We start from the raw sequence: 55,366 nt of genomic DNA on the forward strand, positions 1-55,366 counted from the left end.
GACCTTGCCGGTGCCGACGCGCTCATCCCGCGACTGGCGTCGCGCTTCGGCGCCCTCCTCGCCGATCGTGCCTACGACGCCCAGGACCGCGTCATTACACCGCTGACGGCGCTCGGCATCCAGCCCGTCATCCCCCCCAAGATCAATCGCACCTACAGGCGCAAACACGATGCCGGCCTCTATGGCGCACGCCACCTCATCGAAAACTTCTTCGCCAAGCTCAAAACCTTCCGCGCCATCGCCACCCGATATGACAAGCGAGCCGTCGCCTTCCTCGGTGCCGTCCATCTCGTCGCGGCCTTCATCACACTCAAGTGATGACACGCCCAAGTTCAGCATGACGCCTGTGGTGTAGCGGGACGGCCGATCCCATATCATCGCCAATGACCGACCTGCCTGCGCCGCTTGCCGACTGGTTCGACCGACGCGGGTGGCGGCCGCGGCGGCATCAGCTCGACATGCTGCGCGAAGGGCGCGCGGGTCGACATGCACTGCTGGTCGCGGCAACGGGTGCGGGCAAGACACTCGCCGGCTTCCTGCCGACGCTCGCCGAACTCATCGAGGCGCCGCAGGAGGGCCTCCATACCCTCTACGTCTCGCCGCTTAAGGCGTTGGCGGTCGATATCCAGCGCAACCTCGTCACCCCGATCGACGAGATGGGGGTCGACATCCGCGTCGAGACGCGCACCGGCGACACCCCCTCGGAGCGCAAGGCGCGCCAGCGGGTGAAGCCGCCCAATATCCTACTGACGACGCCCGAATCGCTATCGCTGCTGCTGAGCTATCCCGACAGCTTCCTGATGTTCGCGAACCTCAAGACGATCGTCGTCGACGAGGTCCACGCCTTCGCCACCGGCAAGCGTGGCGACCTGCTGTCGCTCGGCATGGCGCGGTTGCAGAAGATCGCGCCCGACCTGCGCCGCGTCGCGCTGTCGGCGACGGTGGCCGACGCCGACGGCTATCGCGCGTGGCTGGCGCCCGACGGCGATATCGACGCGGTCAGCATGGTGCAGGGCGAGCCCGGCGCCGATCCCGACATCCATATCCTGCTGCCCGAAGATCGCGTCCCCTGGTCGGGGCATTCGGGCCGCTACGCCGCGGCGCAGGTGATGGCGGAGATCGAGTTGCACAAGACGACGATCGTCTTCTGCAACACCCGCAGCCTGGCCGAGCTAATTTTTCAGGACCTGTGGAAGGTCAACGAGATGAACCTGCCGATCGGCGTTCATCACGGCAGTCTGGCGCTCGAGGCACGGCGCAAGGTGGAGGGCGCGATGGCGTCGGGGCGGCTGCGCGCGCTCGTCGCGACCGCCAGCCTGGACCTGGGCGTTGACTGGGGCGACGTCGACTGCGTCATCCAGATGGGGGCGCCCAAGGGATCGTCCCGGCTGCTCCAGCGGATCGGCCGCGCCAACCACCGGCTTGACGAGGTGTCGGAAGCGATCCTGGTCCCCGGCAACCGCTTCGAATACCTCGAAGCGCGCGCTGCGCTCGACGCGGTGGAAGCGGGCGAGCTGGACCCCGACATCTTCCGCATGGGCGCGCTCGACGTCCTGGCGCAGCACGTCATGGCATGCGCCTGCGCGCAGCCGTTCCGCCGCGACGACCTGTTGGCCGAGATCCGCTCGGCCCTACCCTATTCGGCGCTGACCGACGATCTGTTCGATCGCGTCCTCGGCTTCATCCGCGACGGCGGCTATTCCTTGCGCGCCTATGACCGGTTCAAGCGACTGGCGGAGGATGCCGACGGCACGTGGCGGGTCGCGCATCCGCGCTTCGTCCAACAGCATCGGCTGAACGCCGGGATCATCGTCGAGGCGACGATGCTCAACGTGCGGTTCAAGAACGGCCGCGCGCTCGGCAAGGTCGAGGAGGGGTTCGCCGCGACGCTGAGCCATGGCGACACCTTCTTCTTCGCCGGGCTCAGCCTTGAGGTCGTGACGATCGACACCGAGGACCTGATCGTCCGCGCCACCAGCCGCGAGGCGCGCATCCCGACCTATGGCGGCAGCCGGATGCCGCTGTCGACGAACCTGGCCGATCGCGTGCGACGCTTCCTGGCCGATCCATCGGAGTGGCCGCGCTTTCCCGACGACGTGCGCGAATGGCTCGAGTTTCAGGCGAAGCGCTCGGTGCTGCCGCAGCCGGGGCAGCTGCTCGTCGAGACGTTTCCCCGCGAGGGGCGGCATTACATGGTCGCCTACAGCTTCGAAGGCTGGAATGCGCACCAGTCGCTCGGCATGCTGGTGACGCGGCGGATGGAGGCGCAGGGGCTCAAACCCCTGGGCTTCGTCGCCAACGACTATGCGATCGCCTGTTATGGGCTGGAGCGGGTCACCGATCCCGCCTCGCTGTTCAGCGCCGACATCCTGGAGCATGAGTTCGTCGACTGGGTGCAGCAGTCGCACCTGCTCAAGCGCGCGTTCCGCGAGGTGGCGGTGATCGGCGGGCTCGTCGAGCGTCAGCATCCCGGCAAGCGCAAGACGGGCAAGCAGGTCACCTTCTCGACCGACCTGATCTACGACGTGCTGCGCCAGTACGAACCGTCGCACCTGCTGCTCCAGGCGGCGTGGGACGATGCTCGCGCGAAGATGACCGACGTCGGACGGCTGGCGGGGCTGCTCGACCGGGCGGCGGACACGATGATCCACGTCGACCTGCCGCGGGTGACGCCGCTCGCGGTGCCCGTGCTGACGCTGATCGGGCGCGAGAAGGTGGCGACCGGCACCGCCGACGACGCGCTGCTGATCGAGGCGGAAGCCTTGGCGGCGGAAGCGATGCGGGTGGATTAGCACCACCCCCCGCCCCTCCAATGCAGGGAGGGGAGAAAATTGTTGCATTAGTCCCGATCCGGGCGCAGCCTCCCCTTCATGTGGGGAGGAGGCATCATCGCCGGCCTTGCCGCGGCGACCGCGGCCGTCACGACGCAGTTCGTGATCCCCCCGCCCGCGCCCCCGCCGCTGCCGATCCCCGACGAAGCCGCGCTCGACCTCGGCAATGCGCAGGCCCGCATGACGGTGCCGGTGACGATCGGCGAGCGTGGACCGTGGAACTTCATCATCGATACCGGCGCCGAACGCACCGTGGTCAGCCGTGAACTGGCGGGCGTGCTCGGCCTCGCCGCGGGTCCGCAGGTGCGGGTCATCGCGATGACCGGCGCGACGCCGGTCGGCACCGTCATCGTGCCGCGGCTGAGCGTATCGACGATCTCGCAGTCGACGATCGCCGCGCCCGCTCTCGAATCGCGCAACCTGGGGGCGCAGGGGATGCTGGGCGTCGACTCGCTCCAGGGACACGCCGTCGCGATCGATTTCGACAAGCAGCGGATGACGCTGCGCCCGTCGAAGAAGCGCGTCTCCGCCCGTAGCGCCGACCCCGACGAGATCGTGATCGTCGCCAAGTCCGTCTTCGGCCAGCTGATCGTCACCGACGCCCGCTGCCAGGGCCAGAAGGTGGCGGTGATCGTCGATACGGGATCGCCGATCAGCATCGGCAACCCGGCACTGCTCGCGGCGCTGAAGAAGGCGCCGCGCGACATCGGCGACGTGACGGTGACGTCGGCGACGGGCGATATTCTGCAGGCGCGGACCTATGCGGTCGACAATGTCGCGCTTGGCGGCATGCGTTTCAACGACGTGCCGATCGCGATTGCCGATGGTGCGCCGTTCCATCGCTTCGGCCTGGCCGATCGGCCGGCGATGCTGCTGGGGATGGACGCGTTGCGGCTGTTCCGCACGGTCAGCATCGACTTTCCTAACCGCGAAATCCGCTTCAGCCTGCCCCGGCGGGCAGCGACGCCGGCGATCAACGGAGTTTGATCCCCCCGATCCTCCCCCGCCAGGGGGAGGTGGCAGCGAAGCTGACGGAGGGGGCGGCAAGCGACCCAACTGGCGGCGGTGCAACTTCCCCCTCCGTCACGCCTTCGGCGCGCCACCTCCCCCTGGCGGGGGAGGATCGAGTGGTTCACACAGTTGCGCCGCGCAACCTTTGCCGCTCTACTCGCGCGTAACACCCCGAGGAGACGGTATTCTGATGCGCATGGTTTCGATGATGGCGATGGCAGCCACCCTGATCACGGCCAGCCCCGCCCCGGCGCAACAACGCGCCGACCAGCGCGCGTTCTTTGACCTGTACAAGGAGCTGGTCGAAACCAACACCGTCGTCGACGTCGGCAGCTGCACCCAGGCCGCGGCCCAGATCGCCGCGCGGATGAAAGCGGCGGGCTATACCGATGCCGACCTAACGTCCTTCTCCACCCCCGATCATCCCAAGGACGGCGGACTGGTCGCGGTGCTGAAGGGATCGGATCCGCGCGCCAAGCCGATCTTGCTGCTCGGCCATATCGACGTCGTCGCCGCCAAGCGCGAGGATTGGACGCGCGATCCGTTCAAGCTCATTGAGGAGAACGGCTATTACTACGGCCGCGGCACCGTCGACGACAAGGCGATGAGCGCGGTGTGGGCGGACACGATGATCCGCCTGAAACAGTCGGGCAAGGCGCCGAAGCGCACGATCAAGATGGCGCTGACCTGCGGCGAGGAAACCACCTATGCCTTCAACGGCGCCGAATGGCTGGCCAAGAACAAGCCCGATCTGATCGCAGCCGAGTTCGTGCTGAACGAGGGCGGCGGCGGCCGGCTGACCAGCGATGGCAAGCGCGAGGTGCTGGCGATCCAGGTCGGCGAGAAGGCGGCGCAGAACTATACCTTCGTTGCGACCAACCCCGGCGGGCACAGCTCGCAGCCGACCCCCGACAATGCGATCTACGAGCTGGCCGACGCGGTGAAGGCGGTACAGGGCTATGAATTCCCCGTGCGCTTCACCGACACTACGCGGGCGTTCTTCACCGCTGCCGCGAAGCAGGCAGGCGGCGAGATGGGCGGGGCGATCACCCGGCTGCTCGCCAATCCGAACGACAAGGCGGCCGATGCGATCGTCAGCCGCGACAAGGCGTTCCATTCGACGTTGCGCACCAGCTGTGTCGCGACGCTGGTGAACGCGGGCCATGCCGAGAATGCGCTGCCGCAGCGTGCGACCGCCAACATCAACTGCCGCATCTTTCCCGGCGAAACGGTCGACGGCACGCTGGCGACGCTCCAGAAGCTCGCAGGCGCGAAGGTGAAGGTAACCGCCAACCAGCCGGTCCGCCCGACCGCGATCCCGCCCGAACTCGATCCCAAGGTGATCGGCCCGGCGACCAGCCTAGCGGCGAAGCACTTCCCCGGCGTGCCCGTCGTACCGATGATGTCGACCGGCGCGACCGACGGCATCTTCTTCGAGGCGATCGGCATCCCCGTCTATGGCGTGCCCGGCATGTTCATCGACAAGGACATGAGCGGCGTCCACGGCCTGAACGAGCGTATTCAGGTGAAGTCGCTCTATGATGGGCGGGACTATCTGTTCGACCTGGTGAAGGCGTACGCGGGGTAGATCCAAACAAGCCCCTCCCCTTCAGGGGAGGGGTTGAAGAACGCCTCAGAGAGTCACCTGCTCGCCCAGTTCCAGCACCTTGCCCGGCGGAATGCGCAGGAAGTCGGTCGGGTCGCTGGCGTTGCGCTGCAGGAACATGAAAATGCGGTCCTGCCACAGCGGCATGCCCTGTTCGGCATCGGGCTTCAGCGTGTTGCGGCCAATGAAGAACGACGTCTTCATCGGATCGAGCCCCAGCCGCTCCTGACGAATGCCGAGCCCCAGATCGGCCGGCACGTCGGGCGATTCCATGAAGCCATAGGTCAGGATCACAACCGAAAAATTATCGTCGAGCCGCTCGGTCTGCACACGGTCACCGGCGTCGACGACGGGACGGTCGGCGGTGCGGATCGACACGACCAGATTGCGCGCGTGCAGCACCTTGTTGTGCTTGAGATTGTGGAGCAGCGCGCCGGGGGCCGCCATCGGATTGGCGGTGAGGAACACCGCGGTCCCCTCCACCCGCTCCGGCGGCCGCTTGGCGAGCGCGGCGGCGAGATCGGCGAGCGGAATGCTCTGGTGCTGCTCGAACCGACGGACGATGCTCTTGCCGCGCACCCAGGTGCGGATGATCAGCCCGATCGCCGCCGCGATCACCAGGGGCACCCAGCCGCCCTCGATCACGCGCAGGATGTTGGCGCCGAAGAAGACGAGGTCGAGCGTCATGAACGGCAGGATCGCGACCAGCGCCAGCGGCCGTGACCAGCCCCAGACATGGCGCGCGACGAGATAGCCGAGGCACGTCGTCACCACCATCGTGCCGGTCACCGCGATGCCATAGGCCGCGGCCATGTCGGACGAGGTGCGGAACTGTATCACCAGGATCAGGACGCCGACCAGCAGCAGCCAGTTGACCGCCGGGACATAGATCTGCCCGGCGAACGACGCCGAGGTCTGGCGCAGGCGAAGTCGCGGCAGCAAACCGAGCTGGACCGCCTGCTGCGTCAGCGAGAAGGCGCCGGTGATGACTGCCTGGCTGGCGATCACCGTCGCGAACCCGGCGAGGATGACGAGCGGCGCGCGCAGGCTGTCGGGCGCCATCAGGAAGAACCAGTCGTCGTTCTTGAACGGCACGCCCGCCGCCGCGGCGCGCTCGAGATGCGCGAGCGCGAAGGCGCCCTGTCCCAGATAGTTGAGCGCGAGCGCCGGAAAGACGAGGACGAACCACGCCCAGCGGATCGGCGCTCGCCCGAAGTGGCCCATGTCCGCGGTCAGCGCCTCGGCCCCCGTCACGGTCAGGAACACCGCGCCGAGCACGAACAGCCCGGTGGTGCCGTGCGTCGCGAGGAAGTGGATGCCGTAGACCGGGTTCACGACGCGGAAGATCGAAGGCTCGTCGGCGATGTGCCACAGGCCGAGCCCGCCGATGACCAGGAACCAGACGATGCAGATCGGGCCGAACAGCGCGGATACCCGCTGCGTACCCCTGGCCTGAAGGAAGAACAGCGCGATCAGGATGACGATCGTCAGCGCGCGCACCCTGCCCTCGTTGAACACCCCCGCCGCGCCGGGGATCGTACGAAGTCCTTCCATCGCCGACAGCACCGACAACGCCGGCGTGATGATCGCGTCGCCGTAGAACAAGGCCGCGCCGGCGGCGCCCAGGACGAGGGCGATGCGGCTGCGCATGCCGAGCGAGCGGCGCGCCAGGGCGGCGAGCGCGAGCACCCCGCCCTCGCCGTGATTGTCGGCACGCATCAGGAAGATGACGTATTTGACGGTGACGACCAGCGTCAGCGTCCACAGCGCCAGGCTGAGCACGCCCAGAATCTCGGATGGATCGATGCCGTCGCCCGCCGACTGGCCCAGCGCCTCGCGAAAGGCGTAGAGCGGGCTGGTGCCGATATCGCCGAACACCACGCCCAGCGCGCCGACGATCAGCGCCGCGAGTGCGGGATGGGCAGAAGGGCCGGCGGGTGGATGATCGACGCTGGTCGACATGAAGGCTGGGACGTTCCCGAGCGGTGGACGGCGCGCTTTACGCCGATCCGTGGTGGACGCAAGTCCTTAACATCCTGCGTTAACAAGCGCTTGATTCCGCGACTCGACCACGGCATGGCGGCGCGCATGGTTCCCTTTTCGTTCGGAGGCCAGGCGCTCTGCGCGCTGGGCGAGGGCGCGGTCTTCTGGCCGGCGCGCCGCGCGCTGCTGGTCGCCGACCTTCACCTGGAAAAGGCGAGCTGGTTTGCGGGGCGCGGACAGATGCTGCCGCCCTATGATTCGATCGCGACGCTGTCCGACCTGACCGCGCTGGTCGTGGCGACGGCGGCGAGCGAAGTGTGGTGCCTGGGCGACAGCTTCCACGACAGCGCCGGCTGCGACCGCCTGCCCGAACAGGCGCAGGCGCTGCTGCGCGCGCTGACTGGGGCGACGCGCTGGACGTGGATCACCGGCAACCACGACCGGCTGCTGGTCGATCGCTGCGGCGGCGAGGTGATTGAGGAAGCGATCGTCGATGGCCTGGTGCTGCGTCACGAGGCCGATCCTCGCGACGATCGGCCGGAGCTGTCGGGGCATTTCCATCCCAAGCTTCGCGTGCGGGTGCGCGGCAAGCTCGTGTCGCGGCGGGCGTTCGTCGCGACGGGCACGAAGCTGATCCTGCCGGCCTATGGCTCGCTGACCGGCGGGCTCGACGTCGACCACCCCGAGATTGTCCGCGCCGTCGGCGGTCGGGCGGAGGCGCTGGTGCCGGTCGACCAGCGACTGCTGCGGTTTCCCATCGCGGCGTAAGGGCGGGTGAGCGTATCGCTCGCCTCTTCGTCATTGTGAGCGCAGCTTCGCATGCGCTCGCAATGACGAGTTAAGGCATCACCCCTTGGCCAGCGTCGGGAAGGCCGCACGGAAAGCGGCTACCTTGGGCTTGTCCCACGTCACGATGTACGGATGCGTCGGGTTCCGGTCGTAGAAGTTCTGGTGATACGCCTCGGCAGGATAGAAGCCCCCCTGCTCGATCCGCGTCACGATCGGCTTCGGATACGCCTTCGCCGCGCCGAGCTGCGCGATATAGGCGCGCGCCACCCGTGCCTGATCGGGGTTCTGCGGGAAGATCGCCGAGCGATAGCTGGGGCCGCTGTCGGGGCCCTGCCGGTTCAACTCGGTCGGATCGTGCGCGATCGAAAAATAGACGCGCAGCAGCGTGGCGTAGCTGACCTGACGGGGATCGAACACCACCCGGATCGCCTCGGCATGCTTGGTGGTTTCGGTCGAGACCGCCGCGTAATTCGCCGTGTTCGGTGAGCCGCCGGCATAGCCCGCCGTGACCGAGCGGACGCCCTTCACCCGCTCGAACACCGCCTCCATCCCCCAGAAGCAGCCGCCGGCCAGCACCGCAGTCTGCGTGCCCCCGGTCGCGGGGACGTCGGCGCGTGCCGCGGGGATCGGCACGGCGCGTTCGGCGCTGGCACCCGATCCGATGGCGGCGAGGGCAATCCCGGCTAGGCCGGCGGTGGCGAGAAGGGATTTGAGCATAGACGTCGATATGGGCACGCGCCCCGCCGACGCCAAGGATCAGCGCTGGGCGTGAGCAACCGTGGTCGGATGACCGAAATTCGAATCGGCGCTGGCCGGCTGCAACGCGAAGAGGCCGATCGCGCCGAGCACGAAGCCGCCGGTGAACTGCCAGAGAAAGCTGGACTTGAGGAGGGTACGCATGTTCGTCCTTTCGGATCTCTCGTTGCAAGGCTGCCGGCCGCGGACCGGTAACGATCCGCGGCCTATGGCGCCTGGTAGGTGACGGTGGATTAACGCGTGATTGGCGCGTCGTTCATCGTAGCGCAGCGCACGCCGTCTGGATGCGGTGACACGCCTCGGTCAGCAGTGCGTCCGACGTCGCATAGCTGATCCGCATCGCCGGCGAGAGACCGAACGCCGCGCCCTGCACCGCCGCGACACGCGCGTCGTCGAGCAGATAGGCGACGAAATCCTCGTCGGTTTCGATCCGCTTGCCCTTGGGCGTCGTCTTGCCCATCAGCCCGGCGAGCGAGGGATAGACGTAGAAGGCGCCCTCCGGCGTCGGGCAGGTCACGCCGTCGATCTGGTTCAGCATCGAGACGACGAGGTCGCGGCGCCCCTGGAACACGCGCGCGCGCTCGGCGAGAAAATCCTGCGGCCCGGTAAGCGCGGCGACGGCGGCGGCCTGCGCAATCGAGCAGGGGTTGCTCGTCGACTGCGACTGCAACTTGGCGATCGCCTTGACCAGCCAGGGTGCGCCGGCGGCAAAGCCGATCCGCCAGCCCGTCATCGCATAGGCCTTCGAACAGCCGTTCACCGTCAGCGTGCGCTCGTACAGCGACGGGCACACCTCGGCGATCGTTGCGAAGCGGAAGCCGTCGTAGACGATGTGCTCGTACATATCGTCGGCGAAGATCCAGACGTGCGGATGCCGCTCGAGCACCTCGCCCAGCGCCTTCAGCTCGTCGACGGTGTAGGCGGCGCCGGTCGGATTCGACGGCGAGTTTAGGATCACCCACTTGGTGCGCGGCGTGATCGCGGCCTCGAGCGCCTCGGGCGACAGCTTATAGTCCTGCTCCGGCCCCGCCACCGCGAACACCGGGGTGCCGCCGGCGAACTGGACGACATCGGGATAGCTGACCCAATAGGGCGCGGGGATCACCACCTCGTCACCGGCATCGACCGTCGCGACGATGGCGTTGAACAGCGTGTGCTTGCCGCCGACGTTCACCGTCACCTGGTCGGTGCGATAGGTCAGGTGATTGTCGCGCGCGAACTTGGCAACGATCGCTTCCTTCAGCTCGATCGTGCCGTCGACGTTGGTGTATTTCGTCTTGCCGTCCTGGATCGCCTTGATCGCCGCCTCCTTGACGAAGTCGGGCGTGTCGAAGTCGGGCTCACCGGCACCGAGGCCGATCACGTCGACGCCAGCGCGCTTCAGCTCGAGCACGCGGCTGGTGATCGCGAGCGTGGGCGACGGGCTGATGCGACCGAGCGCGGCGGACGGGGACATGGGCGATTCCTCAGGGCGGGAGACGCCCGCGCCTATAGCGGTGGGTGCGACCCTTTCGCAACCGCAACAACGGCGGGCACCAGCCCGCGCAGTGCATTGCCGATGAGGAAGCCGTCGCCGAGATCGGCGGCGGTCAGGTCGCCCTCGATCGCCCGGCCCTCGTCGATCAGTTGCTCGCGCAGGATGCCGGGCAACAGTCCGCGGGCGAGCGGCGGCGTGACGAGGATGCCATCGCGCTCGACGAAGATACTGGTGAAGCTGCCCTCGGTCAGCAAACCGTCGGGGCCGACGAATGCGACCTCGTCGGTCCCGGCGGTACGGCGCGCCTCGTCGTAGAAGCCGCGGTCGCTGGTCTTGTGGCGCAGCCGCACATCACTGGGATCGACCGGCAGCGGCACGGCCGCCACCCGCGCAGGCACCGGCAGCGCCGGCGGCAGCGGCGCGACGACGATCGCGAACTGGCCGCCAGCGCCCAGCAGCAGCCGCACCTTGCGTGGCGTGCGCAGGCGGAAGGTCGCCGCCTGCAACTCGTTGCGCGCGGCATGGCGGTCGAACGTGTAACCAAGCGCCAGCGCGCTCGCCTTCATCCGGGCGAGGTGCCGCTCGATCAGCGTCAGGCCGGTGTCGGGATCGAACGCCATCGTCTCGATCAGGTCGGGTTGGCGCACGCCGGCGGTGATGAAGGCGCCTTTGGCCAGGCATTCGGCCCATTCCTCGTCCACCCGGCTGTCGGCGACGACGCCACTGCCGAGCCCCAGCACCGCGGTGTCGGCGCCATCGGCCAGCGTCAGCGTTCGGATCGCGACGTTGAACATCGCGTCGCCACCCGGCTCGATCCTGCCGATCGCACCGGTGTAGAGCCCGCGCGGCTCGGGTTCGACCGCGGCGATCACCTCCATCGCCCGGCGCTTGGGCGCGCCGGTGATCGATCCCGAGGGGAACAGCGCCTCGACGACGTCGATCGCATCGCGCCCCGGCTGGAGCCTGGCGGTGACGGTCGAGGTCATCTGGTGGACGGTGGGAAAGCTTTCGACCTCGAACAGCGCGGGCACCTCGACCGAGCCGGGCACGGCGACGCGCGACAGGTCGTTGCGCTTGAGATCGACGATCATCAGATTCTCGGCGCGCTGCTTGGGATCGTCGGCGAGCGACGCCATGGCGGCACGATCCTCGTCCGCTGCCGAGCTGCGCGGTGCGGTGCCCTTCATCGGGCGGCACGTCAGCCGATCGCCGTCGAGCGCGAAGAATAGCTCGGGCGACAGCGACAGGTGAACCGCCTCGCCGGTCGCGACGACGGCGCCATAGCCGGCGCCTGCCGCGCGCCGCAGACGCGCGTAGAGCGCCAGGGGGTCGCCCTGGACGCGAACGTCGGCGCGCAGGCTGAGGTTGGCCTGATAGATGTCGCCGGCCCGGATCCACTCGGCAACGCGGGCGAAGGCGGCGTCATATGCCTCGCGATCGATCCGCGGCACTGGCGCGGCGGCAAAGGCGCCCGCCGGATCGGGGAGCATCGCCGCGACATCCGCCACCGGCTCGAACCCTTCGAACAGCCCGAACCACAGCATCGGCCCGACGGTGTCGCGGGCTGCGATGCCGGGCACTAGCGCGGCCCCCGCCTCGTAGGCCAGCATCCCGGCGACGTGGAGGCCGTCGGCCATGGCCGCGCGGATCGCGGCAAGCGCGGGGCGTACGTCTTCGGCGCTGGCGGCGGCCACGATCCGCACCGGATTGCGGTACAGGCGTGCCGGGGCACCGTTCGCGCGGGCATCGTCGAGCAGGACGAAGGGGGGCTTCATCACCCGCCCGTCCCTGCCCCACGCCTTTGCGGACAGCAAGCGGCGTTGACGGATCATCACCCTCCCGCCATCTCATCGCGATGGTTGACGCTTCCCAACAGCCGCCGCTGCGCGCCGCGATCGTGCCAGTGACGCCGCTCCAACAGAATTGCTCGATCGTCTGGTGTACCGCGACGATGAAGGCGGCGGTGGTCGATCCGGGCGGCGACATCGACAAGATCCAGGATGCGATCCGCCGTGCCGGGGTGACGGTGGAGAAGATCCTGCTGACCCACGGCCATATCGATCATGCCGGCGAGGCGAAGCCGCTCGCCGAAGCGCTGGGCGGCGTGCCGATCGAGGGCCCTCACGAGGCCGACCGCTTCTGGCTCGCCCGGCTCGACGAGGATGGCAGGAACTATGGCATCCGCGGCGTGGTGTTCGAGCCCGACCGCTGGCTGGTCGAGGGCGACACGGTGACGATCGGCGATCTGGTGCTTAACGTCTACGAGACGCCGGGGCATACCGAGGGCCATGTGATCTTCCATCACCCCGCGTCGAGCTTCGCGCTGGTCGGCGATGTGCTGTTCCAGGGGTCGGTCGGACGATCCGACATGCCGGGCGGCAACCACCAGGTGCTGATCCGCTCGATCGTCGAGAAGCTGTGGCCGCTCGGGCCCCAGACCGCGTTCATCCCGGGGCATGGCCCGGCGAGCACCTTCGCGCACGAGCGGGCGCACAACATGTTCGTCAGCGACCGCGCGCTCGCTGCCTGACGCCATGGGGCCGCGGTTGCTGCGCCTGGCGCTGAAGCTGGTGCTGGGGTTCATCATCGTTTCGGTGCTGTGGGTCGGCGTGTATCGCTTCGTGCCGCCGCCCTTCACCTGGACGATGATGGGCGACGCTGTGTCCGGCCGCGGGGTGACCAAGGACTGGATGCCGCTGAGCGAGATGGACCCCGACATGGCGCGCGCCGCCATCGCCGGCGAGGACGCGCGCTTCTGCGAGCATTACGGCTTCGACTGGCGCGGCATCGCCAGCGCCGCCTACAGCAATGCCAAGGGCAAGCGGCTGCGCGGCGGATCGACGATCAGCCAGCAGACCGCGAAGAACGTCTTTCTGTTTCAAGGCGGCGGCTACATCCGCAAGGCGTTCGAGGCCTATTTCACGGTGCTGATCGAGACGCTGTGGGGCAAGAAGCGGATCATGGAGGTGTACCTCAACGTCGCCGAGACGGGGATCGGGACCTATGGTGCCAATGCCGGCGCGATCCGCTATTTCCGGCACGATGCGTCGCGGCTGACGCCGATGGAGGCGGGGCGGATCGCCGCGGTGCTGCCGCTGCCCAAGAAGCGCGAAGCGGTCGACCCGCGCGGGTTCGTGCGGCGGCACGGCAATGCGCTGGCGCGCTATGTCGGGGTGGTGAAGCGCGGTGGGTTGGACAGCTGTTTGAAATAAGCGAGCCTCGCCCCCAAGCTCGTCATGCTGAACTTGTTTCAGCATCTCGGGCGGTCAGCACTGCCCTGTCGACATGCCGGAACGAGTTCGGCATGACGAACGTAGGACAGGCGTCGAGACCTACTTTCCCAAGCAGCGCCGCGGGCAAAGCCCGCGTCGTCGGTCGCGGCGGCGCCGCGCCGGCCGAGCTTGCGCATCTCACCGCCGACGCGGCGGTGTGTGCGCGGCGCTCAGAACGGCAGCTTGAATCCCGGCGGGAGCGGCAGGCCGGCGGTCATCTTCGACATTTCCGCGCCCGATGCGGCATCGGCCTTCGCCCGCGCGTCGTTGAACGCGGCGGCCAGCAGGTCTTCGAGCATCTGCTTCTCGCTCACCTGCATCAGCGAATCGTCGATCGCGATGCCGATGATCCGCCCCTTCGCCGACGCCTTCACCTTGACCAGGCCACCGCCCGACGCGCCCTCGACCTCAATGGTGTCGAGCTGTTCCTGCGCCTTGGCGAGTTCGCTCTGGACGTTCTGCGCCATCGCGAGGATTTCATCGATGTTCTTCATGCGTTGCTCCGCTTGCCTGGCCAGTCTTCCATTTCCGTTTCCGGGAAATGCTCACGGGCCGCCATTACCATATCCGAATTCCACGCGGCGAGACGGCGCCCTTCCTCGGCGGCATCGTCCTGTTCGCGCAGGCTGGGGGTGCCGTCCTGGTCCTCGAACTCGACCTTCCAGCCCTGCCCGGTCACCGTCCGCAGCGCCCCCACCAGCTCGGCGAGCATGTCGGCGCTCAACGGGCGACTGCCGCTGAGGACGAGTTGGCCGGGGGCGAATCGCACCACGCGCGCACTGTGCCGCAGCCGGGCGGCGAGCGCCATGAACTTGCCCGCGTCGAGCAGGTCGACGAGCTCGGCGAAGCTGGCGGGATCGCGGCGTCCGGCGGCCGCGTCCACCGGGGCCGGCGCACTTGGTGCAGCGACGGGCGGCACCGCGATCGGCGCGACCTTGCCGCTGGCGATCTGCTTTGCGAGCTCCCCGGGATCGGGCAGCGTCGAGGCGTGGATCGCGCGCAGCAGCGCCATCTCCGCCGCCTCGATCGGCAGCGCGGCGTGGCCGATCTCGTCATGCCCCTTCAGGAACAGCTGCCACAGCCGGTGCAGGACCGGGAACGACAGCGCCGCCGCCCAGCGCTCGCGCGCGGCGCGTTCCTCGGCGGGCTGGGCGAGATCGGGCGGCGTGCCGACCTTGGTCAGCGTCACGCCGTGGACCGCCTCGAGCAGCGCGCGGAACACCGACAGCGGATCGACGCCGTAATCGTACTGGCGCTTTAGCGTCGCCAGCGCGGAAGGCGCGTCGCCGGCGAGGATCTGGCCGAACAATTCGCGCACCGCGCCGCGATCGGACAGGCCGAGCATCTGGCGCACCGCCTCGGTCGTCACGCCGCCACCTTCGAGATCGGCGTGGCTGATCGCCTGGTCGAGGATCGAGAGGCCGTCGCGCGCCGATCCCTCGGCGGCGCGCGCGATCAGCATCAGCGCCTCGGGCTCGGCGACCGCGCCCTCCTTGTCGGTGACGAACGCGAAATGGCTGGCGAGCTGCTCGGCGGAGATGCGGCGCAGGTCGAAGCGCTGGCAACGCGACAGCACCGTCACCGGCACCTTGTTGACCTCGGTCGTCGCGAACAGGAACTTCACATGCGCCGGCGGCTCCTCCAGCGTCTTCAACAGCGCATTGAAGGCGTTCTTGGAAAGCATGTGGACCTCGTCCACGATGTAGATCTTGTAGCGCGCCGACACCGCGGCATAGCGCGACGCCTCGATGATCTCGCGCACGTCGTCGACGCCGGTATGGCTGGCGGCGTCCATCTCGATGACGTCGATGTGACGCCCTTCGGCGATCGCACGGCACGGTTCGCACACCCCGCACGGGTCGATCGTCGGGCCGCCGGTGCCGTCGGGGCCGATGCAGTTGAGTGCCTTGGCGATCAGTCGCGCGGTCGACGTCTTGCCGACGCCGCGGACGCCGGTCATCAGGAAGGCGTGGGCGATCCGGTCGCGCCGAATCGCGTTTTCGAGCGTGCGGACCATCGCTTCCTGCCCGATCAGCTCGGAAAAGGTCTGCGGCCGATATTTGCGCGCAAGGACGCGATAGGCGTCCTGCTTCACCGGCTGCGGCGGTTCGCCAAGGTCGAGTCCGTCAGCCACGGAGCACGCGAATGTTGAGAATGTTGAGACACGAATGCACGGTGACGACATAGGCGCTCGTCGCCGGTAAGTCATCGGTGTGCATCGGGCGGGCGGGCATGACCGGGGTCATGGCATGGCGCGCGCCGTCAGGAAAGCGGCAGGGCGTCGCGGCCCCGGGACGCTCGCGTCAGCCGGCGGGGATGCCGGCCTGGAACGCGAGGGTCGCGGCGGTCGCGAGGAACGCGGCGAGGCTGAGCAGGAGGCTTCGGATCATGGCAGTCGGTTCCGGTTGGACGTCTGCCGGTCAGGCGACCGGCAGGACGGGGACGGCGGCGCCGATGGTGACGGCGGCGAAGATCAGCGCGCCGATCATCGAGACGGCGATGCGCTGGGCGGTGTCGGAGTAGCGGGTCATGGCAATTCTCTTTCTCGAAAGGGGGCGGTGCGATCAGGCGACGGGCAGGACGGGGACGGCGGCGCTGACGGCGAGGGCGGCGAAGAAGAAGGCACCGGCGACCGAGAGGACGACGGACTTGGCGTTGTTGTACGAGAGCGACATGGTGGCATTTCCCTTTGGTTCGATCGTTGCCGGACCATCCGGCGTCGATGCCAAGAGAATTGCAGCTAGCGTGCCAACTCTGAAAATCCGCGGAATTGCGTGGATTTCTTTTACAGGCCCGCAAGCAGTTGGCGGATTTCGCCGAGCCGTCCGGTAATTCACGCCGCGTTCAGGCGGCGCACACCCGATCGCGGCCATCGGCCTTGGCGGTGTAGAGGTGGCGGTCGGCGCGGTCATAGGCGCGACCGCCATCCTCGTCGGGCTGGAGCGTAGTAACGCCGAACGACATGGTGATGCGATCGAGCGGCTGATCGGTTTCGCGCACGCGATACCGCTTGTTGGCGATGACGCTGCGGACCCGGTCGAGACGGTCGACGGCATCGGGCAGCTCGGTCAGCGACATCAGGATCGCAAACTCCTCGCCGCCGTAGCGCGCGACGAGGTGGCCGCTGCACTGTTCGGCAAGCGTCTTGGCGATCGCCGCCAGCACGCGGTCGCCGATGACGTGGCCGTAGCGATCGTTGATGTGCTTGAACCGATCGATGTCGCACACCGCGATGCAATAGGGGCCGTTCGCGGCATCGCGCGCCAGCAGCGCCTCGTCGAAGGCACGGCGGTTGGGCAGACCGGTCAGCACGTCGGTGCGGGCGGTGTCGTTGGCCTCGGCGAGCTTGGCGCGCAGCGTATCCGCCTCACGCGTGGCGCGGGCCAGCCGCTCCTCGGCATCGCGGACACGGTTGAGCATCGATCCCGTCAGCCGCGCGATCTCGTCGATCCCGGCGATAGCGGGCTGGCTGCTCATCGCGGCGAGATCGCGGCCGAAATCCTCGGTCTCGGCGTGCATCGCCTTGACCATCGTCGCAAAGCCGGCGACCTGCGCCTCCGCCTCGGCGGCGAGCGCGGCCGCCTCGGCGACATCGTTCGCGGGCGTCGGCGTCGTTTCCGGCGGCGTGGTGCCGGCCGGGCCGGCGGGGTTGCGCGACCGGCCCCGCATCTCCTTACGCGGCACGACCTGGCCGCCCAGTTCCTCGACATCGCGACCCGACAGCGCCACGCCGTCGAAGGTCAGCCGAGCGACCGCGTGTGCGATCGGCCCGTCGGGATCGCTGATGACGGCGTGCGCGAAGTTATAATGGGCAGGCTCCGGGCTGAGGTGGTGCGCCGCCAGGAATTCGCCGATGCGGGCGAACAGATCGTCGCCCGCATTCTCGTCGATCTTTGGCTTCGCGAACACTCCGAACATCGTCTTCCCATTCCCCGTTGAGGGCGGGATAGCGATCATTGGTTATGATTACGTCACCGGCCGATTCACTTCCGGGGAAGTTTCTGCACCGCCGCGAGGGTCATCGCGACATGGTCTGCCGGGTTCATGTCATCATGGACGAAGACGACGCGGCCATCGCGCGCGATGACGTAGCTGGTCCGGCTGGTAATCGAGCGGCCCTGAATTTGCTTAGGATAAGCAACATCATAGCTTTTGACGATGGCCGGACCGGCGCTGGCCACCGCAAACTTGCCCGCGCATTTTTCCGCCGAGAACCGCTGCAGCGTCGGCACGTCGTCGGCGGACATGCCGATCACCGTCGCGCCAGCCTTCTGAAATTCGGGAATCGCCTCGGCAAAGGCATGCGCCTCGGCATTGCAGCCGCCGGTGAAGGCCGCCGGGAAGAAATAGAGGACGACGGGGCCCTTCTTCAGCTGCTCCTTCAGATGGACGCTGAAGACGTTGCCGGCGATCGCGCCGCGGGTGGTGAAGTCGGGGGCCGTCGCGCCGGGCGCGAGCGTGGCGGCGGCGGGAACGGCGGCAAGCGCCATGGCGACGGCGAACGGGGCAAAGCGCATCGGTGAACTCTCCTTGTTGTCGCGTGGCCTAGCGCATCGCCGGCGAGGGCGATAGGCGCGACGTCATGACGCTTTCGACCGCCGACATCGATCTTGCCCTGCGCCTCGCCGATGCGGCGGGCGCGGCGATCCGCCCCTATTTCCGCGCCGAGAACGGCCTGGAGCTGAAGGAGGATCATAGCCCCGTCACCCGCGCCGATCGCGAGGCGGAGGCGGCGATGCGGCGGCTGATCGAGGCGGAGCGTTCGGGCGACGGCATCGTCGGCGAGGAATATGGCGTGCGCGAGGGCGTGACCGGGCGCCGCTGGGTGCTCGATCCGATCGACGGCACGCGCAGCTTCACCGCGGGGCGGGCGATCTTCGGCACGCTGATCGCGCTGGTCGAGGACGGCTGGCCGGTGCTGGGGATCATCGACCAGCCGATCCAGCGCGAACGCTGGCTGGGCGTGGCGGGACGGCCGACGACGCTGAACGGCAAGCCGGTGCGCACGCGCGCCTGTGCCCAGCTCGAAGGCGCGATCGTCGCGACCACCAGCCCGCACCTGTTCGGCGACGGCGACGTGCCGCACTATATGACGCTGGTCGCCGCCGCGTCGGGCGGGCACGCGCGGCAGGGGCCGGTCTATGGCGGCGACTGCTATAACTATGGATTGCTGGCGAGCGGCTTCCTCGACGTGGTGTGCGAGAGCGGGCTGCAGCTGTACGACTTCGCCGCGCTGGTGCCGGTAGTCGAGGGCGCGGGCGGGCGGATGTGCGATTGGAACGGCGACCCGCTGACCGCCGACGCGCAAGGCCATGTGCTGGCGATCGGCGATCCGGCGCGGACGGATGACGTGCTGGAGGCGCTGCACAGTCCGGCGCATGGGCATGGGGATGGGCACGGGCACGGGCACTGATCCAATCCCGTTCGTGCTGAGGAGGCATTGAGCGCAGTCGAAATGCCGTCTCGAAGCACAGGTGGCTTGGCTTGCCCCCTTCGACTGCCTGCCAAGGCAGGCGCTCAGGACAGGCTTCGAGACGAGGCTTCGCTCTCGCTCAGCCTCTCCTCAGGGCGAACGGTCGGAGGGGAGCCGTCATCCTGAACTCGGTTCAGGATCCCTCGCCGTATCGCGACTCGCGAGGAGATGCTGAACCAAGTTCAGCATGACGGTCTTGGGGAGAGGGTCGCACCATCGCCCGAAAGTTGCGCCGCGCAACGGGCGGTTCAGAAGATGCCCAGGAATTTCTTCCGCTGCCCCGGGCTCTGCTTGTCCTTGCCCTTCTCGTCCTTCGCGGTCGTACCGCGGCCGACGTCGTCGCGGGGCTGGCCCTTGGTGGTGCGCTGCGCCTTGGCGGTGGCGCCCGACAGGACCGGGCCGCAGGCCGCCGCCTTGGCGTCGCCGACGTCGACGAAGGCCAGGATGCCGGCGAGCGGGGTCGCAAACAGGCTGAGGCCGAGCCCTGCGCCTGCGCGGCCGACGAGGTCGGGCGAGATCACGTCGAGCGACGGCTGGGCGAACACGCCACCCAGCCCGACCGGCGACTGGCCGGAAAAGAGCGAGAATTTCTTGGCATCGGCGCGGATGGCGAGGTCGATCGCCTCGTTCTTGAAGCTGAAGCCGCCGCGGCCGACGATGACGTTCTTCGTCGTATCGATCAGGATCGGGTCGGCGGCGGCGATGCCGTTGCGCACGGTGAAGGCGATCAGCCCGCAATTGATGCGCACCGGCTCCTTCAGCGCACCCTGGAACATCTTCTGCGCAAAGGTGCCGATATCCAGCTCGGCGAGCTGGACGTTGCGCGTCCACAGGCTGCCGCCGGGCATGATGAAGGCGATGCGCCCGCGCGCGGTGCTGAGCGAATCGTGGATGGTATCGCCCCTGCCCGCCAGCTCGATCCGCCCCTTGATCGTGCCGCTCGTCCCCGCTTCCGCCACGCCATAGCCCGCCAGCAGCCGACCCATCGGCGTCGACGCGAGGCGAATATCGTAAGTAACGGCGCTCGGCCGCTTCTGCGTGTCGAAGACGACGTTGGCGGCGACGTTGCCGCGCGCCATCGAGAAGGTCATCGGCTCGAGCGCCAGCCGCCCCCGGTCGAGCACCAGCGTGACGTCGACGTTGGAGATCGGCACGTTGCGCGAGCGGACGGTGCGGATCGTCCACTTCAGGTCCGCGTCGAACCGCTGCATCGTTGCGATCGGCAGCGCCGCGTCGGGCAGGATGCGCTGCGGCGCCGCGCCGGTGGCGGCAGCGGCGGCGATCGCCCCCTTGGTCGCGACGATATCGGGATTGTAGCCGATGAAGGGCGCGGCATCGATGATGTCGAGCTTGTCGGTCGCGAGCCTGGACGAGAGGTGCAGCCGCTCGCCGTTGGTGACGGTGAGCGTGCCGGCGAGATCGGTGTCGCCCGCGGTGCCGCGCAGTCGCGTGAAGCGATATTCGTCGCCGCTCTTCACCAGCTGGCCGCGCACCAAGTACGTGCGCGTCTGCGGGATGACGACGCCGATGATGTCGAGCAGCTCCGCCATGTTGCGGCCCTTCGCCGCGACCGACAGCGGCACGTCCTCGATCTCGGCGAGCGACGGCAGGGTGCCGGCGACGTCGATGACGTTGTTGGCGGCGCGCGCGCGCATCACCAGCTGGTTCTGCCCGCGGTTGACGGTCGCGTCGGGCGACAGCAGCCGCGCGGTGAGTGTGAAGGGCGTCTGGCGCACCCGGCCGCCGCCGGTGACCCCCACCGAGCGCCCGATGCGGGCGTCGTTCGACGTGATGTCGGCGATCTTCAGGTCGGCGCGCAGCTGAAGCCGTGGATCAACGAAGCGGACCGTGGTGCCGGTGACCCGCGCGACGTCGATGCGGGGAAATGCCAGCGGCTTGCCGCCCTTCTTGTCGCTGAACGTCCAGCTGTTGGTCGAATGATCGGGTTTCCATTCCAGGTCGGCGGCACCCCCGTCGAGGTCGAGGCTGTAGAAGCGGCGCTTGCCGAACAACAGCGACAGGGGCGCGATCCGCGCGTCGATCCGCTTCGCCTCGAACAGCTTGGGCCGGGTCGTCCAGCCGGGGTTGGCAATGCTGAAGCCTTCGGCGACGAACGCGATCCTGAGCGGCGCGAAATAGAGCTGGAAGTCGCCGTCGACCGTGACGGTGCGATTCGTCAGCCTGCCGACGATGCTCTCGAAGGGATGCTTCAGGAAGCGGCCCTTGGTGATGAACAGCACCGCCCAGGCCAGCACGACCACGCCCACCACGCCGAGCAGGACGTTGCGCACCCGATGGCGCCGCTGCATGCGGGGCGGCGCTTCGCCCGATGCGGGTTGCTGATCGGCCGCGTCCATGACGGGGCAAGCGTTTCGCCAGCGTTCCGGTTCCCCGGGTTGCCTTTTGCCCCTCACGCGTCTATGCGGCCCGCTTCCCGAGCGAGGCGATAGAGGACTGCCCGGCCATCAAGGGCTGCCGCGGCTGTCTTAGCCTTGCTCCAGACGAAAGGACCAAAATGCCCAAGCTCAAGACCAAGAGCGGCGTGAAGAAGCGCTTCAAGCTCACCGCCAGCGGCCTGCTGAAGCACGGCGTCGCCGGCAAGCGCCACCGCCTGATCAGCCATAACGCCAAGTACATCCGCCAGAACCGCGGCACCAAGGTGCTGTCGAAGGCCGACACCGCGACGGTGAAGGCCTGGGCGCCCTACGGCCTCAAGTAAGCGAGAAGGACTAGCATATGGCACGCGTCAAGCGGGGCGTAACCACTCGCGCCAAGCACAAGAATATCCTGGAACAGGCCAAGGGCTATCGCGGTCGTCGCAAGAACACGATCCGCGTCGCCCGCCAGGCCGTCGAGAAGGCGGGTCAGTACGCCTATCGCGACCGCAAGGTGAAGAAGCGGACGTTCCGCGGTCTGTGGATCCAGCGCATCAACGCCGGCGTCCGCGCCGAGGGCCTGACCTATTCGCAGTTCATGCACGGCCTGAAGCTGGCCGGTGTCGAGCTGGACCGGAAGGTCCTGGCCGACATCGCGATGCACGAAGGCGAGGCGTTTAGCGCCATCGTCGCGCAGGCGAAGGCGGCTTTGCCCCAGGCCGCCTGAGGCGACCTGTCGTAGACGGATGAAGGGGCGCTGGTGGCGACACCGGCGCCCTTTTTCGTTCCGGCGGGCATCGGCCCCCGCCACCTCTATCCGTCATCCCGGCGGAAGCCGGACTGTAAGGATTGTTGGGTTGGCTGCGCTGCGACACACACCGGTGGTCATTCCCGCGAAGGCGGGAATCCATACTGGCTGGTGGCGGTGATGATCTTCAGGCTCAGTGATAATGGATCCCCGCCTTCGCGGGGATGACGGAGGAAGGTTCGATGGTCCGGAAACGCTATCCGGGCGTGTATATCCTGGCAAGCGGGCGGCATGGCACCCTCTACATCGGCGTCACGTCAGACCTCGTCGGCCGGATGATCCAGCACCGCAACGGAACGTTCCGAGGCTTCACCAGCCGGTACGATGTCACTCGACTCGTCTGGTATCAGATGGCCGACACGATGGAAGCGGCCATCACCCGCGAGAAGCAGCTGAAGAAGTGGAACCGCGACTGGAAGCTACGCCTGTTCGAGGAAAGCAATCCCGAATGGGTTGACCTCGCCCCCGAGCTGGGGCTGTGACCGACCGCAACGACCTATATCCCTCCCTGGGAGCAACCAAGTGACCGATACCGACGATCTCCGCCATCAACTCCTGTCCGCCGTCGAGGCCGCCGCCACGCTCGACGCGATCGAGACGATCCGCATCGAGGCGCTGGGCAAGCAGGGGCGCGTCACGCAGCTGCTGAAGACGATGGGCGCGATGAGCCCCGAGGAGCGCCAGGTCCAGGGCCCTGCCATTCACGGGCTGCGCGAAGCCGTCACCAACGCGATCGCGGCGCGCAAGGCGGCGCTCGAGGCGGATGCGCTGGCGGCGAAGCTCGCCAGCGAGCGGATCGACCTGACGCTGCCGGTCGACGCCGTGCCCGCGGGCACCGTCCATCCGGTCAGCCAGGTCATGGACGAACTCGCCGAGATCTTCGCCGACCTGGGCTTCGCAGTCGCGACGGGGCCGGAGATCGAGACCGACTGGCACAATTTCACCGCGCTCAACATCCCCGACACGCATCCGGCGCGCGCGATGCACGATACCTTCTATCTGCAGCAGGGACTCGACGCGAAGGCGGCAGGGACAGCGGACGAGAAGACGACCTTCTCGCTGCTGCGCACCCACACCTCGCCGGTGCAGATCCGCACGATGCTGGGTCAGAAGCCGCCGATCCGCATCATCGCGCCGGGGCGCACCTATCGCTCCGACTCTGATGCGACGCACACGCCGATGTTCCACCAGGTCGAGGGGCTGGTGATCGACAAGGGCATCACGCTCGGTCACCTCAAGTGGACGCTCGAGACGTTCCTGAAGGCGTTCTTCGAGCGCGACGACATCGTGCTGCGGCTGCGCCCGAGCTATTTCCCGTTCACCGAGCCATCGGCGGAGATCGACGTCGGCTTCACCTGGACCAAGGGCAAGCGAGTCATCGGCGGCAGCGGCGATGCGCAAGGCGGCGGCTGGCTGGAGGTGCTGGGCAGCGGCATGGTCCACCCGAAGGTGATCGCGGCCTGCGGGCTCGACCCCGCCGAGTGGCAGGGCTTCGCCTTCGGCTGCGGCATCGATCGGCTGGCGATGCTGAAATACGGCATGGACGATCTGCGCGCCTTCTTCGACGGCGATATCCGCTGGCTGAAGCACTATGGCTTCGCCGCGCTCGACGTGCCCACGCTGTCGGGCGGGGTCGGCGCGGCGGCGTAAGCCCCCCCCCGCCACCGTCATCCTACTGCATCCATGGATCCCGGCGTTTGCCGGGATGACGTAAGGTCAACGACATGAAGTTCACCCTCTCCTGGCTCAAGGACCACCTCGACACCGACGCGTCGCTCGACGCGATCGTCGAGGCGCTGACGCGTATCGGGCTGGAAGTGGAAGGCGTCACCGATCCCGGCGCGGCGGTGAAGCCGTTCCGCGTCGCGCGCGTCCTGTCCGCCGAGCGGCATCCGCAGGCCGACAAGCTGCAGGTGTTGCAGGTCGACGCCGGCGACGGGCCGCTTCAGGTGGTCTGCGGTGCGCCCAATGCGCGCGCTGGGCTGGTCGGCGTGTTCGGGGCGCCGGGCGACTATGTGCCGGGGCTCGACGTCACGCTGAAGGTCGCGGCGATCCGCGGCGTCGAATCGAACGGCATGATGTGCTCGGCCCGCGAGCTTCAGGTCGGCGAAGGGCATGACGGCATCATCGAGCTGCCCGACGATGCGCCGGTCGGCACCAGCTATGCCGACTATGCCGGGCTGAACGATGCGGTGATCGACGTCAGCATCACTCCCAACCGGCAGGACTGCATGGGCGTGCGCGGTATCGCGCGCGATCTGGCGGCGGCGGGATTGGGGTCGTTGAAGCCGATCGGCACGTCGCTGCACCTCGACGATGTCTCTCCGGTGGAGGGCAGCGGCGAGGCGCCCGCGATCCGTACCGAGACGCCGGGCTGCCCCGCCTTCTACGCCCAGGCCGTGACCGGCGTCGCGAATGGCGAGGCGCCCGAATGGATGCAGCGCCGGCTGCGCGCGGTGGGGCAGAAGCCGATCACGACACTGGTCGACATCACCAACTATGTGATGCTGGATCTCGGCCGGCCGCTTCACGTCTATGACCGCGCCAAGGTGGCGGGCGCGCTGGTGGCGCGCGCCGCGCAGGATGGCGAGCAGGTGACCGCGCTCAACGGCAAGACCTATGCGCTGAGCGCGGGCATGACCGTGATCGCCGACGATCACGGCGCCGACGATATCGCCGGGATCATGGGCGGCGAGCGCACCGGCGTGTCGGCGGACACGACCGACGTGCTGATCGAATGCGCCTATTTCGACCCCGATCGCACCGCACTGACCGGCCAGGCGCTGGCGCTGACCAGCGACGCGCGCCAGCGGTTCGAGCGTGGGGTCGATCCCGCTTTCCTCGACGAAGGGCTGGCGATCGCGACCCGCATGGTGCTGGCGCTGTGCGGCGGCACGCCCTCTGCCATCGCGCGCGCGGGGGAGCCCCCGGTGGCCAAGCGCGTCATCCGCTTCGATCCGAAGCTGACCGAGCGATTGGGCGGGCTGCATGTCGCGCCCGAGCGGCAGGCGCGGATCCTGCTGTCGCTCGGCTTCACGCTGGGCGCGATCGATCATGCCGATGCGTATAGCGACGCGCTGATGGCGACGATCGAGAGCGACTGGCCGGTGAGCGTGCCGACGTGGCGCCGTGACATCGACGGGCCCGCCGACCTTGTCGAGGAAGTGATCCGCATCGAGGGGATCGACAAGGTCGCGAGCACGCCGCTGCCGCGCTTGCCCGGTGTCGCCAAGCCGACCGCCACGCCCGAGCAGGCCTGCGAACGCCGCGTCCGCCGTGCCGCAGCCGCGCGCGGGCTGGACGAGGCGGTGACGTGGAGCTTCGTCAGCGAGGGCGAGGCAGCGCCGTTCGGTGGCGGGGCGTGGACGCTCGCCAACCCGATCAGCGAAGAGCTGAAGGTGATGCGGCCGTCGCTGCTGCCCGGGCTGCTGAGCGCGACGCGGCGCAACCTCGCGCGCGGTGCGGGCAGCGTTCGGCTGTTCGAGATCGGCCGGCGCTATCTGGCCGACGGCGAGCGCGCGACGCTGGCGCTAGTGATGGCCGGCGACAAACGCGCGCGGGGCTGGCGCGAGGGCAAGGGCGTCGGCTTCGACGCCTATGACGCCAAGGCACAGGCGCTGGCGCTGCTCGCCGCGGCGGGCGCACCGGTCGACAACCTTCAGGTGTTTGGCGAGGCGGGCGATGCCTGGCATCCCGGCCAGTCGGGCACGCTGCGGCTGGGGCCGAAGACGGTGCTGGCGGCGTTCGGCATCGTCCACCCCAGCGTGCTGAAGGCGTTCGACATCGACGGCGCGGTTGCGGCGGTCGAGCTGTATCTCGACGCGATCCCGCCCAAGCGTACGCAGGGCTTCGCGCGCGTCGCCTATGCGCCGCCGGCGTTGCAGGCGGTACGCCGCGACTTTGCCTTCAGCGTGCCCGCCGAACTCGCCGCAGACGCACTGGTGCGCGCGGTGAAGGGCGCGGACAAGGGGGCGATCGTGACCGCGCGCGTGTTCGACGTGTTCCGCAAGGACGGCGAGACGTCGATGGCGGTCGAGGTGACGCTGCAACCGCAGGAAAAGAGCTTCACCGACGCCGAGCTGAAGGCGGTAGCGGACAAGGTCGTCGCCGCGGCGGCGAAGCTGGGCGCGACGTTGCGGGGTTGAACTGGTCCTCCCCCGGAGGGGGAGGAATGCAAGACGAAGGAGACTCACATGACCGAGCGCGCCATGATCCGTATCGGCAACGGCACGCTGTCCGCGGCGATCAATCCCTTTGGGGCCGAACTCAGCCACCTTGAGGATGCGCAGGGTCGCGAGCTGATGACCGATGCCGATCCGGCCTATTGGACCGGGCGGGCGCCGATCCTGTTCCCTGTCGTCGGCCGCCCCTATCGCGACACGATCCGCGTCGACGGCACCGCGTACGACATGAAGCAGCACGGCTTTGCGCGCCGCAAGCTGTTCGACGTGGTCGAGCAGAGCGAGAGCCATGTCGTACTGGCGCTGAGCGAGGACGAGGAGACGCTGGCGATCTATCCGTTCGCCTTCGTCCTGACGCTGGCCTTCCGCCTTGACGGCCCGACGCTGCATATCGAGGCGCGCGTCGCCAATCCGGCGCAGACGCCGCTGCCTGCGAGCTTCGGCTTCCACCCCGCCTTCGCCTGGCCGCTGCCCTATGGCGAACCGCGCGAGGCCCACCGCATCACCTTCGAGGCGGACGAACCCGAGGCGATCCGCTGCATCGCCAGCGACGGGACGATCGCGGAAGGGGAGCGCCCCTCCCCGCTCGACGGCGGACGCGAGCTGCTGCTGCGCGACGATCTGTTCGCGGACGATGCGCTGGTGTGGGATCACGTCGCGTCGCAACGCGTCACCTATGGCGCGGCGCAGGGGCCGGTGCTCGACATCGCCTTTCCCGATACGCCGATGCTGGGGATCTGGACGAAGCCGGGCGCGCATTACGTCTGCGTCGAGCCGTGGCACGGCATTGCCGACCCGGAAGGCTATACCGGCGAGTTCAAGGACAAGCCTGGCGTGTTCACGGTCGAACCGGGCGGGGAGAAGCGGATCGCGTTGAGCGTGACGCTGGTGGCGTAGGACGCTAAGGGGCCGTTCGTCCTGAGGAGCCGCTGAGCGAAGTCGAAGCGGCGTCTCGAAGGATATGTGGTTCGAGACGAGGCTTCGACTTCGCTCAGCCTCTCCTCACCACGAACGGTTGGGGAGCGATTGGAAGAAGCAGAAGAAGAATGACCTCCCCCCGCCGTACCTTCGCGATCATTTCCCACCCCGACGCCGGCAAGACGACGCTGACCGAGAAGCTGCTGTACGTCGGCGGCGCGATCCATCTCGCCGGCGAGGTGAAGGCACGCGGGGCGAACCGGCGGGCGCGGTCGGACTGGATGAAGATCGAGCAGCAGCGCGGCATCTCGGTGACGTCGTCGGTGATGACGTTCGAGAAGGACGGCGTGACCTTCAACCTGCTCGACACGCCGGGGCACGAGGATTTCAGCGAGGACACCTATCGCACCCTCACCGCGGTCGATTCGGCGGTGATGGTGATCGACGCAGCGCGCGGGATCGAGGCGCAGACGCGCAAGCTGTTCGAGGTGTGCCGGCTGCGCTCGGTGCCGATCATCACCTTCGTCAACAAGGTCGACCGTGAGGGTCGATCGCCGTTCGAGCTGCTCGACGAGATCGCCGACGTGCTGGCGCTCGACGTGACGCCGATGAACTGGCCGATCGGCATGGGCGGCGAGTTCGAAGGGATCATGGACCTGAAGAGCGGCGCGATCAGCCGGCCGGAGGGCGACAGCCGCGTCTTCACCGGCAAGACCGACGCGACGCCACTGTCCGATCGTTTCGCCGAAGAGGTCGAGCTGGCGCAGGGCGGCTATGCCGATTTCGATGCCGAGGCTTACCGTCACGGCGACCTGACGCCGGTGTATTTCGGTTCCGCGCTCAAGGATTTCGGGCCGGCGGAGCTGATCCGCGCGCTCGCCGACTTTGCCCCGCCGCCGCGTCCGCAGCCCGCCGAGCCGGCACCGATCAGCCCCGAGGAGAAGGAAGTCACCGGCTTTATCTTCAAGGTGCAGGCGAACATGGACCCGCAGCACCGCGACCGGATCGCGTTCATGCGGCTGTGCTCGGGCGTGTTCAAGCGCGGCATGAAGCTGACGCCGACGGGCCATGGCAAGCCGATCGCGGTGCATTCGCCGATCCTGTTCTTCGCGCAGGACCGCGAGATCGCCGACGAGGCGTTTCCAGGCGACATCATCGGCATTCCCAACCACGGCACGCTGCGCGTCGGCGACACGCTGAGCGAGAAGGCCGACGTTCGCTTCACCGGACTGCCCAATTTCGCGCCCGAAATCCTGCGCCGCGTTCAGCTGAAGGATCCGACCAAGACCAAGCAGCTGCGCAAAGCGCTCGACGACATGGCCGAGGAGGGCGTGACCCAGGTCTTCTATCCCGAAATCGGCAGCAACTGGATCATCGGCGTCGTCGGCCAGCTGCAGCTCGACGTGCTGCTGTCGCGGCTCGATGCGGAATACAAGGTGGCGGCGGCGCTGGAGCCGGCGCCGTTCGACACCGCGCGCTGGGTCAGTGCGGCGGATGCGGGCGAGCTCAAGACCTTCATGGATCAGAACCGCTCGGCGATGGCGAAGGACCGCGACGGCAATCCAGTGTTCCTGGCGAAGAGCGCGTGGGAGGTGAACTACGTCGCGGACCGCTATCCGAAGGTCAGCTTCGCGGCGACGCGGGAACGCTAGGCGATCGCCTTCGCCGGCCGGATCAGCAGCACCAGCCCGGCGATCGTCAGCCCGCCGCCCAGGATCGTCGTCGCGATGCTGGGGAACAGCACCAGGTCGATGATCCAGACGACCAGCGCCGCCATCAGCAGGATCGAGCCCGTGACCTGTGATGGCGGCGGCGTGGGCACGTCCTCGCCCTCCTCGATCCAGCCGCGCTTGAGCGGCCGGATCGCGAGCAGCGCCAGGATCGCGGCGACGACATAGAGGCCGATGCCGATCATCGCGCCGAGTGCCAGCGACTGGTCGCCATATTGCTTCTTCAGCATCACCGACAGCGCGCCCATCAACCACGGCCCCAGGCCAAGCCCGAGCAGGTTGTTGATGAGCAGGAACGTCCCCGACGTTCCCGCGCGCATCCGTGACGGCGCGAGATGTTGCGAGGCGGTGATGATCGGGCCCAGCCACAGCGTGTTGAGCGCGTTGGGGATCAGCAGCACGAACCATGCGAGCATGGGATTGGGCAGGCGAAAGCCGAGGATGAACAACGGCGCGGCGATCAGCCAGGCGATCGCGGGCACCCGCGCGTACCAGGCGCGGTCGATCTTCCCCAGCCGGTCCGACACGACGCCGCCCATGAAGATGCCGACCGATCCGCCGATCAGCAGCAGCGCGCCCATGAACTGGCCGACCTTCACCAGCTCGTTCGTCTCCGTCCATCCGAATTGGAAGGCGATGATCTTCGGCGCCCAGAGCGCCAGGCCATAGCCTGCCATCGAGCTGCACCCGGCGCCGATCGACAACAGCCAATAGGCGGGCTTGCGCATCAGGATCGGCATGACCGTCAGCGGCGACGGCGCGCCCTTCACCGCCGCGATCGGCGGGTAGCGATCGCGCACCAGCAGCAGGAAGATCGGCGCGACCAGGATGCCGGCGACCCCCATAACGACGAACGCGGTCTGCCAGTTGACGTTCTGCGCGATATAGGCGCCGAGCAGCACGCCGAAGCCGAGCCCGATCGGGATTCCCATCGAATAGACCGCGAGCGCCCGCGCACGCCGCTCGACCGGGAAATAATCGGCGATCAGCGCATAGGAGGGTGCCGCGCCGCCCGCCTCTCCCACACCGACGCCCAGGCGGCAGAGGAACAGCGACCAGAAGCCGGTGGCCGCCCCGCACAGCGCGGTAAAGCCGCTCCACACCACCAGCGATCCCGCGATCACCCGCGTCTTGCCCCAGCGATCGGCCGCCAGCGCCAGCGGCACGCCGAGCACCGAATAGAGGATCGCGAACGCCGTGCCGCCGATCGCCCCGAACTGCTTGTCGTCGAGGTCGAGGCTGGCCTGGATCGGCTTGGCGAGGATGCCGAGGATCTGCCGGTCGAGGAAGTTGAAGGTGTAGACGAGGAGCAGCATCGCCAGCACCAGCCGCGCGTAACCGGGGCGCGTCGTATCGGTGGGCATGGCTAGTCTCTCCCGGTTTTGCAGCGTGATGGGGGCTGCTCGTCAGTACGTCAACGCGGGTCACCTTCACCCTTCCGGCGCTGCGCGTCTCCCTCCCTCTCCCAGCGGGAGAGGGAGGGAGACGCCGGAGGCGGCGAAGGGTGAAGGTGTGATTGGCGTCAGAACCTGGCCGTGAACGTCCCAAACACCTGGCGAGGGGCGCCGTAGAAGGCGGTGGCGACGCCCTCCCTGCCGAGCGTCGGTGTCACGCCGCCCGTGGCGGTGCGGGTAATCACACCGGTCGCGGCATTGGCGGCGAGATATTGATAGCCGCCAATCTTGTACTTCACGTCGGTCAGGTTGCGGCCGTAGACGCCGATCGAATAGCGGCGGTCGGCACCGAACTGATAGGTCAGCCCGGCATCCCACAGCGTGTAGCCCGGCTGGTCGAGGAACGGGCTCGCGACCTCGAATTGGTGAGTCAGGCTGCGATAGGCGACGGTGGAGTTCGCGGTCAGCAGCCCCTCGCCCACCGGCAGCACGCCGGTCAGCGTGCCCGACACGGTCCACTCCGGTGTGTTCTGGAAGAAGCGATAGGCGGCGACGTCGGTCCCGGTCGGGCCAATGAAGCGATCGTACTTCGCGTCGATATAACCCAGCGTTCCCGACAGATTGACCGCCGATCCGACACCCGCAAAGTCGCGCGCCAGCACCGCGGTCGATTCCGCCTCGACACCCTTGATCGTCGCCTTGGCGGCGTTGGTGGTGATCCCGCAGAACGTCGCGACGCCGTTGACCAGGCAGCCCGACGATCCCGGCACCTGGACGTCGGTGTACTTGGAATAGAAGCCATCGAGCGCATAGCTCAGCCGGCGATCGAACAGCTGCCCTTTCCACCCGATTTCATAGGTTTTCACCGTTTCGGGATCGAACGACAGATAGTCGTAGATATCCTGATAGGTAACGCCGACCGCCCGATTGCTGGGTAGCGCCTGCGTCGCCGATCCGCGGGGATCGAAGCCGCCGCCCTTGAAGCCCTCGGCGTAGGACGCGTAGATCATCTGGTCGGTCCAGGGCTTGATCTGCAACGATGCGCGCGGCGTGAAGCGCTTGTAGAGCGCACGTCCGCGGAAGTTGGTCGCCGGCGCGCCCAACGCGATCGGATTGCCCCCGAAATTGGCGGTCGGACCGTTCAGGTAATTCTGCTTGAACACGAACGACTTGCGCTCGTCCCACGTGTAGCGCCCGCCAAGCGACAGGCTGATCCATGGGGTGAAATCATAGGTGAAGTCGCCGAAGAACGACGAGGTTTCGGTGCGCACGTCGCCCGCGGTGAACGCATCGAGCCCGGGCAGTGCGGTGCCGCCAGTGGTGAACAACAGCACGTCGAACGCCGTCGATGCCTTCGCGCCGAGATAATAGTAGCCGACGAGGCCGTTCAACTTCTCGCTGTTGTACAGCAGCTGAAATTCCTGGCTGGTCTGCTCGTTGCGGTAGACCGCGGGAACGTCGACGTCGACGGCGGGATTCGAATCGAAGTCGATCGGCGTCAGCGTCTTGTCCTTGCGCCACGCGCTGATGCTGCGCAGCGTGAGGTGATCGGTCAGTTGCGCGTTGGCCGATAGCGACAGTCCGCCCGCCTCCACGTCCTGGCGCGGATTGTTGAGCCCGGCGCGGGTGTCGAAGACATTGTCGAGAACGGGCAGCCCCGACAGCAGGCCCGGGATCAGGCGATGGCCGTTGCGCGGGTTCGATTTGTCGTGGGTATAGTCGCTGGTCAGGCGGACGAAGAGCCGCTTGTCGGGCGTCTCGAACTCGATGGTGCCGCGGCCGGCCCAGATGTTCTTGTTATAATTGTCGATGTTGAGGTTGAGGTTGCGCCCGAAGCCGTCGCGGGTCAGCCGCGCGCCGGCAATACCGACCTTCAGCATGTCGCCGATCGGGGTCGACAGGCTGATGACGCCATCGGCCTGGTTGAACGTGCCATAGGTCGCGCGCACCCGCGCCTCCGGCCCGTCGGCCAGGCGGCGGGTCACGTACTTCACCGCACCGCCGATGGTGTTGCGGCCGTAGAGCGTGCCCTGCGGTCCGCGCAGCACCTCGATCCGGTCGACGTCGTAGATGTCGAGAACCGCGGCCTGGGGCCGGTTGAGATAAACGTCGTCGAGATAGACGCCGACGCCCGACTCGAACCCGGGCACCGGATCCTGCTGGCCGACGCCGCGAATGAAGGCGGTCAGCGTCGAATTGGTGCCGCGCGCCGCCTTCAGCGAGGTATTGGGGGTGACGTTCTGCAGGTCGGTGACGTCGATCGCGCCGATCTTGGCCAGCTTGTCGCTGGTGAAGGCGCTGACCGCGATCGGCACGTTGAGCAGCGTTTCCTCGCGGCGGCGCGCGGTGACGACGATGTCGCCGGTGCCGGTAATCGCGCTGTCCTGCGCCTCGCTGGTAGTGTTCGACACCGCGGCGGTCGGATCGGTCGCCGTCGAGTCGGGCGATGCCGCCGGCGACGGTCGATTGGCGCTGCTGTCGCTGACTTGCGCGGAGGCCGGCATCGCCAGCAGTGCGGCGGCAGCAGTGCCGAGCGTCAGCAGGACGCGCGTGGACGGACTGATCATCAAACCTCCCCTGTTCGGCGCCCGGCCCGATCGCCCCCGGTTATTCCCGGATGGTGCGCCCCTTCGCCCCCTCATACTGAAACCCGAACCAGGTTTCAACTTGGCAATGTTGAAAGTTGAACCATCTTTCAATTTAGGTCGGAGACGGTTAGAGACGGACGGATGTCCAGCACCGCTGTCGACGCAACTCCGGCGCCCGCCGACAAGACGCCCCGTACCGAGCGTGGGCGGCGCACCCGTCGCGCCTTGCTCGACGCAGCCGCAGCTGAGTTCGGGGAGCGCGGCTTCCACGACGCGTCGGTCAGCGGAATAACCCGCCGCGCCGGCGTCGCGCTCGGCAGTTTCTACACTTATTTCAACTCGAAGGATGCGCTTTTTCGCGCGCTGGTGAGCGACATGTCGGGACGGGTCCGCGACGAGGTCGCGCCGGCCGTGCGCGGCGCGCCGCCCGGGGTTCCCGCCGAGCGGGCGGGCCTGGCCGCATTCCTGGCGTTCGTTCGCGAGCACAAGGAGATCTATCGGATCATCGACGAATCGGAGTTCGTCGATCCCGACAGCTTCCGTCGCCACTACGCCACCACGGCGGTGCGGATCGAGGCACGGCTGCGCAGCGCAGCGGCGCTCGGCGAGATCCGCGCCGATGCCGGCGAGGTTCACGCCTGGGCGATCATGGGGATGAACGTGTTCCTGGGCCTGCGCTACGGCGTCTGGGCGGAGGACGGCGATGTCGAGGTGGTCGCCGATGCGGCGGCTGACCTGCTGTGCCGCGGGCTGGCCGCCCGCTGACGGCATGACGCCGGGCACCAAGCGGTTATCTTACGAAAACGGTAACTACTGCATCTAGTTGGCGTCGCCAGACGTACTCTTGTCGTCCGAAGAGACAGGAGAGACTATCATGAAGCTTGCCCGTTCGATGATGCTGGCCGCCACGCTGGCCCTGGGTTCGACCGCCGCCGTCGCCTTGCAGAAAAATCCGATGGTCGGCGGCGCGGCGATGTATCCGACGAAGACGATCGTCGAGAACGCATCGCAGTCGAAGGATCACACCACGCTGGTCGCCGCGGTGAAGGCCGCCGGGCTGGTCGACACGCTGTCGGGCCCGGGTCCGTTCACCGTCTTCGCGCCGACCAACGCCGCGTTCAAGAAGCTGCCCGCCGGCACCGTCGATACGCTGCTGAAGCCCGAGAACAAGCAGCAGCTGACGGGCGTGCTCACCTATCACGTCGTGCCCGGCCGGATCACCGCCGAGGACATCGCCGCCAAGGCCAAGGCGAACGGCGGCACCGCGACTTACGCGACGGTGCAGGGCGGCAACCTGATGTTCCGCAAGGCCGGCAACGGCTGGGCGATCATGGACGCCAAGGGCGACAAGGGCCGGATCACCACCGCCAACGTCATGCAGTCGAACGGCGTGATCCACGTCATCGACACGGTCATGCTGCCGCAGTGATCGGCGTTGCCGGGGCGGGCGATCCGCTCGCCCCGGTATCCTAACCTCGCGCGGCCGCCTCGTCGTCGAGCAAGGCCTTGACCAAACTGTCGCGGATCGCGGCGATCGTCGGTAGCGCGTCGGTGACCGGCGCCTGCCGGGACGAGGTGGCGGCGAGGGCCTGCTGCGCGCCCTTCATCGTGTACCCTTCGCGATGAAGCAGCGCGTCGATGCGACGCACCAGCGTGACGTCGTCCGGGCGGTAATAGCGGCGGTTGCCGGCCCGCGTCAGCGGTCGCAACTGGGGAAACTTCGTCTCCCAGTAACGCAGGATATGCTGAGCGATCCCGGTCTCGTCGGAAAGTTCGCCGATCGTCCTGAAGGCGCCGTCCGCCTTGGGAGCGCTCAGCGCCATTCCGACTCGTTATCCGGCAGCGACGATGCGGTCGCGCATCGTCTGGCTGGCGCGGAAGGTGAGGACACGGCGCGGCGCGATCGGCACCTCGACCCCCGTCTTGGGATTGCGCCCGATGCGCTCGCCCTTGTCGCGCAGGACGAATGTGCCAAAACCGGAAATCTTCACATTCTCACCATGGGCAAGAGCGTCACACATCTCGAAAAGAATCTGCTCGACAATCTGGGCACTGTCCGCACGCGAAAGGCCGATCTGCCGGTGCAGCGCCTCGGCGAGGTCAGCACGAGTCAGCGTACCGGTCGTTTGCATCAACACCAATAGTCCCCCAAGCAAGAGTGAATGAAAATCCCCTTGTCGGAGTATTACCATGGTAAAGTGGTATTTTCCACCCTCTTGTTTACCGAGGTTAGGATTGGCCCCGCAACGATCGCAACAGGTCACATCCGCACGACTGCTGCGCCCCAGGTAAAGCCGCCGCCCATGGCTTCCAGAACAACGATTTGTCCCGCTTTGATACGCCCGTCGCGAATCGCGACGTCAAGCGCGAGCGGAACCGACGCGGCGGAGGTGTTGGCGTGCTGGTCGACGGTGACGATCACCTTGTCGGCCGGCAGCCCGAGCTTGCGCGAGGTCGCGTCGAGGATGCGCGCATTGGCTTGATGCGGGACGACCCAGTCGACGTCGCCCGGCTCCAGCCCGGCGATGACGAGCGATTCGGCCATCACCGCGGCGAGATTGGTCACCGCATGGCGGAATACCTCGCGGCCCTTCATGCGCAGCTTGCCGACGGTGCCCGTGGTCGACGGACCACCGTCGACGTAGAGCAGCTCGTTATGGCGGCCGTCGGCGTGTAGCTTCGTCGCCAGGATGCCGCGGCCGTCGTCGTCGGCGCTCTCCTGCGCCTCCAGCACGATTGCGCCGGCACCGTCGCCGAACAGGACGCAGGTGGTGCGATCCTCCCAGTCGAGGATGCGGCTGAACGTCTCCGCGCCGATTACCAGCGCGCGGCGCTGGACGCCCGAGCGCAGCATCGCATCGGCGACCTGCACCGCATAGAGGAACCCCGAGCAGACCGCGGCGACGTCGAAGGCGACGCAATCGTTGATCCCGAGCATCGCCTGCACCTTCGTGGCGGTGGCCGGAAAGGTCTGGTCGGGAGTCGCGGTAGCGAGGACGATCAGGTCGATGTCCTGCGCCAGTACCCCGGCGGCGGCGAGCGCGGCCTTGGCGGCATCGGTCGCCAGCGTCGCCGTCGTTTCGTTAGGCCCGGCGATGTGGCGGAAGCGGATGCCGGTGCGCTCGACGATCCACTCGTCGCTGGTATCGACCTCTTGCGCCAGTTCGGCGTTGGACACGCGGCGGATCGGCAAGGCGGAGCCCGTGCCGGTGATGACGGATCGGATCACGCGGCCTTCTCGAAATTGCCGAGGTCGTCGGCGATGCGGCGGGTGAGATCGGCGCGCACCATCTTGGCGGCGTTGCCGATCGCGGTCGCGACGCCATGTTCCTTGGCGCCGCCGTGGCTCTTCACGACGATCCCGCCCAGGCCCAGGAAGACGGCGCCATTGTGGTTGTTGGGATCGAGGTGCTCGCGCAGCAATTCGGTGGCGGGGCGCGAGATCAGGAAGCCGATCTTCGAGCGGACCGAGCTGGTGAAGGCGCGGCGGAGCAGATCGGCGACGAAGCGCGCCGTCCCCTCCGCGGTCTTCAGCGCGATGTTGCCGGCAAAGCCATCGCAGACGATGACGTCATGGTCGCCGCGCGCCAGTTTGTCGCCCTCGACGAAGCCGGTGAAGCGCAGCGGCAGGTGAGCCGCGCCGCGCAGGATCGCGGCGGCATCGCGGATCTCGTCGGTGCCCTTCTGGGCCTCGCTGCCGATGTTCAGCAGCGCGACGCGCGGGCTTTCGAGGTCGAGGATGGTGCGCGCATAGGCGGCGCCCATCACCGCGAACTGGACGAGGTTCCGCGCATCGACCTCGGTATTCGCGCCAAGATCCAGCATGATGACGTCGTTGTCGCCCAGCGTCGGCAGCGGCGCGGCGAGCGCCGGGCGATCGATGCCGGGCAGCATGCGCAGCGCCAGCTTCGCCATCGCCATCAGCGCGCCGGTATTGCCCGACGACACGGCGGCACCGGCGCGGCCCTGCTTCACCAGGTCGATCGCGATGCCCATCGACGTGGTCTTGGCGCGGCGAATCGCTTGGCTCGGCTTGTCGCTGGCGCCGACGACGCCCTCGGCGTGGACGATTTCCGACGCCTGCGACAGGTTCGGGTGGCTCTTCAGCCCCTCGGCGATCTGCGCCTCGTCCCCGACCAGCAGAAAGCGCATGCCCTCGAACCGGCGTCGCGCGGTGGCGACGCCGGCGAGCATCACTGCAAGCCCCTCGTCACCGCCCATCGCATCGACGGCGATCGTGGAGCTGTTCGACATAGCGTCGCCGGTCCGGGTGCGGTTGCGGGTCAGCCCTCGACCGAAACGATCTCGCGACCGTTATAATGGCCGCAGTGCGAACACAGGTTGTGCGGGCGCTTCAGCTCGCCGCAGTTCGGGCATTCCTGGAACGCTTCGACGCTGAGCGCGTCGTGCGAGCGGCGCATGCCACGGCGGGAGGGCGAAGTCTTTCTTTTGGGGACGGCCATCTCGGCACCTTGTCTTTCAAACGTGTCACGGTGAACGCGACCGACCAAACGAGCCGCCGACCGGCGAACGCCGGCCGCGCGGAAAGCCTCGTGCGGCCAGACGCATCGCGAAGCGGCGCGCTATACCGATTTCGGCGCGCGTTGCAACCGTGGACCGCATCACATCGACCTCGCCAGTGGGCGATCGCGCCGCCGCCCGCGTTTTCGTTTGGCGGCGGCCGCGTCGTCCCATAGGTCAGAACGCAGAGGAGAACGCCCATGATCCTGCCGGTTACGCTGACCATTGCCGCCGCGGCAGCGGTCATCAACCTGTGGCTCGCGTTCCGTATCGTCCCCCGCCGCATCAAGGGCGGGCCGCTGACCGGCGACGGCGGCGAGCCGCGGATGATGGCGCGGATGCGGGCGCACGCCAATTTCGTCGAATATGCGCCCTTCGTCCTCATCCTGATGGCGCTGATCGAGCTGGCGGGGGGTCGCGCGACCTGGCTGTGGATTGTCGGCGTCGTCTTCGTCGTCGCCCGCGTCCTCCACGGCTTCGGCATGGACGCGACAAAGCCCAATCCGCTGCGGGCGGCGGGTGCGCTCGTCACCTGGCTAGTGCTGGCGGTGCTTGCCGGCTGGGCGCTCGTCATCGCGCAGGGCGGTGGCACCGGGCGGCCGACGCGAATCATTCCCTTCGATTTCACGGAACCCCGCGGATGAACCGATTGCTGTTTCTCGCCGGGCTGGCGCTCGCCGCCCCCGCCGCCGCGCAGACCTCGCCACAGCGGCTGTCCGATGACGTTAAGACGCTGGCGTCCGACGCCTTTCAGGGCCGCGCGCCGGGCACGCCGGGCGAGGCCAGGACGGTCGACTGGCTGGTCGGCCAGTTCAAGGCGGCGGGGCTTCAGCCCGGCGGCCCCGGCGGGCAATGGACGCAGCCGGTGCCGTTGATCCGCACCAAGCTGGGCGCGGGCACGATCACCGCCGGGGGCCAGCCTTGGGTGCAGGGCCGCGACGTCTATGTCAGCACCGTGCGCCCGGTGACGCGCGCGCGGATCGCGAACGCCCCGATGGTCTTCGTCGGCTATGGCGTCACCGCGCCCGAGCGGCAGTGGGACGATTTCAAGGGCGTCGACCTGAAGGGCAAGGTCGCGGTGTTCCTGGTCAACGACCCCGATTTCGAGGCCGCCGCCGGCGAGCCCACCGATTTCGGCGGCAAGCGCATGACCTATTACGGCCGCTGGACCTACAAGTTCGAGGAGGCGGCCCGACGCGGCGCGATCGCGGCGCTGATCGTCCACGACACGCCGGGTGCCGGCTATGGCTGGTCGACGGTGGTCGCGCCGCAGGGCGAGAATTACGACATCGTCCGCCCCGAGCCCAACGATCGCGTGATGCTGCAGGGCTGGATCGAGGGCGCCGCCGCGACTCGACTGTTCGCCGCATCGGGCCAGGATCTGGCGGCGCTGCGCGTCGCCGCCCGTCGCCGCGATTTCCGACCGGTCGTGCTCAAGCCGGTGTTCAGCGCCGACATCCCCGTCGCCCATGAGCGGGCCGAAAGCCGCAACGTCCTCGCCAAGCTGGTCGGCGCCAAGCGGCCCGACGAGGTGGTGATGTTCGGCGCGCATTGGGACGCCTATGGCGTCGGCACACCCGATGCGCAGGGGCGGACGATCCGGCCGGGGGCCAACGACGACGCGCTCGGCACGGCGGGCGTGCTCGAACTGGCCCGCGCCTTCGCCAAGGCGCCCCGGACGGCGCGCACCCTCGTCTTCGCGCTGTGGACGGGCGAGGAGCGTGGCCTGCTGGGATCGGAGACCTATGGCGTCAACCCGGTCTATCCGGCGGCGAAGACGGTTGCCAACCTGACGCTCGACATCCTCCAGACCGCGGGTCGCTCGCGCGACGTATTGCTGGTCGGGCCGGGCCAGAGCGATCTCGAACCGCTCCTCGCGAACGCCGCCACGGCGCAGGGGCGGACGATCACGCCGGAGGCACTGCCCGAGCGCGGGCTGTTCTATCGTGCCGATCATTTCTCGCTGGCGCGGCGCGGGGTGCCGACGCTGCTGCTGATGGCGATCAGCGGCGCGCCCGACCTCAGGAACGGCGGCCGGGCGGCGGGGCAGGCGTGGCTCGACGGCTATATGAAATGTTATCACCAGCCCTGCGACGCGTGGGACGCGCGTTGGGACCTGACCGGCGCGGCGGAGGACGTCGACCTGTTCTACACCGTCGGCCGCGAGCTGGCGGACGGCACGCGCTGGCCGCAATGGTCGGCCACGTCGGAGTTTCGCGCGATCCGCGAGAAGGATCGGCGGTGAATTGAAACCTCCCCGGCACGGGGAGATTTCGAGTTTTCCAGCCTGAACCCCAGCCAACGAGCAGTTCAGGACCGATCAACGGGCTGACGCGTAGCTTTTTTGTCATGCCCCGGCAGGGGCTTGAGAGGAGTTGGCGTCATGAAACTACTGGCTACCGCAGGCGCAGGCCTGCTGATCGCGACGGGAACGCTGGCCGCCATGCCGGCGGAGGCGCAGCGTTGGGGCTACGACCGCTACGATCGCGGTTACGACCGAGGCTATGATCGGGGCTGGCGCGGCGACCGCGGTTGGCGCGGGAACCGAGGCTGGGATCGCGGTCCCCGCTATGGCTGGAACGGCGGCTATCACCGTGGCGGCTGGGACGGCTATCGCCGTGGTCGCGTGGTGTGCCGCATCGAGCGCGGCTGGTATGGTCCGGAACGCGTCTGCTTCCGCCGATAAGCTGATGAAACGGGCGGCGGCTTGATCCCGCCGCCCGCTTTCGCCATAGGGGCCGCGGGAGTCGGGCGGACGTGGTCGTCGCCAACCCGGTCAGGTCCGGAAGGAAGCAGCCGCAACGATTTCGCCGCGGGTCGTTCCGGCTCCCACCTCAACCAAAGATCATGCGGGCGCGACCGCCCCCACGGGACCGACCGGCGCCGCCTCGCCGCGGTCATAGGTGCCGATCAGCACGCCGGCCGCCAGCACATGCCCCGCCATCGCCTCGACGACGGCGGCACGACCGGGCGAGTCGCCCGGATCGCCCGCCCCGTTCGCCAGCGCGAACAGCTGAAAGGCATAGCGATGCGTGCCATGGCCGGTCGGCGGATCGGGCGGCAGCCAGCCTTCGCGGAAATAGGAATTGCGGCCGACGTCGCGCCCACCGGCGCCATCGCCGTCGGCAACGATCGCCCCCTCCGCGAGCCGCCCTGCGTCGGCGGGCAAATCCCATACCACCGCATGGACCAGCGGCTGCGGCGTCGGTGCGTCGGCATCCTCGACGATCAGCACGAGGCGCGCGGTCCCCGCCGGCGGCTCGCCCCAGACCAGCGGCGGCGACACGCCGTCGCCATCGGCGGTGAAGCGATCGGGCAGCCGCGCGCCATCGGCGAAGGCGGGGCTCATCAAGTCGATCGCGGGGAATTCGCCGCCAAGTTCGGGGCGCACGATCGCCAGCTTGTCAGCGCCCGCGCGCAGGCCGCTCAGCGCCTTGCCGAGCCAGGAGGGGACATGTTCGAGCATCAGGTAGTCGCCTTCGGACAATCGCCGGGGCGCATCACCGGCGCGCCCCCGGCATACCAGCGGCTCGCGCCGCCCATCGCATCGGTGTGGTGGCAGGCCTCGCCCCCCGTGCCGTCGCGGCGGAGCAGGAAGACCCAGTGATTCGGTCCGCAATTATGCGGTTCGCAGCCCCAGGCGGCGATCCGCTCGCCCGACACGAAGATTGGCACCTCGGTCGCCTCGCCGGCGATCCGACGCCGCATCGCTTCGTCGCCGACCGCGTCGATCAGCGCGTTGGCGACTTCGGTGCGATCGTAGAAGCCGACGCCGTCGATGGGATCGTGCGGATATTTGCCCACATACACGTCGAGCGGCGGCCGATCGTCCTGTCCAGGCAGTGCCTTGGGCCGAACCACGGGGGGCGGCACGAAGGCGGCGGCGTTGGCCTCCATGGCGCGATTAGTCGCCTGCTCCTGCTGGCCGCACGCGGCGAGGGACACGAGCAGCAGTGACAGGAGGAAGAAGCGCATGAGATCATAACGCAGGCGCATCGATGGGGTTGCCTGGCGCCTGGCATGACCGCAGCTTGGCGGGCATGACCGATCGTCTCGACCGTTTCGTTTCGGCACAGGCCGACAGCTATGACCAAGCGCTCGCCGAGTTGCGGCGGGGGCGCAAGGCGAGCCACTGGATGTGGTGGGTGTTCCCACAGGTCGCGGGGCTCGGGCGCAGCGACACCGCGCGCTTCTATGCCATCGCCGACGCGGCGGAGGCGCGCGCCTATCTGGCGCATCCGGCGCTGGGGCGGCGGCTGATCGAGGCGAGCGACGCTGTCATTGCCGCGCCGGGGTCGGCGGAGGCGATCATGGGCGCAATCGATGCAGTGAAGCTCAAGTCGTCGATGACGCTGTTTGCCCATGTGGCCGACGATCCGGCGCCGTTTCGGGCGGTGTTGGAGCGGTTTTACCGGGGTGAGGAGGATGCGGCGACGGTGGACATCCTGCGCAATACGCCCTCGTCACCCTGAACTCGTTTCAGGGTCTCGTCGGGGCAACGCTATCGGGAGATGCTGAAACAAGTTCAGCATGACGGCGGTGGTCGATGCCGCTGGGGTCCCATATGAAAAAGGGAGGCCGAAGCCTCCCCTGATCGCTCAGCCGTCGTAGTCGGCGCCGAGGTTCTGGTTGCGCGGCGGGGCCGCGGCGGTGAGGCGAAGCGCCTCGGCCGAGGCGGCCAAGCTGCCGACCGCATCGACCTCGTCATCGTCGTCGATCTGGACGCGCTGCAGGCTGTTGACCACCGATTCCTCGAGATGGTCGGGACGCACCGTCTCCTCGGCGATCTCGCGCAGGGCGACGACCGGATTCTTGTCACGATCGCGATCGATCGTCAGCTCGGCACCGCCCGAAATCTGGCGGGCGCGCTGCGCCGCGAACAGCACCAGGTCGAACCGGTTGGAAACCTTGTCGACGCAATCCTCGACCGTCACGCGCGCCATCGCCGCTTCCTTCGTGCAAAATACCGCTGGGATGAAGAGGTGCCATCTACGGTTGATGTGCGCCCAAGTCAAGGAAAACGCCTTGTCGCCGCGCCCCCTGCCCGGCAAAGCGAACGCCATGGACGCGCCGCCGCCGCAGCCGAGCTTTACCGTCGACGGCAACCGGTTGACGCTGCTCGACACCGGGCAGCGGCGGCTGGAGGCGTTGCTGGCGCTGATCGACGGTGCCACGCGGTCGCTGCGCATCCTCTATTATATCTACGCCGACGACGACACCGGGCGGCGCGTCAACGCGGCGCTGATCGCGGCGGCGCATCGCGGCGTCACCGTCGCCGTCGTCGTCGACGGATTCGGCAGCGACGACGCCAGCCGTGCCTTCTTCGCCCCGGTGCGCGAGGCGGGGGTGACGGTGTGCCGGTTCCTGCCACGGTTCGGACGCCGCTATCTGCTGCGCAATCACCAGAAGCTGGCGCTGGCCGATGCGGAAGGCGAAGCGCCGCGGATCATCGTCGGCGGCTTCAATGTCGAGGACGATTATTTCGGCACCGCACAGGACGCCGCGTGGCGCGACCTGGGGTTGCTGGTCGAGGGGCCGGCGGCGGCGCGGATGGCGGGCTATTTCGACGCGCTCAACGACTGGGTGCAGCAGCCGAAGGGCAAGATCCGCAAACTCAACACGGCGCTGGCGCAATGGAGCGAGAGCGAGGGCGCGCTGCGCTGGCTGATCGGCGGGCCGACGCGGCGGCTGTCGCCCTGGGCGCGGACCGTGCGCCACGACATGCGCCGCGGCCGCCGCATCGATTTGATCGCCGGCTATTTCACGCCGAGCCCGACGATCCTGCGCCGGCTCGACAAGGCCGGACGCCGTAAGGCGCGAGTGCGGATCGTCACCGCGTCCCAGTCCGACAACAACGCCACGATCGCCGCGGCGCGCTTCACCTACGCCGGCCTGCTGCGCAAGGGCGTGCAATTGTTCGAATATCTGCCGACGAAGCTGCACACCAAGCTGTATGTGATCGACGACGCGGTTCATATCGGCTCGGCCAATTTCGATATGCGCAGCCTGTTCATCAACTTGGAGCTGATGCTGCGGATCGAGGATGCCGCCTTCGCCGACCACGCCCGCGGCTATGTCGACGGCGAGATCGCGAAATCGCAGGCGGTGACGAAGGACTGGTACAAGGCGCACACGACGCCGTTCCAGCGGCTACGCCAGTTCGCGGCCTATATGTTGCTGGCGGTGATCGATCCGGGCGTATCGCGTGGGCTGAACTTCGGGATCGACGAGTAGACGGGACGTTACGTCGAAAGATGCTGAAACGAGCTCAGCATGACGGCGGGGGCGGATTACTCCCCCCGCAACATGCGGATGATGCCGGAGAAGTCCTTGCCCCCCTGCCCGGCGTCAGCGAACCGCTCGTAATAGTCGCGTGCGCGCTCGCCCATTGGGGTGTCAGCGCCGGCATCGGCGGCGGCTTCTGCCGCCAGGCGCAGGTCCTTGAGCATCAGCGCCGCCGCGAAGCCGCCCTGATAGTCGTTGTCGGCGGGCGTCGTCGGCCCGACGCCGGGGACCGGGCAATAGCTCGTCATCGACCAGCTCTGCCCCGACGAGACGCTGGCGATGTCGAAGAACGCCTTGGCGTCGAGCCCCAGCTTCTCGGCGAGGACGAACGCCTCGCACGTCGCGACCATCGTCGCGCCGAGGATCATGTTGTTGCAGATCTTCGCCGCCTGCCCCGCACCGCTGGCACCGGCGTGGATCACCGCCTTGCCCATCGCCGACAGATAGGGTTCGGCACGCGCGAAGCCGTCGTCGCTGCCGCCGACCATGAAGGTCAGCGTGCCCGCCGCCGCGGCGGCGATGCCGCCCGAGACGGGCGCGTCGACCGCGGTGATGCCGCGGTCCGCCGCCGCCTGGGCGACTCGCTTGGCGGTGGCGACGTCGATCGTCGAGCAGTCGATCAGGATCGCGCCCGGCGCGGCGTTGGCGAACACCGCGGCCTCATAGACTTCTTCGACATGGCGACCGGCGGGCAGCATGGTGATGACCGCCTCGGCACCCTCGATCGCCTCGGCCGCGGTCGCGACGGGTAGGCAGCCCGCCTCCTTGGCGCGGGCGAGCGCGTCCGCGGAAAGGTCGAAGGCGCGGACGTCATGGCCCTTCTTCGCCAGGTTCGCGGCCATGCCGCCGCCCATGTTGCCCAGACCGATGAAAGCGACGCGTGCCATTACTTCTCTCCTGTCAGCCCCTCCCCTTCAGGGGAGGGGTTTGGGGTGGGGGCCGCAAGCGAAGGTCTCTGCGAGGCGTACCCCACCCCCAACCCCTCCCCTGAAGGGGAGGGGCTTTGTTATCCGCTTACTTCCCCGTCCAGTTACCCGGGCGCTTCTCGACGAAGGCGGTCATGCCTTCCTTCTGGTCCTCGGTGGCGAACAGTCCGTGGAATAGCCGACGCTCGAACTGGACGCCCTGGGTCAGCCCCATGTCGAAGGCGGCGTTGACCATCTCCTTGTTCGCGATCGTCGCGAGCGGCGCCATGCCGGCGATCGTGGTCGCGGTCTTCACCGCCTCCTCGACCAGCTCGGCGGCGGGGACGATGCGGCTGACGAGGCCGGCGCGTTCCGCCTCCTCGGCATCCATCATCCGGCCGGTCAGGCACATCTCCATCGCCTTGGCCTTGCCGACCGCATGCGCCAGCCGCTGCGACCCGCCCATGCCGGGGGTGACGCCGAGCTTGATTTCAGGTTGGCCGAATTTCGCGGTGTCGGCGGCGAGGATGAAGTCGCACATCATCGCCAGCTCGCAGCCGCCCCCGAGTGCGTAGCCAGCGACCGCGGCGATCACCGGCTTGCGGGTGCGGGTGAAATGCTCCCATCCGGCGAAGAAGTTGCTGGCGTACATGTCGGCGAAGCCCTGCGCCTGCATCTCCTTGATGTCGGCGCCCGCGGCGAACGCCTTCTCGCTGCCGGTGACGACGGCGCAGCCCTGGCCCGGATCGGCGTCGAATGCCTGCATCGCGGACACCAGGTCGGCCAGGACCTGGCTGTTGAGCGCATTCAGCGCCTTGGGGCGGTTCAGCGTCATCAGCGTCACGCGGCCGCGCTGTTCGACCAGGATCGTCTCGTAGTCCATCATTCAGCCCTTTCGGCTCGTCGGCGGCAGCGGCGTCCACGCCTCGGCGGGGGGCAGCGGCTGGAAATAGGCGTCGACCATCGCGTCGGTCACCTCGGCGGCGGTGGCGGGCGACCAGCGCGGGTCGCCGGTCTTCTCGATCAGCAGCGCTCGCACCCCTTCGGCGAAATCCGGGCTGCGGTACATGCGGCTGACGATCGCATATTCCATCCGCATTTCGTCGACGAAGTGCAGCTGGCGCGGGCTTTCGACCAGCATGCGCAGCGACACCTTGCACGCCGTCGGCGAGCGCTTGGCGAGCATCGCGAGCACGTTCGACGCCCAGTCGGACCCGTCAGCCTGAAGGGCCGCCATGATCTCCTCGAAATCGTCGGAGGCGAACAGCCGGTCGATCTGGGGCAGCTGGTCGGTGATAGTGGCGGGCGGCGGCGTGACCGCGGCGCCGGCGAGAATCGATTCGGCCTTTTCCGGGCTCGCCGCGATCTCCGCCTTCACCGCATCGAGCTGGTCGGAGGGCACGTAGAAATTGGCGAGGCCGAGCGCGATGCAATCGGCGCCGTCGAGCCGCGCGCTCGTCAGCGCCAGATATTGCGCCGCACGCCCGCGCAGCCGTGACAGATAGCGCCCGCCGCCGACATCGGGGAACAGGCCGATCGTCGTCTCGGGCATTGCGAACACCGTCCGCTCGGTGACGATGCGATAGCGGCACGGGCAGGCGATGCCGACGCCGCCGCCCATCACCACGCCATCCATGAACACGACGCCCGGCTTCGGATACGTGTACATCAGGTGGTTGAGGCGATATTCCTCGAAGAAGAAATCGCGCCCCGCGGTGCCCGCGCCGTCGGCGACGTCCTTCGCGATCGTCACCACGTCGCCGCCCGCGCAGAAGCCCCTGCCGCCGGCATGATCGATCAATACGATCCGCACGTCGTCGTCATGACGCCAGTCGAGCAGCGCCTCGGTCATCGCGCGCACCATGCCGAGGTCGAGGCTGTGCAGCGCCTTGGGCCGGTCCAGCCGGATACGGCCGGCGCAGTGGTCGGCGAAGGTCAGGACATGAGGGTCGGCGATGAAGTTCAAAATACTATCCATGAATGCCCTGCCCCGTTCGTGCTGAGCTCGTCGAAGCACCTGCCCAAGTCGCCACGGCACGGGCGTGACACCCGCCCTTCGACAAGCTCAGGACGAACGGAAGGGAGAATCCTTACCGTGAGTCTCAATGCGCGATCGCCACGTAGGAACCGGGCGCAGGCTCGATACCGTTCTCGATCGCGCGGGCGGGACCGTGCTCGCCCGAACCATGCGCGTCGAGCCAGCCGGTCCAGAACGGCCACCACGAACCGTCGTGCTTCGTCGCCCCCGCCAGCCATTCGGCAGCGGCATCGGGCTGCGCATCGTTTGTCCAATAGCCGTGCTTGTTCGCGGCGGGCGGATTGATGACGCCGGCGTTGTGGCCCGATCCGCCGAGGACGAACGTCACCTCGCCGCCGAACAGCCGCGCCCCGTCGTACACCGCTTCCCATGCCGAGACGTGATCGTCCTTCAGCGCGATGAGCAGCATCGGCGTCGTCACCGTCTTCACGTCGATCGCGACGCCGCCGACCGCGAAGCCGTTGGGCTCGCGCAGCGCGTTGGAGAACAGCAGGTCGCGATTGTATGAGCGCAGGAATGCCTGCGGAATGCGCGCGCCGTCCTCGAACCAATAGAGCAGGTCAGACGGCGGGGCCGGCTTGTCGAGCAGATAATGGTTGATGACCGACGACCAGATCAGGTCGTTGGCGCGCACCGCGGCGAACAGCTGCTGGAGTTCGGTCGCTTCGATGAAGCCGCGCCGCGCGAGGTGCGCGTCGAGCGCGTCGAGATGCGCCTCGTTCACAAAGGCCGCCCAATCGCGCATGTCGGCGAAATCGACCATCGAGCCGATCAGCGTCGCACTGTTGACCTCGCCGCTGCGCCCCTGCGCCTCGAGCCACGCCAGCGCGACCGATACCAACGTACCGCCCAGGCAGAACGCGAACAGGTCCAGCTTCTCCGTACCCGCCGCCCTGCGCGCGGCATCGATCGCCTCGACGATGCCGTTGAGGACATAGTGCTCGACGCCGCAATCGCGGTGGCGATCGTCGGGATTGATCCAGGAGATGACGAAGACGGTGCGGCCCTGGTCGACCAGCCATTTCACCAGGCTCGACTTCGGCTGGAGGTCGATCATGTAGAATTTGTTAACCAACGGCGGCACGTAGAGCAGCGGCTCGGCAGCGACGTCGGCGGTGGTCGGCGTGTACTGGATCAGCTGGAACAGATGGTTCTGGAAGACGACCTCGCCCGGGGTCGCGGCGATCGTCTCGCCTTTCACGAAATCGCCGCTCGCCCGGCGGCGGACGATGCCCCTGCCCGCCATCACGTCCTCGACGAGATGCTGGAAGCCGTTGACGAGGTTTTGCCCTCCCGTCTCCAGCGTCCGCGCGACGACGTCGGGATTGGTCAGTGCGAAATTGGCGGGCGAGACGGCGTTGAGGAACTGGTCGAGCAGGAAGCCGACCATCGCCCGGTTCGAATTGCTGCCGCCTGCGCCCAGCGCGCCCGCCGCCTTCAGCTGGCGCGAGGCGAGGTGATAGGCATCGCGCAACGCACGATAATAAGGGTCGTCGCTCCAGGCCGGCGCCGCGAAGCGGCGGTCGCGCGGCGCGTCGGCTGGCGGCTTCAGCCCCCAGGCGGCGAGCCAGAAGTCGCTCCACTCGCGCGCGGCCTGGGCCTGTACCTCGAGCAGCGCGCTCGGCGACACGCCGCTCGCCTGATCGGCCATCGCCCGCCAGATCGCGAGCGGATCATAGGGCTGCGACGCGATCACTGGCGCGTCAGCTCGCGGCCGACGATCATCCGCATCACCTGGTTGGTGCCCTCCAGGATCGAATGGACGCGCAGGTCGCGCCAGAAACGCTCGATCGGATAGTCCCGGAGATAGCCGTAGCCGCCGTGCAGCTGAAGCGCGCGGTCGACGATCGACGAGCCGTTGTCGGTCGCCAGCCGCTTCGCCATCGCCGAGAAACGCGACTTGTCGGGCGCGTTCGCGGTCACTTTCGCCGCGGCCAGATAGAGCAGCGCGCGCGATGCTTCCAGGTCGGTCGCCATGTCGGCGAGCATGAACTGGGTGTTCTGGAAATCGGCGACGGCGGCGCCGAACTGCTGGCGCTCCTTGGTATAGCGGATCGATTCGTCGAGGCAGCGCTGGGCCCCGCCGAGCGAACAGGCGCCGATGTTGAGGCGGCCGCCATCGAGCCCGGCCATCGCGATCTTGAAGCCTTCGCCCTCGCCGCCGACTAGATTGGCGACGGGCACGCGGCAATCCTCGAAGATCACCTGCGCCGTGGGCGATGCGTTCCAGCCCAGCTTCTTCTCGGGCGCGCCGAACGACAGGCCGGGCGTATCCTTCTCGACGACGACCGCGCTGATCCCGCGGCTCTTTTCCTCGCCGGTGCGGACCATCACGACATAGACGTCGTTGTAGCCGGCGCCCGAGATGAACTGCTTGGTGCCGTTGAGAACGAAATCGTCGCCGTCGCGGCGCGCGCTGGTCTTGAGCGCGGCGGCGTCGGAGCCCGATCCCGGCTCGGTCAGGCAGTAGCTGGCGATCTTGTCCATGCTGACCAGATCGGGAAGGAAACGCGCCTTCAATTCCGCCGAGCCGAAGCGGTCGATCATCCACGCCGCCATGTTGTGGATCGAGATGAACGCCGACGTGGCGGGACAGCCATAGGCCATCGCCTCCATGATCAGCGCCGCCTCGAGCCGGCCAAGCGCGATGCCGCCCGATGCCTCGCTGACATAGATCGACCCGAAGCCAAGCTCGCCCGCCGCCTTCCACACGTCGACGGGGTAATGGTGCTTCTCGTCCCATTCCGCGGCGAACGGGGTGATCCGGTCGGCGGTGAAGCGGCGCGCGAGATCCTGGATCTCGCGCTGGTCGTCGGTCAGGTCGAACTGGTCGGTCATCTTATCCTGCGCAGCGCTGGTAGCGGAACATGCCGGACGGGCGGGTATCCTCGCGGAGCAGCGCCTTGCCGTCGTCCTGGAGCGTTATCGTCGTCGGCGACGTCCAGTTGCCCTTGCGGTTGGTATAGTCGAGCGTCGCGGTCAGCCGGTCGGGCCGGACGGCGAGCATGTCCTTGGCGGTCGCCTTGACGCCGGCATTGAAGCTGAGCGTCGTCGCTGCGACGGTCATCAGCCCGGCGCCGCCCTTGCAGTCGGCGGGCGTCATGCCCCAGCGGCCGCGATACTCCTCCGGGAACGCGGTCAGCTTCTGCGGGCCGACGGGCGCGGCGGCGTTGGCGGTCGCATTGACGGCGGCGTCGTTGGCGACCGGGGCCGATGTCGGCGCCGGATCGCAGGCGGCAAGCACGAGCGCGAAACCGAGGGGCAGCAGCGCAAAACGGGTCATGGCGTCGTCTCCTGTTGCGGGCAGCGCTGGTAGCGCAGCGAGCTGGGCGGGTCGTCCTGATCGAACACGAGCGTGCGGCCATCGTCCTGGATCGCGAGCACCGCCTGCTTCGTCCACGTCTGGCCCTCGCCCGAAAAGGCGAGCGTCGCGGTGATCCGCTGTGGCCCGGTCTGCGCGATGCTGCCCGGCACCGCGCGCGATTCGTAGAAGCTCAGCCGGTTCGCGGCGACCGTCACCAGCCCCTTGTTGTCGGCACGCGCGGGATCGCAGTCGTTGGGCACCAGCCCCCAGCGGCCCTGGAACGGCGCGGGGATGGCGGAGAGCTTCGTCGGCGACGGCAGCGCGACGGGCACCAGCGCGTTGCCGGTGTCGCCCGTCGCCTGGTCGTCGACCGGCTCGCTCGCCGCCGCACCGCTCGCGCCCGAGCCCTGCTCGTTGCCGCCGGCCTTCTCACTGCCGCCACCGCCGCATGCCGTCAGCAGCAGCGCGGCGGTGAGAACCGAAACCGATATCCTGCGCATCGCGATCACCCCATCGTCGGGATGACGAACGCGTTCCCTCCGTCGGGCGATCCGTCGGGCCAGCGCTGGGTGATCGTCTTGACCTTGGTCCAGAACTTCACACCCTCCATGCCGTGCTGGTTGGTGTCGCCGAACGCCGACCGCTTCCACCCGCCGAAAGTGTGATAGGCGACCGGCACCGGGATCGGCACGTTGATCCCAACCATGCCGACGTTGACGCGCGCCGCGAATTCGCGCGCGGCATGGCCGTTGCGGGTGAAGATCGCAACGCCGTTGCCGTACTGGTGCTCGCTCGGCAGGCGCAGCGCGGTTTCGAAATCGGGAGCACGGACGATCTGCAGCACGGGGCCGAAAATCTCTTCCTTGTACGCGCTCATCTCGGGCGTGACCCGATCGAACAGCGTCGGGCCGACGAAGAAGCCTTCCTCATGCCCCTGAAGCGTGAAGCCGCGACCGTCGACGACCAGCTCGGCACCCTCGTCGACGCCGGTCTGGATCCAGTCCTCGACTCGCTTCTTGTGCGCGGCGTTTACCACCGGGCCGTAATGCGCCTGGTCGTCGGTCGACACGCCGACACGCAGAGCCTGAATCGCGGGGATCAATTTTTCGCGCAGCGCGTCGGCGGTCTTGTCGCCGACCGGCACCACCACGGACAGCGCCATGCAGCGCTCGCCCGCCGAACCGAATGCCGCGCCCGACAGGTCGGCGACGACCTGATCGAGGTCGGCGTCGGGCATGACGATGCCGTGGTTCTTGGCGCCGCCCATCGCCTGGACGCGCTTGCCGGCGGCGACGCCGCGGCGATAGACGTAGTGCGCGATGTCGGAGGAGCCGACGAAGCTGACCGCGCCGATCGCCGGATGGTCGAGGATCGCGTCGACCATCTCCTTGTCGCCATGGACGACCTGAAGCACGCCCTCGGGCAGCCCCGCCTCGCGGAACAGCTCGGCGAGACGCACCGGGACGCTGGGATCACGCTCCGAGGGCTTCAGGATGAAGGCGTTGCCGGTCGCGATCGCGACGCCCGACATCCACAGCGGGATCATCGCCGGGAAGTTGAACGGGGTGATGCCCGCGCCGATGCCGATCGGCTGGCGCATCGAATAGACGTCGATGCCCGGGCCTGCCCCTTGCGTATATTCGCCCTTCAACACGTGCGGGATGCCGCAGCAGAACTCGATCACCTCAAGCCCGCGCTGGATGTCGCCCTTGGCGTCGGCGACGACCTTGCCATGCTCGCTGGCGAGGAGCCGCGCCAGCGCGTCCATGTTCGCCTCGACCAGCTCCTTGAAGCGGAACATGACCCGGGCGCGCCGCTGGGGATTGGTCGCGGCCCAGCCGGGCTGCGCGGCCTCGGCAGCAGCGACGGCGCGATCCAGGTCGGCCTGGGTGCCGAGCGTGACGGTCGCCTGCACGCGGCCGGTGTTGGGATCGAACACCTCGCTGGTGCGGCCACCGCCGCCACCGGCGTGGCCGACGATAACATGGTCGATTACACGCATCACACTCTCCTGCGGCGGCCCGTTGCTCGGGCTCACCGGTTCGCGGGGCCGGCCGACGCGCGTCGGCGCCGGCTCAGCGGAAATTGTCGGCGTAGGCCTGCAGCTTCAAGCTTTTCGCGGGCGTCGGCACGACGACATAGTCGAAGCCCTGCTTTTCGGCATAGGCGATCGCCGCATCAACTGTCGGAAAGCGCAGTCGCACCTGATCGCGCGTGTCGCCGCTGCCGGCCCAGCCGGTCAGCGGATCAGGCTGCTTCGCCTCCGCGGGCTCGAACTCGAGCTGCCATTGGTCGGTGAAGTGCTTGCCCGATTGCATGGCGTTCTTCGGGCGTTGGAAGATGCGGGCGGTAGGCATGACGCCCCCTTAACGCGGGAGTTGGATGGGGGGAAGCGTTCGTCGCGTCGATCCTCCCTCGCCGGGGGGAGGATCATGGGCGCCGCGCGTCCGCCCGCTTCGTGCGCAGCGTCGCCGCCGCGCTGGCGGGATCGTCGGGCCAGGGGTGCTTGGGATAGCGCCCGCGCATCTCCTTCGCCACCGCGGCCCAGCTGCCCGACCAGAACCCCGGCAGGTCGCGCGTCGTCTGGATCGGCCGGCCCGCGGGGCTGGTAAGGCTGAGCACCAGGGGCACGCGCGCCTCGCCCACGACGGGATGTTCGGCGAGGCCGAACAGCGCCTGGACGCGCAATTCGACGCGCGCCCCCCCTTCCGCGGCATAGTCTATGCCGTGGGTGCTGCCGGCGGGGCTGGTGAAGGCGGCAGGCGCGACACGCTCGACGCGCTGCTGCTCGTCCCAGCTCAGCAGGTTGCGGATGGCGTCGTGGAGCGCGCCGGGCTGGATGGCGTCGAGCCGTCGCTTGCCCGCGACCAGCGACGGCAACCACTCGTCGAGCCGCGTGATCAGCGTAACATCGTCGAGCGGCACCCCCGCGAACACGGCGCGGCGGCGATAGGCGAGCGCCGAGTCGCGCCACGGCATCAGGTCGAGCCCATAGTGACGCACGCCCTCGACCAGCGCCGCCTCGATCGTCGCCGCCTCGGCCTGCGTATCCGGCCCGCTAGATAGACGAATCGCGCCCAGGCGACGCTCGCGCAACGGCCGAACCCCGCCGGTGGCGGGGTCGAAGTCCGCGATGCGCCGCGTCTCGATCCGGTCGGCGAAGAGCGTCTCGACCGTCGTGGCGTCGATCGGCGCGGCGGCGAGGATCCGGGCGCCCGCCGCCGATCCCTGCGTCTCGGCGACCGCCAGCCATTCGGCACGGGCGAGCGGCACGGTGGGATCGAGCACGAAACCGCGCCCGCCGACCGAGACCCAGCGCTCGCCCCAGGCATCGCGGCGCCGCGCGACGCGATCGGGGAAGGCAAGCGCGACGGTAGGGCCGGTTGCGCGCTGATCGCCCGACGAGGCGGCGCCGGGCACGAGCTTCGCCCACCGCTCTGCCAGTCGCCGCGCACCGTCCGCCTTGGTGCCGCGCTCGCGCCGCCACCGGGCGAGGCGAGCGTCGAGATCAGCGTCCTGGCCGCCGAGGCCACGCTCCTGCGACAGCACGGCAACCTCCGCCGCGAGCCTCTTGTCGGGCGCGACCAGCAGCATGTGCGCGAGCCGCGGCGGCATCGGCATGGCGGCGATGGCGCGGCCGTGTGCGGTCGGCCGACCATCGTCGTCGAGCGCGCCCAGCGCCGTCAGCCGCGCGGTGGCTTCCTCGACCGCGGCAGCGGGGGGCGGGTCGAGCCAGGCGAGCGAGCGGGGATCGGCGACGCCCCAGATCGCGGTCGCCAGCACCAGCTGTGACAGGTCCGCCTCCAGGATCTCGGGCGGATCGAAACGCGGCAGGCCGGCGGTCGCCGCCTCTTCCCACAAGCGATAGGCGACGCCCGGCCCCTGCCGCGCCGCGCGCCCCGCGCGCTGGGTGACCGCCGCCTGGCTCGCCCGTTCGGTGACGAGGCGCGTGACGCCCGCCGCGCGGTCGTAGCGGGGGCGGCGCGCAAGACCCGAATCGACGACGACGCGGATGCCGTCGAGCGTCAGGCTGGTCTCGGCGATCGAAGTCGCGAGCACCAGCTTGCGCCGGCCGTCGGGCTCGGGCGCGATTGCCGCGCGCTGGGCGGCGGGATCGGCGCTGCCGTGAAGCTCGTGGATCATGACGTCGTCGGGCAGGTTGGCGAGCCGTTCCGCGGTCCGCTCGATCTCGGCGACGCCGGGCAGGAAGGCGAGGATGCCGCCTTCTTCGTCGGCCAGCGCGGCGCGGACGGCGCTCGCCACCTGATCCTCGATCCGCGCCTGGGGGTCGCGACCGAGGTGGCGCAGCGTCAGCGGATGGCTGCGCCCTTCGCTCTCGATCACCGGCGCACCGTTCATCAGCGCGGCGAAGCGGCTGCCGTCGAGCGTCGCCGACATGGCGACGATGCGCAGCTCGGGCCGCAACGCACCCTGCACGTCGAGGGCGAAGGCGAGCCCGGTGTCGCCGTCGAGGCTGCGCTCGTGAACCTCGTCGAACAGCACCGCCGAGACGCCGGCGAGTTCGGGATCGGCCTGGACGCGGGCGACGAAGATGCCTTCGGTCACGACCGTGACCCGCGTCGCCGCCGATCGCTTTGAATCCATCCGCGTCGCATAGCCGAAGGTCCGGCCGACCGGCTCGCCCGCCAGCGCCGCCATCCGCTCCGCCGCAGCGCGCGCGGCGAGACGGCGGGGGGAGAGCAGCAGGATCTCGCCGTCGCACCACGGCTCGCTCAGCAGCGCCGGGGCGACCGCGGTCGTCTTGCCCGCCCCCGGCGGCGCGACGAGCACCGCCGACGAACCATCGCGCAGGACGGCGAGCAGGTCGGGGAGGACGGCGTGGATCGGCAGGGTCACGGGTGGCGCTGTGCCCCCTATGCCGCCCACCCTGCAAGGCAGCGACGCGATCGGGGGAAACGTTTGCCGGCCCTGCGGCGTTGGCGGCGAAACGAAAGGATCACGACATGACCATCCTCGACCAGATGCTGAGCCAGTTCGGCGGCGTGAACATCGGCGAGCTGGCCGGGCGGCTCGGCATCACCGAGGCGCAGGTGCAGTCGGCGCTCGGCGCGCTCGGGACCAACCTGTCGCAGCCGGGCAGCACCGTCGACGCAGCGGCGC

The 55,366-nt window shown here is 68.2% G+C and carries 53 protein-coding genes and 1 other RNA gene (1 of these 54 cut by a window edge); 24 read left to right on the forward strand and 30 right to left on the reverse strand.

Features of this window, described 5'->3' with window-relative positions; all coding sequences use genetic code 11:
- The 4 genes from GGQ80_RS00005 to GGQ80_RS00020 form a co-directional block, all read left to right on the forward strand.
- Window positions 1-318: transposase (locus GGQ80_RS00005; RefSeq protein ID WP_183981660.1), on the forward strand; the 318-nt coding region annotated here is incomplete at its 5' end.
- 65 nt (window positions 319-383) lie between these two features.
- Window positions 384-2,792, forward strand: a complete 2,409-nt coding sequence (locus GGQ80_RS00010; RefSeq protein WP_183981661.1) for a ligase-associated DNA damage response DEXH box helicase — start codon at window positions 384-386, stop codon at window positions 2,790-2,792.
- A 78-nt stretch (window positions 2,793-2,870) separates the two neighbouring features.
- A complete protein-coding gene (locus GGQ80_RS00015) occupies window positions 2,871-3,818 on the forward strand; it encodes a retropepsin-like aspartic protease (protein ID WP_183981662.1) in 948 nt (315 codons plus the stop codon).
- Between the two features lie 214 nt (window positions 3,819-4,032).
- Window positions 4,033-5,430: a M20/M25/M40 family metallo-hydrolase gene (locus GGQ80_RS00020; protein WP_183981663.1), complete on the forward strand. Its 1,398-nt coding sequence runs from the start codon at window positions 4,033-4,035 to the stop codon at window positions 5,428-5,430.
- Window positions 5,431-5,475: 45 nt separating this feature from the next.
- Here GGQ80_RS00020 and GGQ80_RS00025 read toward each other — a convergent pair whose 3' ends face one another.
- Window positions 5,476-7,410, reverse strand: a complete 1,935-nt coding sequence (locus GGQ80_RS00025) for a potassium transporter Kup (RefSeq protein WP_183981664.1) — start codon at window positions 7,408-7,410, stop codon at window positions 5,476-5,478.
- Between the two features lie 126 nt (window positions 7,411-7,536).
- Between GGQ80_RS00025 and pdeM the strand changes: the two genes are divergently transcribed.
- A complete protein-coding gene (gene pdeM / locus GGQ80_RS00030; protein WP_183981665.1) occupies window positions 7,537-8,199 on the forward strand; it encodes a ligase-associated DNA damage response endonuclease PdeM in 663 nt (220 codons plus the stop codon).
- Between the two features lie 78 nt (window positions 8,200-8,277).
- On the opposite strand, the gene msrA is transcribed toward pdeM, so the two are convergent.
- The 4 genes from msrA to pabB form a co-directional block, all read right to left on the reverse strand.
- The gene (gene msrA, locus GGQ80_RS00035) at window positions 8,278-8,937 is read right to left on the reverse strand and encodes a peptide-methionine (S)-S-oxide reductase MsrA (RefSeq protein ID WP_183981666.1); all 660 of its coding nucleotides are present in this window, start codon (window positions 8,935-8,937) and stop codon (window positions 8,278-8,280) included.
- 39 nt (window positions 8,938-8,976) lie between these two features.
- Window positions 8,977-9,120 carry a hypothetical protein gene (locus tag GGQ80_RS00040; RefSeq protein WP_183981667.1) on the reverse strand — a complete coding sequence of 48 codons (144 nt, stop codon included), beginning with the start codon at window positions 9,118-9,120 and terminating at the stop codon, window positions 8,977-8,979.
- A gap of 112 nt (window positions 9,121-9,232) precedes the next feature.
- Window positions 9,233-10,432, reverse strand: a complete 1,200-nt coding sequence (locus GGQ80_RS00045) for a pyridoxal phosphate-dependent aminotransferase (RefSeq protein WP_183981668.1) — start codon at window positions 10,430-10,432, stop codon at window positions 9,233-9,235.
- Between the two features lie 32 nt (window positions 10,433-10,464).
- Window positions 10,465-12,228 (reverse strand): aminodeoxychorismate synthase component I, encoded by a 1,764-nt coding sequence (gene pabB, locus GGQ80_RS00050; RefSeq protein ID WP_183982405.1) that lies wholly within the window; start codon window positions 12,226-12,228, stop codon window positions 10,465-10,467.
- Between the two features lie 80 nt (window positions 12,229-12,308).
- Here pabB and GGQ80_RS00055 point away from each other — a divergent pair, with 80 nt between their 5' ends.
- Window positions 12,309-12,983, forward strand: coding sequence for an MBL fold metallo-hydrolase (locus GGQ80_RS00055; protein ID WP_281375281.1), 675 nt, complete (start codon window positions 12,309-12,311; stop codon window positions 12,981-12,983).
- A gap of 4 nt (window positions 12,984-12,987) precedes the next feature.
- Window positions 12,988-13,665: a monofunctional biosynthetic peptidoglycan transglycosylase gene (gene mtgA / locus GGQ80_RS00060; protein ID WP_183981669.1), complete on the forward strand. Its 678-nt coding sequence runs from the start codon at window positions 12,988-12,990 to the stop codon at window positions 13,663-13,665.
- A 230-nt stretch (window positions 13,666-13,895) separates the two neighbouring features.
- On the opposite strand, the gene GGQ80_RS00065 is transcribed toward mtgA, so the two are convergent.
- The 4 genes from GGQ80_RS00065 to GGQ80_RS00080 form a co-directional block, all read right to left on the reverse strand.
- The gene (locus GGQ80_RS00065) at window positions 13,896-14,219 is read right to left on the reverse strand and encodes a YbaB/EbfC family nucleoid-associated protein (protein WP_183981670.1); all 324 of its coding nucleotides are present in this window, start codon (window positions 14,217-14,219) and stop codon (window positions 13,896-13,898) included.
- The gene (locus tag GGQ80_RS00070; RefSeq protein ID WP_183981671.1) at window positions 14,216-15,859 is read right to left on the reverse strand and encodes a DNA polymerase III subunit gamma/tau; all 1,644 of its coding nucleotides are present in this window, start codon (window positions 15,857-15,859) and stop codon (window positions 14,216-14,218) included. The genes GGQ80_RS00065 and GGQ80_RS00070 overlap by 4 nt, the downstream gene beginning before the upstream one ends.
- A 710-nt stretch (window positions 15,860-16,569) precedes the next feature.
- The gene (locus GGQ80_RS00075; protein ID WP_183981672.1) at window positions 16,570-17,643 is read right to left on the reverse strand and encodes a GGDEF domain-containing protein; all 1,074 of its coding nucleotides are present in this window, start codon (window positions 17,641-17,643) and stop codon (window positions 16,570-16,572) included.
- Between the two features lie 65 nt (window positions 17,644-17,708).
- Window positions 17,709-18,242: a peroxiredoxin gene (locus GGQ80_RS00080; RefSeq protein ID WP_183981673.1), complete on the reverse strand. Its 534-nt coding sequence runs from the start codon at window positions 18,240-18,242 to the stop codon at window positions 17,709-17,711.
- 65 nt (window positions 18,243-18,307) lie between these two features.
- Here GGQ80_RS00080 and GGQ80_RS00085 point away from each other — a divergent pair, with 65 nt between their 5' ends.
- Window positions 18,308-19,138: an inositol monophosphatase family protein gene (locus tag GGQ80_RS00085; protein WP_183981674.1), complete on the forward strand. Its 831-nt coding sequence runs from the start codon at window positions 18,308-18,310 to the stop codon at window positions 19,136-19,138.
- Between the two features lie 308 nt (window positions 19,139-19,446).
- Here the strand turns inward: GGQ80_RS00085 and GGQ80_RS00090 are convergent, their stop codons facing one another.
- Window positions 19,447-21,555: an AsmA family protein gene (locus GGQ80_RS00090; protein ID WP_183981675.1), complete on the reverse strand. Its 2,109-nt coding sequence runs from the start codon at window positions 21,553-21,555 to the stop codon at window positions 19,447-19,449.
- 158 nt (window positions 21,556-21,713) lie between these two features.
- Here GGQ80_RS00090 and rpmI point away from each other — a divergent pair, with 158 nt between their 5' ends.
- The 7 genes from rpmI (at window position 21,714) to GGQ80_RS00125 (ending at window position 29,132) form a co-directional block, all read left to right on the forward strand.
- Window positions 21,714-21,917 carry a 50S ribosomal protein L35 gene (gene rpmI / locus GGQ80_RS00095; RefSeq protein ID WP_019515415.1) on the forward strand — a complete coding sequence of 68 codons (204 nt, stop codon included), beginning with the start codon at window positions 21,714-21,716 and terminating at the stop codon, window positions 21,915-21,917.
- A gap of 17 nt (window positions 21,918-21,934) precedes the next feature.
- The gene (rplT, locus tag GGQ80_RS00100) at window positions 21,935-22,300 is read left to right on the forward strand and encodes a 50S ribosomal protein L20 (RefSeq protein WP_183981676.1); all 366 of its coding nucleotides are present in this window, start codon (window positions 21,935-21,937) and stop codon (window positions 22,298-22,300) included.
- A gap of 263 nt (window positions 22,301-22,563) precedes the next feature.
- Window positions 22,564-22,863 (forward strand): GIY-YIG nuclease family protein, encoded by a 300-nt coding sequence (locus tag GGQ80_RS00105; RefSeq protein ID WP_183981677.1) that lies wholly within the window; start codon window positions 22,564-22,566, stop codon window positions 22,861-22,863.
- Window positions 22,864-22,903: 40 nt separating this feature from the next.
- On the forward strand, window positions 22,904-24,031 hold the full coding sequence (gene pheS, locus GGQ80_RS00110; protein ID WP_183981678.1) for a phenylalanine--tRNA ligase subunit alpha: 1,128 nt from the start codon (window positions 22,904-22,906) through the stop codon (window positions 24,029-24,031).
- Between the two features lie 74 nt (window positions 24,032-24,105).
- Window positions 24,106-26,526 carry a phenylalanine--tRNA ligase subunit beta gene (gene pheT, locus GGQ80_RS00115; RefSeq protein ID WP_183981679.1) on the forward strand — a complete coding sequence of 807 codons (2,421 nt, stop codon included), beginning with the start codon at window positions 24,106-24,108 and terminating at the stop codon, window positions 26,524-26,526.
- Window positions 26,527-26,574: 48 nt separating this feature from the next.
- Window positions 26,575-27,459, forward strand: a complete 885-nt coding sequence (locus GGQ80_RS00120) for an aldose 1-epimerase family protein (RefSeq protein ID WP_183981680.1) — start codon at window positions 26,575-26,577, stop codon at window positions 27,457-27,459.
- 149 nt (window positions 27,460-27,608) lie between these two features.
- Window positions 27,609-29,132, forward strand: coding sequence for a peptide chain release factor 3 (locus GGQ80_RS00125; RefSeq protein ID WP_183981681.1), 1,524 nt, complete (start codon window positions 27,609-27,611; stop codon window positions 29,130-29,132).
- Here GGQ80_RS00125 and GGQ80_RS00130 read toward each other — a convergent pair.
- Together GGQ80_RS00130 and GGQ80_RS00135 are read right to left on the reverse strand one after the other, a co-directional pair.
- A complete protein-coding gene (locus tag GGQ80_RS00130) occupies window positions 29,129-30,574 on the reverse strand; it encodes a spinster family MFS transporter (protein WP_183981682.1) in 1,446 nt (481 codons plus the stop codon). The genes GGQ80_RS00125 and GGQ80_RS00130 overlap by 4 nt on opposite strands.
- A 158-nt stretch (window positions 30,575-30,732) precedes the next feature.
- The gene (locus GGQ80_RS00135) at window positions 30,733-33,171 is read right to left on the reverse strand and encodes a TonB-dependent receptor (protein ID WP_183981683.1); all 2,439 of its coding nucleotides are present in this window, start codon (window positions 33,169-33,171) and stop codon (window positions 30,733-30,735) included.
- Window positions 33,172-33,333: 162 nt separating this feature from the next.
- On the opposite strand from GGQ80_RS00135, the gene GGQ80_RS00140 reads away from it, so the two are divergent.
- Window positions 33,334-33,957 (forward strand): TetR/AcrR family transcriptional regulator, encoded by a 624-nt coding sequence (locus GGQ80_RS00140; protein WP_183981684.1) that lies wholly within the window; start codon window positions 33,334-33,336, stop codon window positions 33,955-33,957.
- 127 nt (window positions 33,958-34,084) lie between these two features.
- Entirely contained in the window at window positions 34,085-34,621 is a 537-nt protein-coding gene (locus tag GGQ80_RS00145; protein ID WP_425506006.1) for a fasciclin domain-containing protein, read from the forward strand.
- A 40-nt stretch (window positions 34,622-34,661) separates the two neighbouring features.
- Here the strand turns inward: GGQ80_RS00145 and GGQ80_RS00150 are convergent, their stop codons facing one another.
- From GGQ80_RS00150 to rpmF, 5 genes are all read right to left on the reverse strand, one after another.
- A complete protein-coding gene (locus tag GGQ80_RS00150; protein WP_183981686.1) occupies window positions 34,662-35,015 on the reverse strand; it encodes a MerR family transcriptional regulator in 354 nt (117 codons plus the stop codon).
- 9 nt (window positions 35,016-35,024) lie between these two features.
- The gene (locus GGQ80_RS00155; protein ID WP_183982407.1) at window positions 35,025-35,324 is read right to left on the reverse strand and encodes an integration host factor subunit alpha; all 300 of its coding nucleotides are present in this window, start codon (window positions 35,322-35,324) and stop codon (window positions 35,025-35,027) included.
- Window positions 35,325-35,452: 128 nt separating this feature from the next.
- Window positions 35,453-36,421 carry a beta-ketoacyl-ACP synthase III gene (locus tag GGQ80_RS00160; protein WP_343050704.1) on the reverse strand — a complete coding sequence of 323 codons (969 nt, stop codon included), beginning with the start codon at window positions 36,419-36,421 and terminating at the stop codon, window positions 35,453-35,455.
- Window positions 36,418-37,446: a phosphate acyltransferase PlsX gene (gene plsX, locus GGQ80_RS00165; protein ID WP_183981687.1), complete on the reverse strand. Its 1,029-nt coding sequence runs from the start codon at window positions 37,444-37,446 to the stop codon at window positions 36,418-36,420. The genes GGQ80_RS00160 and plsX overlap by 4 nt, the downstream gene beginning before the upstream one ends.
- A 29-nt stretch (window positions 37,447-37,475) precedes the next feature.
- Entirely contained in the window at window positions 37,476-37,655 is a 180-nt protein-coding gene (gene rpmF, locus GGQ80_RS00170) for a 50S ribosomal protein L32 (protein WP_183981688.1), read from the reverse strand.
- 258 nt (window positions 37,656-37,913) lie between these two features.
- Between rpmF and GGQ80_RS00175 the strand changes: the two genes are divergently transcribed.
- The 4 genes from GGQ80_RS00175 to ffs all read left to right on the forward strand — a co-directional run bounded on the left by GGQ80_RS00175 (window position 37,914) and on the right by ffs (window position 40,550).
- A complete protein-coding gene (locus GGQ80_RS00175) occupies window positions 37,914-38,357 on the forward strand; it encodes an MAPEG family protein (protein ID WP_183981689.1) in 444 nt (147 codons plus the stop codon).
- Window positions 38,354-39,958, forward strand: a complete 1,605-nt coding sequence (locus GGQ80_RS00180; RefSeq protein ID WP_183981690.1) for a M28 family metallopeptidase — start codon at window positions 38,354-38,356, stop codon at window positions 39,956-39,958. The genes GGQ80_RS00175 and GGQ80_RS00180 overlap by 4 nt, the downstream gene beginning before the upstream one ends.
- A gap of 138 nt (window positions 39,959-40,096) precedes the next feature.
- Window positions 40,097-40,399, forward strand: a complete 303-nt coding sequence (locus tag GGQ80_RS00185) for a hypothetical protein (protein ID WP_183981691.1) — start codon at window positions 40,097-40,099, stop codon at window positions 40,397-40,399.
- 53 nt (window positions 40,400-40,452) lie between these two features.
- Window positions 40,453-40,550, forward strand: an RNA gene (ffs, locus tag GGQ80_RS00190) — signal recognition particle sRNA small type.
- Between the two features lie 8 nt (window positions 40,551-40,558).
- On the opposite strand, the gene GGQ80_RS00195 is transcribed toward ffs, so the two are convergent.
- A complete protein-coding gene (locus GGQ80_RS00195) occupies window positions 40,559-41,179 on the reverse strand; it encodes a YbhB/YbcL family Raf kinase inhibitor-like protein (protein WP_183981692.1) in 621 nt (206 codons plus the stop codon).
- Window positions 41,179-41,709, reverse strand: a complete 531-nt coding sequence (locus tag GGQ80_RS00200) for a hypothetical protein (RefSeq protein ID WP_183981693.1) — start codon at window positions 41,707-41,709, stop codon at window positions 41,179-41,181. The genes GGQ80_RS00195 and GGQ80_RS00200 overlap by 1 nt, the downstream gene beginning before the upstream one ends.
- A gap of 44 nt (window positions 41,710-41,753) precedes the next feature.
- On the opposite strand from GGQ80_RS00200, the gene GGQ80_RS00205 reads away from it, so the two are divergent.
- Window positions 41,754-42,185 carry a DUF1810 domain-containing protein gene (locus GGQ80_RS00205; protein ID WP_183981694.1) on the forward strand — a complete coding sequence of 144 codons (432 nt, stop codon included), beginning with the start codon at window positions 41,754-41,756 and terminating at the stop codon, window positions 42,183-42,185.
- Between the two features lie 126 nt (window positions 42,186-42,311).
- On the opposite strand, the gene rpoZ is transcribed toward GGQ80_RS00205, so the two are convergent.
- Window positions 42,312-42,656: a DNA-directed RNA polymerase subunit omega gene (rpoZ, locus tag GGQ80_RS00210; protein WP_183981695.1), complete on the reverse strand. Its 345-nt coding sequence runs from the start codon at window positions 42,654-42,656 to the stop codon at window positions 42,312-42,314.
- A gap of 118 nt (window positions 42,657-42,774) precedes the next feature.
- Here rpoZ and GGQ80_RS00215 point away from each other — a divergent pair, with 118 nt between their 5' ends.
- Complete coding sequence (locus tag GGQ80_RS00215; RefSeq protein WP_183982409.1) at window positions 42,775-43,947, forward strand: phospholipase D-like domain-containing protein; 1,173 nt, start codon at window positions 42,775-42,777, stop codon at window positions 43,945-43,947.
- Between the two features lie 56 nt (window positions 43,948-44,003).
- Here GGQ80_RS00215 and mmsB read toward each other — a convergent pair whose 3' ends face one another.
- The 10 genes from mmsB to hrpB form a co-directional block, all read right to left on the reverse strand.
- Complete coding sequence (mmsB, locus tag GGQ80_RS00220) at window positions 44,004-44,885, reverse strand: 3-hydroxyisobutyrate dehydrogenase (RefSeq protein WP_183981696.1); 882 nt, start codon at window positions 44,883-44,885, stop codon at window positions 44,004-44,006.
- Window positions 44,886-45,012: 127 nt separating this feature from the next.
- Entirely contained in the window at window positions 45,013-45,789 is a 777-nt protein-coding gene (locus GGQ80_RS00225; RefSeq protein WP_183981697.1) for an enoyl-CoA hydratase, read from the reverse strand.
- Window positions 45,790-46,881, reverse strand: a complete 1,092-nt coding sequence (locus GGQ80_RS00230; protein WP_183981698.1) for an enoyl-CoA hydratase/isomerase family protein — start codon at window positions 46,879-46,881, stop codon at window positions 45,790-45,792.
- Window positions 46,882-47,005: 124 nt separating this feature from the next.
- On the reverse strand, window positions 47,006-48,637 hold the full coding sequence (locus GGQ80_RS00235; protein WP_183981699.1) for an alpha/beta fold hydrolase: 1,632 nt from the start codon (window positions 48,635-48,637) through the stop codon (window positions 47,006-47,008).
- The gene (locus GGQ80_RS00240; protein WP_183981700.1) at window positions 48,634-49,779 is read right to left on the reverse strand and encodes an acyl-CoA dehydrogenase family protein; all 1,146 of its coding nucleotides are present in this window, start codon (window positions 49,777-49,779) and stop codon (window positions 48,634-48,636) included. Before GGQ80_RS00240 ends, GGQ80_RS00235 begins: the two co-directional genes overlap by 4 nt.
- Window position 49,780: 1 nt before the next feature.
- Window positions 49,781-50,224, reverse strand: coding sequence for a hypothetical protein (locus tag GGQ80_RS00245; protein ID WP_183981701.1), 444 nt, complete (start codon window positions 50,222-50,224; stop codon window positions 49,781-49,783).
- Window positions 50,221-50,745: a hypothetical protein gene (locus GGQ80_RS00250; RefSeq protein WP_183981702.1), complete on the reverse strand. Its 525-nt coding sequence runs from the start codon at window positions 50,743-50,745 to the stop codon at window positions 50,221-50,223. The genes GGQ80_RS00245 and GGQ80_RS00250 overlap by 4 nt, the downstream gene beginning before the upstream one ends.
- Before the next feature lie 5 nt (window positions 50,746-50,750).
- The gene (locus GGQ80_RS00255; RefSeq protein WP_183981703.1) at window positions 50,751-52,247 is read right to left on the reverse strand and encodes a CoA-acylating methylmalonate-semialdehyde dehydrogenase; all 1,497 of its coding nucleotides are present in this window, start codon (window positions 52,245-52,247) and stop codon (window positions 50,751-50,753) included.
- Window positions 52,248-52,320: 73 nt separating this feature from the next.
- On the reverse strand, window positions 52,321-52,602 hold the full coding sequence (locus tag GGQ80_RS00260; RefSeq protein WP_183981704.1) for an ETC complex I subunit: 282 nt from the start codon (window positions 52,600-52,602) through the stop codon (window positions 52,321-52,323).
- A gap of 73 nt (window positions 52,603-52,675) precedes the next feature.
- Window positions 52,676-55,102 carry an ATP-dependent helicase HrpB gene (gene hrpB / locus GGQ80_RS00265; protein ID WP_183981705.1) on the reverse strand — a complete coding sequence of 809 codons (2,427 nt, stop codon included), beginning with the start codon at window positions 55,100-55,102 and terminating at the stop codon, window positions 52,676-52,678.
- A gap of 107 nt (window positions 55,103-55,209) precedes the next feature.
- Between hrpB and GGQ80_RS00270 the strand changes: the two genes are divergently transcribed.
- A protein-coding gene (locus tag GGQ80_RS00270; protein ID WP_183981706.1) for a hypothetical protein crosses the window boundary here: on the forward strand, window positions 55,210-55,366 show its 5' portion. 143 nt of this gene lie beyond the right edge of the window; the window shows 157 of its 300 coding nt (coding positions 1-157); its start codon is at window positions 55,210-55,212; its stop codon lies off the right edge, out of view.

Source organism: Sphingomonas jinjuensis, assembly GCF_014197105.1.
In the GTDB taxonomy this organism is placed as follows: domain Bacteria; phylum Pseudomonadota; class Alphaproteobacteria; order Sphingomonadales; family Sphingomonadaceae; genus Sphingomonas; species Sphingomonas jinjuensis.

What these genes read in the sequence shown, in the direction of transcription:
- GGQ80_RS00010 (WP_183981661.1), top strand. Translation starts at nt 384, where the DNA reads ATGACCGACCTGCCTGCGCCGCTTGCCGACTGGTTCGACCGACGCGGG.
- GGQ80_RS00015 (WP_183981662.1), top strand. Translation starts at nt 2,871, where the DNA reads ATGTGGGGAGGAGGCATCATCGCCGGCCTTGCCGCGGCGACCGCGGCC.
- GGQ80_RS00020 (WP_183981663.1), top strand. Translation starts at nt 4,033, where the DNA reads ATGCGCATGGTTTCGATGATGGCGATGGCAGCCACCCTGATCACGGCC.
- GGQ80_RS00025 (WP_183981664.1), bottom strand. Translation starts at nt 7,410, where the DNA reads ATGTCGACCAGCGTCGATCATCCACCCGCCGGCCCTTCTGCCCATCCC.
- pdeM (WP_183981665.1), top strand. Translation starts at nt 7,537, where the DNA reads ATGGTTCCCTTTTCGTTCGGAGGCCAGGCGCTCTGCGCGCTGGGCGAG.
- msrA (WP_183981666.1), bottom strand. Translation starts at nt 8,937, where the DNA reads ATGCTCAAATCCCTTCTCGCCACCGCCGGCCTAGCCGGGATTGCCCTC.
- GGQ80_RS00040 (WP_183981667.1), bottom strand. Translation starts at nt 9,120, where the DNA reads ATGCGTACCCTCCTCAAGTCCAGCTTTCTCTGGCAGTTCACCGGCGGC.
- GGQ80_RS00045 (WP_183981668.1), bottom strand. Translation starts at nt 10,432, where the DNA reads ATGTCCCCGTCCGCCGCGCTCGGTCGCATCAGCCCGTCGCCCACGCTC.
- pabB (WP_183982405.1), bottom strand. Translation starts at nt 12,228, where the DNA reads ATGAAGCCCCCCTTCGTCCTGCTCGACGATGCCCGCGCGAACGGTGCC.
- GGQ80_RS00055 (WP_281375281.1), top strand. Translation starts at nt 12,309, where the DNA reads ATGGTTGACGCTTCCCAACAGCCGCCGCTGCGCGCCGCGATCGTGCCA.
- mtgA (WP_183981669.1), top strand. Translation starts at nt 12,988, where the DNA reads ATGGGGCCGCGGTTGCTGCGCCTGGCGCTGAAGCTGGTGCTGGGGTTC.
- GGQ80_RS00065 (WP_183981670.1), bottom strand. Translation starts at nt 14,219, where the DNA reads ATGAAGAACATCGATGAAATCCTCGCGATGGCGCAGAACGTCCAGAGC.
- GGQ80_RS00075 (WP_183981672.1), bottom strand. Translation starts at nt 17,643, where the DNA reads ATGTTCGGAGTGTTCGCGAAGCCAAAGATCGACGAGAATGCGGGCGAC.
- GGQ80_RS00080 (WP_183981673.1), bottom strand. Translation starts at nt 18,242, where the DNA reads ATGCGCTTTGCCCCGTTCGCCGTCGCCATGGCGCTTGCCGCCGTTCCC.
- GGQ80_RS00085 (WP_183981674.1), top strand. Translation starts at nt 18,308, where the DNA reads ATGACGCTTTCGACCGCCGACATCGATCTTGCCCTGCGCCTCGCCGAT.
- GGQ80_RS00090 (WP_183981675.1), bottom strand. Translation starts at nt 21,555, where the DNA reads ATGGACGCGGCCGATCAGCAACCCGCATCGGGCGAAGCGCCGCCCCGC.
- rpmI (WP_019515415.1), top strand. Translation starts at nt 21,714, where the DNA reads ATGCCCAAGCTCAAGACCAAGAGCGGCGTGAAGAAGCGCTTCAAGCTC.
- rplT (WP_183981676.1), top strand. Translation starts at nt 21,935, where the DNA reads ATGGCACGCGTCAAGCGGGGCGTAACCACTCGCGCCAAGCACAAGAAT.
- GGQ80_RS00105 (WP_183981677.1), top strand. Translation starts at nt 22,564, where the DNA reads ATGGTCCGGAAACGCTATCCGGGCGTGTATATCCTGGCAAGCGGGCGG.
- pheT (WP_183981679.1), top strand. Translation starts at nt 24,106, where the DNA reads ATGAAGTTCACCCTCTCCTGGCTCAAGGACCACCTCGACACCGACGCG.
- GGQ80_RS00120 (WP_183981680.1), top strand. Translation starts at nt 26,575, where the DNA reads ATGACCGAGCGCGCCATGATCCGTATCGGCAACGGCACGCTGTCCGCG.
- GGQ80_RS00125 (WP_183981681.1), top strand. Translation starts at nt 27,609, where the DNA reads ATGACCTCCCCCCGCCGTACCTTCGCGATCATTTCCCACCCCGACGCC.
- GGQ80_RS00130 (WP_183981682.1), bottom strand. Translation starts at nt 30,574, where the DNA reads ATGCCCACCGATACGACGCGCCCCGGTTACGCGCGGCTGGTGCTGGCG.
- GGQ80_RS00135 (WP_183981683.1), bottom strand. Translation starts at nt 33,171, where the DNA reads ATGATCAGTCCGTCCACGCGCGTCCTGCTGACGCTCGGCACTGCTGCC.
- GGQ80_RS00140 (WP_183981684.1), top strand. Translation starts at nt 33,334, where the DNA reads ATGTCCAGCACCGCTGTCGACGCAACTCCGGCGCCCGCCGACAAGACG.
- GGQ80_RS00145 (WP_425506006.1), top strand. Translation starts at nt 34,085, where the DNA reads ATGATGCTGGCCGCCACGCTGGCCCTGGGTTCGACCGCCGCCGTCGCC.
- GGQ80_RS00150 (WP_183981686.1), bottom strand. Translation starts at nt 35,015, where the DNA reads ATGGCGCTGAGCGCTCCCAAGGCGGACGGCGCCTTCAGGACGATCGGC.
- GGQ80_RS00155 (WP_183982407.1), bottom strand. Translation starts at nt 35,324, where the DNA reads ATGCAAACGACCGGTACGCTGACTCGTGCTGACCTCGCCGAGGCGCTG.
- plsX (WP_183981687.1), bottom strand. Translation starts at nt 37,446, where the DNA reads ATGTCGAACAGCTCCACGATCGCCGTCGATGCGATGGGCGGTGACGAG.
- rpmF (WP_183981688.1), bottom strand. Translation starts at nt 37,655, where the DNA reads ATGGCCGTCCCCAAAAGAAAGACTTCGCCCTCCCGCCGTGGCATGCGC.
- GGQ80_RS00175 (WP_183981689.1), top strand. Translation starts at nt 37,914, where the DNA reads ATGATCCTGCCGGTTACGCTGACCATTGCCGCCGCGGCAGCGGTCATC.
- GGQ80_RS00180 (WP_183981690.1), top strand. Translation starts at nt 38,354, where the DNA reads ATGAACCGATTGCTGTTTCTCGCCGGGCTGGCGCTCGCCGCCCCCGCC.
- GGQ80_RS00185 (WP_183981691.1), top strand. Translation starts at nt 40,097, where the DNA reads ATGAAACTACTGGCTACCGCAGGCGCAGGCCTGCTGATCGCGACGGGA.
- GGQ80_RS00195 (WP_183981692.1), bottom strand. Translation starts at nt 41,179, where the DNA reads ATGCTCGAACATGTCCCCTCCTGGCTCGGCAAGGCGCTGAGCGGCCTG.
- GGQ80_RS00200 (WP_183981693.1), bottom strand. Translation starts at nt 41,709, where the DNA reads ATGCGCCTGCGTTATGATCTCATGCGCTTCTTCCTCCTGTCACTGCTG.
- GGQ80_RS00205 (WP_183981694.1), top strand. Translation starts at nt 41,754, where the DNA reads ATGACCGATCGTCTCGACCGTTTCGTTTCGGCACAGGCCGACAGCTAT.
- rpoZ (WP_183981695.1), bottom strand. Translation starts at nt 42,656, where the DNA reads ATGGCGCGCGTGACGGTCGAGGATTGCGTCGACAAGGTTTCCAACCGG.
- GGQ80_RS00215 (WP_183982409.1), top strand. Translation starts at nt 42,775, where the DNA reads ATGGACGCGCCGCCGCCGCAGCCGAGCTTTACCGTCGACGGCAACCGG.
- mmsB (WP_183981696.1), bottom strand. Translation starts at nt 44,885, where the DNA reads ATGGCACGCGTCGCTTTCATCGGTCTGGGCAACATGGGCGGCGGCATG.
- GGQ80_RS00225 (WP_183981697.1), bottom strand. Translation starts at nt 45,789, where the DNA reads ATGATGGACTACGAGACGATCCTGGTCGAACAGCGCGGCCGCGTGACG.
- GGQ80_RS00230 (WP_183981698.1), bottom strand. Translation starts at nt 46,881, where the DNA reads ATGGATAGTATTTTGAACTTCATCGCCGACCCTCATGTCCTGACCTTC.
- GGQ80_RS00240 (WP_183981700.1), bottom strand. Translation starts at nt 49,779, where the DNA reads ATGACCGACCAGTTCGACCTGACCGACGACCAGCGCGAGATCCAGGAT.
- GGQ80_RS00245 (WP_183981701.1), bottom strand. Translation starts at nt 50,224, where the DNA reads ATGACCCGTTTTGCGCTGCTGCCCCTCGGTTTCGCGCTCGTGCTTGCC.
- GGQ80_RS00250 (WP_183981702.1), bottom strand. Translation starts at nt 50,745, where the DNA reads ATGCGCAGGATATCGGTTTCGGTTCTCACCGCCGCGCTGCTGCTGACG.
- GGQ80_RS00255 (WP_183981703.1), bottom strand. Translation starts at nt 52,247, where the DNA reads ATGCGTGTAATCGACCATGTTATCGTCGGCCACGCCGGTGGCGGCGGT.
- GGQ80_RS00260 (WP_183981704.1), bottom strand. Translation starts at nt 52,602, where the DNA reads ATGCCTACCGCCCGCATCTTCCAACGCCCGAAGAACGCCATGCAATCG.